The 56533-nt window shown below is 64.6% G+C and carries 53 protein-coding genes and 1 tRNA gene (1 of these 54 cut by a window edge); 21 read left to right on the top strand and 33 right to left on the bottom strand.

The genetic code is table 11. From position 1 onward, the window contains the following. The 6 genes from LOZ74_RS16340 to LOZ74_RS16315 form a co-directional block, all read left to right on the top strand. Positions 1-217, top strand: the 3' end of a protein-coding gene (locus LOZ74_RS16340) for a lysozyme (protein WP_230292064.1). 527 nt of this gene lie to the left of the window's left edge; the window shows 217 of its 744 coding nt (coding positions 528-744); its start codon lies off the left edge, out of view; its stop codon occupies positions 215-217. 42 nt (positions 218-259) lie between these two features. Continuing rightward, entirely contained in the window at positions 260-1981 is a 1722-nt protein-coding gene (locus LOZ74_RS16335; protein ID WP_230292063.1) for a bifunctional UDP-sugar hydrolase/5'-nucleotidase, read from the top strand. 40 nt (positions 1982-2021) lie between these two features. Further along, positions 2022-4751 (top strand): bifunctional [glutamate--ammonia ligase]-adenylyl-L-tyrosine phosphorylase/[glutamate--ammonia-ligase] adenylyltransferase, encoded by a 2730-nt coding sequence (gene glnE / locus LOZ74_RS16330; protein WP_230292062.1) that lies wholly within the window; start codon positions 2022-2024, stop codon positions 4749-4751. Between the two features lie 2 nt (positions 4752-4753). After that, positions 4754-5245 (top strand): peroxiredoxin, encoded by a 492-nt coding sequence (locus tag LOZ74_RS16325; protein ID WP_230292061.1) that lies wholly within the window; start codon positions 4754-4756, stop codon positions 5243-5245. Further along, the gene (locus LOZ74_RS16320) at positions 5242-6033 is read left to right on the top strand and encodes a ferritin-like domain-containing protein (protein WP_230292060.1); all 792 of its coding nucleotides are present in this window, start codon (positions 5242-5244) and stop codon (positions 6031-6033) included. The genes LOZ74_RS16325 and LOZ74_RS16320 overlap by 4 nt, the downstream gene beginning before the upstream one ends. A 215-nt stretch (positions 6034-6248) precedes the next feature. Next, complete coding sequence (locus LOZ74_RS16315; protein ID WP_230292059.1) at positions 6249-7001, top strand: M23 family metallopeptidase; 753 nt, start codon at positions 6249-6251, stop codon at positions 6999-7001. 103 nt (positions 7002-7104) lie between these two features. On the opposite strand, the gene LOZ74_RS16310 is transcribed toward LOZ74_RS16315, so the two are convergent. Together LOZ74_RS16310 and LOZ74_RS16305 are read right to left on the bottom strand one after the other, a co-directional pair. Beyond that, positions 7105-8403 (bottom strand): PAS domain-containing protein, encoded by a 1299-nt coding sequence (locus LOZ74_RS16310; protein ID WP_230292058.1) that lies wholly within the window; start codon positions 8401-8403, stop codon positions 7105-7107. 142 nt (positions 8404-8545) lie between these two features. Further along, a complete protein-coding gene (locus LOZ74_RS16305) occupies positions 8546-9439 on the bottom strand; it encodes a UTP--glucose-1-phosphate uridylyltransferase (protein ID WP_230292057.1) in 894 nt (297 codons plus the stop codon). Positions 9440-9581: 142 nt separating this feature from the next. Here LOZ74_RS16305 and murA point away from each other — a divergent pair, with 142 nt between their 5' ends. Both murA and LOZ74_RS16295 read left to right on the top strand, forming a co-directional pair. Next, positions 9582-10865 (top strand): UDP-N-acetylglucosamine 1-carboxyvinyltransferase, encoded by a 1284-nt coding sequence (murA, locus tag LOZ74_RS16300; RefSeq protein ID WP_230292056.1) that lies wholly within the window; start codon positions 9582-9584, stop codon positions 10863-10865. 88 nt (positions 10866-10953) lie between these two features. Continuing rightward, positions 10954-11217 carry a hypothetical protein gene (locus LOZ74_RS16295; RefSeq protein WP_230292055.1) on the top strand — a complete coding sequence of 88 codons (264 nt, stop codon included), beginning with the start codon at positions 10954-10956 and terminating at the stop codon, positions 11215-11217. Between the two features lie 84 nt (positions 11218-11301). Here the strand turns inward: LOZ74_RS16295 and arfB are convergent, their stop codons facing one another. From arfB to polA, 5 genes are read right to left on the bottom strand one after another with little or no spacing between them, the layout of a single operon-like run. Further along, positions 11302-11739, bottom strand: a complete 438-nt coding sequence (gene arfB, locus LOZ74_RS16290) for an alternative ribosome rescue aminoacyl-tRNA hydrolase ArfB (RefSeq protein WP_230292054.1) — start codon at positions 11737-11739, stop codon at positions 11302-11304. Then, on the bottom strand, positions 11715-12404 hold the full coding sequence (locus tag LOZ74_RS16285) for an RluA family pseudouridine synthase (RefSeq protein WP_230292053.1): 690 nt from the start codon (positions 12402-12404) through the stop codon (positions 11715-11717). The genes arfB and LOZ74_RS16285 overlap by 25 nt, the downstream gene beginning before the upstream one ends. Further along, the gene (locus tag LOZ74_RS16280; RefSeq protein WP_230292052.1) at positions 12401-13597 is read right to left on the bottom strand and encodes a pyridoxal phosphate-dependent aminotransferase; all 1197 of its coding nucleotides are present in this window, start codon (positions 13595-13597) and stop codon (positions 12401-12403) included. The genes LOZ74_RS16285 and LOZ74_RS16280 overlap by 4 nt, the downstream gene beginning before the upstream one ends. Beyond that, positions 13594-14250: an aminotransferase class IV gene (locus tag LOZ74_RS16275; protein WP_230292051.1), complete on the bottom strand. Its 657-nt coding sequence runs from the start codon at positions 14248-14250 to the stop codon at positions 13594-13596. The genes LOZ74_RS16280 and LOZ74_RS16275 overlap by 4 nt, the downstream gene beginning before the upstream one ends. Beyond that, positions 14247-17171, bottom strand: a complete 2925-nt coding sequence (polA, locus tag LOZ74_RS16270) for a DNA polymerase I (protein ID WP_230292050.1) — start codon at positions 17169-17171, stop codon at positions 14247-14249. The genes LOZ74_RS16275 and polA overlap by 4 nt, the downstream gene beginning before the upstream one ends. Positions 17172-17438: 267 nt before the next feature. On the opposite strand from polA, the gene LOZ74_RS16265 reads away from it, so the two are divergent. Next, complete coding sequence (locus LOZ74_RS16265) at positions 17439-17711, top strand: hypothetical protein (protein ID WP_230292049.1); 273 nt, start codon at positions 17439-17441, stop codon at positions 17709-17711. A 118-nt stretch (positions 17712-17829) separates the two neighbouring features. Here the strand turns inward: LOZ74_RS16265 and LOZ74_RS16260 are convergent, their stop codons facing one another. Both LOZ74_RS16260 and LOZ74_RS16255 read right to left on the bottom strand, forming a co-directional pair. Continuing rightward, a complete protein-coding gene (locus LOZ74_RS16260; RefSeq protein WP_230292048.1) occupies positions 17830-18912 on the bottom strand; it encodes a serine hydrolase in 1083 nt (360 codons plus the stop codon). A gap of 89 nt (positions 18913-19001) precedes the next feature. Beyond that, positions 19002-19184 (bottom strand): hypothetical protein, encoded by a 183-nt coding sequence (locus LOZ74_RS16255; RefSeq protein ID WP_230292047.1) that lies wholly within the window; start codon positions 19182-19184, stop codon positions 19002-19004. A 129-nt stretch (positions 19185-19313) separates the two neighbouring features. On the opposite strand from LOZ74_RS16255, the gene LOZ74_RS16250 reads away from it, so the two are divergent. Both LOZ74_RS16250 and LOZ74_RS16245 read left to right on the top strand, forming a co-directional pair. Then, positions 19314-19388, top strand: a tRNA-Thr gene (locus LOZ74_RS16250). 190 nt (positions 19389-19578) lie between these two features. Continuing rightward, positions 19579-20010, top strand: a complete 432-nt coding sequence (locus tag LOZ74_RS16245; RefSeq protein ID WP_230292046.1) for a hypothetical protein — start codon at positions 19579-19581, stop codon at positions 20008-20010. A gap of 105 nt (positions 20011-20115) precedes the next feature. On the opposite strand, the gene LOZ74_RS16240 is transcribed toward LOZ74_RS16245, so the two are convergent. From LOZ74_RS16240 to LOZ74_RS16225, 4 genes are all read right to left on the bottom strand, one after another. Beyond that, complete coding sequence (locus LOZ74_RS16240; protein WP_230292045.1) at positions 20116-20289, bottom strand: hypothetical protein; 174 nt, start codon at positions 20287-20289, stop codon at positions 20116-20118. A 20-nt stretch (positions 20290-20309) separates the two neighbouring features. Further along, on the bottom strand, positions 20310-20993 hold the full coding sequence (locus tag LOZ74_RS16235; protein WP_230292044.1) for a hypothetical protein: 684 nt from the start codon (positions 20991-20993) through the stop codon (positions 20310-20312). An 81-nt stretch (positions 20994-21074) separates the two neighbouring features. Beyond that, entirely contained in the window at positions 21075-21365 is a 291-nt protein-coding gene (locus tag LOZ74_RS16230) for a GNAT family N-acetyltransferase (RefSeq protein ID WP_230292043.1), read from the bottom strand. A gap of 60 nt (positions 21366-21425) precedes the next feature. Further along, positions 21426-22082 carry a YggS family pyridoxal phosphate-dependent enzyme gene (locus LOZ74_RS16225; protein ID WP_230292042.1) on the bottom strand — a complete coding sequence of 219 codons (657 nt, stop codon included), beginning with the start codon at positions 22080-22082 and terminating at the stop codon, positions 21426-21428. Between the two features lie 22 nt (positions 22083-22104). Here LOZ74_RS16225 and LOZ74_RS16220 point away from each other — a divergent pair, with 22 nt between their 5' ends. Together LOZ74_RS16220 and LOZ74_RS16215 are read left to right on the top strand one after the other, a co-directional pair. Continuing rightward, positions 22105-22698 carry a thiamine phosphate synthase gene (locus LOZ74_RS16220; protein ID WP_230292041.1) on the top strand — a complete coding sequence of 198 codons (594 nt, stop codon included), beginning with the start codon at positions 22105-22107 and terminating at the stop codon, positions 22696-22698. Positions 22699-22813: 115 nt separating this feature from the next. Continuing rightward, positions 22814-25192: a DNA translocase FtsK 4TM domain-containing protein gene (locus LOZ74_RS16215; protein WP_230292040.1), complete on the top strand. Its 2379-nt coding sequence runs from the start codon at positions 22814-22816 to the stop codon at positions 25190-25192. 205 nt (positions 25193-25397) lie between these two features. On the opposite strand, the gene LOZ74_RS16210 is transcribed toward LOZ74_RS16215, so the two are convergent. Both LOZ74_RS16210 and LOZ74_RS16205 read right to left on the bottom strand, forming a co-directional pair. Next, positions 25398-26348, bottom strand: coding sequence for a GGDEF domain-containing protein (locus LOZ74_RS16210; RefSeq protein ID WP_230292039.1), 951 nt, complete (start codon positions 26346-26348; stop codon positions 25398-25400). Between the two features lie 111 nt (positions 26349-26459). Next, positions 26460-27095, bottom strand: coding sequence for a flavin reductase family protein (locus LOZ74_RS16205; protein WP_230292038.1), 636 nt, complete (start codon positions 27093-27095; stop codon positions 26460-26462). 188 nt (positions 27096-27283) lie between these two features. Between LOZ74_RS16205 and LOZ74_RS16200 the strand changes: the two genes are divergently transcribed. After that, a complete protein-coding gene (locus LOZ74_RS16200) occupies positions 27284-29014 on the top strand; it encodes a diguanylate cyclase (protein WP_230292037.1) in 1731 nt (576 codons plus the stop codon). A gap of 5 nt (positions 29015-29019) precedes the next feature. On the opposite strand, the gene LOZ74_RS16195 is transcribed toward LOZ74_RS16200, so the two are convergent. Genes LOZ74_RS16195 through LOZ74_RS16185 form a run of 3 tightly spaced genes read right to left on the bottom strand, consistent with a single transcriptional unit; the run spans position 29020 to position 31837 of the window. Then, entirely contained in the window at positions 29020-29388 is a 369-nt protein-coding gene (locus tag LOZ74_RS16195; RefSeq protein WP_230292036.1) for a hypothetical protein, read from the bottom strand. Positions 29389-29390: 2 nt separating this feature from the next. Beyond that, positions 29391-29816, bottom strand: a complete 426-nt coding sequence (locus tag LOZ74_RS16190; RefSeq protein ID WP_230292035.1) for a thioesterase family protein — start codon at positions 29814-29816, stop codon at positions 29391-29393. Positions 29817-29818: 2 nt separating this feature from the next. Next, positions 29819-31837: a S9 family peptidase gene (locus LOZ74_RS16185; RefSeq protein WP_230293935.1), complete on the bottom strand. Its 2019-nt coding sequence runs from the start codon at positions 31835-31837 to the stop codon at positions 29819-29821. 214 nt (positions 31838-32051) lie between these two features. Here LOZ74_RS16185 and LOZ74_RS16180 point away from each other — a divergent pair, with 214 nt between their 5' ends. The 4 genes from LOZ74_RS16180 to LOZ74_RS16165 all read left to right on the top strand — a co-directional run bounded on the left by LOZ74_RS16180 (position 32052) and on the right by LOZ74_RS16165 (position 36936). Next, positions 32052-33854: an aminopeptidase P family protein gene (locus LOZ74_RS16180; RefSeq protein WP_230293934.1), complete on the top strand. Its 1803-nt coding sequence runs from the start codon at positions 32052-32054 to the stop codon at positions 33852-33854. Positions 33855-34143: 289 nt separating this feature from the next. After that, a complete protein-coding gene (locus tag LOZ74_RS16175; RefSeq protein WP_230292034.1) occupies positions 34144-34668 on the top strand; it encodes an EF-hand domain-containing protein in 525 nt (174 codons plus the stop codon). A gap of 39 nt (positions 34669-34707) precedes the next feature. Further along, positions 34708-35490 carry a response regulator gene (locus LOZ74_RS16170; RefSeq protein ID WP_230292033.1) on the top strand — a complete coding sequence of 261 codons (783 nt, stop codon included), beginning with the start codon at positions 34708-34710 and terminating at the stop codon, positions 35488-35490. Between the two features lie 60 nt (positions 35491-35550). Continuing rightward, positions 35551-36936: an ATP-binding protein gene (locus LOZ74_RS16165; RefSeq protein ID WP_230292032.1), complete on the top strand. Its 1386-nt coding sequence runs from the start codon at positions 35551-35553 to the stop codon at positions 36934-36936. 258 nt (positions 36937-37194) lie between these two features. On the opposite strand, the gene LOZ74_RS16160 is transcribed toward LOZ74_RS16165, so the two are convergent. After that, a complete protein-coding gene (locus tag LOZ74_RS16160) occupies positions 37195-38781 on the bottom strand; it encodes a helicase HerA-like domain-containing protein (protein WP_230292031.1) in 1587 nt (528 codons plus the stop codon). 188 nt (positions 38782-38969) lie between these two features. On the opposite strand from LOZ74_RS16160, the gene LOZ74_RS16155 reads away from it, so the two are divergent. Together LOZ74_RS16155 and LOZ74_RS16150 are read left to right on the top strand one after the other, a co-directional pair. Continuing rightward, the gene (locus LOZ74_RS16155) at positions 38970-40286 is read left to right on the top strand and encodes a sensor histidine kinase (RefSeq protein ID WP_230292030.1); all 1317 of its coding nucleotides are present in this window, start codon (positions 38970-38972) and stop codon (positions 40284-40286) included. 55 nt (positions 40287-40341) lie between these two features. Beyond that, positions 40342-41475 (top strand): mechanosensitive ion channel family protein, encoded by a 1134-nt coding sequence (locus LOZ74_RS16150; protein WP_230292029.1) that lies wholly within the window; start codon positions 40342-40344, stop codon positions 41473-41475. Between the two features lie 49 nt (positions 41476-41524). Here the strand turns inward: LOZ74_RS16150 and LOZ74_RS16145 are convergent, their stop codons facing one another. Beyond that, positions 41525-43843 (bottom strand): CDC48 family AAA ATPase, encoded by a 2319-nt coding sequence (locus tag LOZ74_RS16145; RefSeq protein ID WP_230292028.1) that lies wholly within the window; start codon positions 43841-43843, stop codon positions 41525-41527. 421 nt (positions 43844-44264) lie between these two features. After that, positions 44265-44735 carry a COG3650 family protein gene (locus LOZ74_RS16140; protein ID WP_230292027.1) on the bottom strand — a complete coding sequence of 157 codons (471 nt, stop codon included), beginning with the start codon at positions 44733-44735 and terminating at the stop codon, positions 44265-44267. A 92-nt stretch (positions 44736-44827) separates the two neighbouring features. Here LOZ74_RS16140 and LOZ74_RS16135 point away from each other — a divergent pair, with 92 nt between their 5' ends. Continuing rightward, entirely contained in the window at positions 44828-45802 is a 975-nt protein-coding gene (locus LOZ74_RS16135) for an agmatine deiminase family protein (RefSeq protein WP_230293933.1), read from the top strand. Here LOZ74_RS16135 and LOZ74_RS16130 read toward each other — a convergent pair. From LOZ74_RS16130 to LOZ74_RS16075, 12 genes are all read right to left on the bottom strand, one after another. Then, entirely contained in the window at positions 45799-46356 is a 558-nt protein-coding gene (locus tag LOZ74_RS16130) for a hypothetical protein (RefSeq protein WP_230292026.1), read from the bottom strand. The genes LOZ74_RS16135 and LOZ74_RS16130 overlap by 4 nt on opposite strands. Further along, positions 46325-48883 (bottom strand): HWE histidine kinase domain-containing protein, encoded by a 2559-nt coding sequence (locus LOZ74_RS16125; RefSeq protein ID WP_230292025.1) that lies wholly within the window; start codon positions 48881-48883, stop codon positions 46325-46327. Before LOZ74_RS16125 ends, LOZ74_RS16130 begins: the two co-directional genes overlap by 32 nt. Then, the gene (locus LOZ74_RS16120; RefSeq protein ID WP_230292024.1) at positions 48880-49467 is read right to left on the bottom strand and encodes a biliverdin-producing heme oxygenase; all 588 of its coding nucleotides are present in this window, start codon (positions 49465-49467) and stop codon (positions 48880-48882) included. The genes LOZ74_RS16125 and LOZ74_RS16120 overlap by 4 nt, the downstream gene beginning before the upstream one ends. Continuing rightward, complete coding sequence (locus tag LOZ74_RS16115) at positions 49464-49871, bottom strand: host attachment protein (RefSeq protein WP_230292023.1); 408 nt, start codon at positions 49869-49871, stop codon at positions 49464-49466. The genes LOZ74_RS16120 and LOZ74_RS16115 overlap by 4 nt, the downstream gene beginning before the upstream one ends. Positions 49872-50097: 226 nt before the next feature. Further along, positions 50098-51747, bottom strand: a complete 1650-nt coding sequence (groL, locus tag LOZ74_RS16110; protein WP_230292022.1) for a chaperonin GroEL — start codon at positions 51745-51747, stop codon at positions 50098-50100. 47 nt (positions 51748-51794) lie between these two features. After that, entirely contained in the window at positions 51795-52082 is a 288-nt protein-coding gene (gene groES / locus LOZ74_RS16105) for a co-chaperone GroES (protein WP_230292021.1), read from the bottom strand. 239 nt (positions 52083-52321) lie between these two features. Continuing rightward, positions 52322-53740: an MATE family efflux transporter gene (locus LOZ74_RS16100; RefSeq protein ID WP_230292020.1), complete on the bottom strand. Its 1419-nt coding sequence runs from the start codon at positions 53738-53740 to the stop codon at positions 52322-52324. A 137-nt stretch (positions 53741-53877) separates the two neighbouring features. Next, positions 53878-54255, bottom strand: coding sequence for a 50S ribosomal protein L7/L12 (gene rplL, locus LOZ74_RS16095; protein WP_230279890.1), 378 nt, complete (start codon positions 54253-54255; stop codon positions 53878-53880). 95 nt (positions 54256-54350) lie between these two features. Continuing rightward, positions 54351-54866, bottom strand: coding sequence for a 50S ribosomal protein L10 (gene rplJ / locus LOZ74_RS16090; RefSeq protein ID WP_230292019.1), 516 nt, complete (start codon positions 54864-54866; stop codon positions 54351-54353). A 318-nt stretch (positions 54867-55184) separates the two neighbouring features. Then, entirely contained in the window at positions 55185-55565 is a 381-nt protein-coding gene (locus LOZ74_RS16085) for a YidH family protein (protein ID WP_230292018.1), read from the bottom strand. Positions 55566-55750: 185 nt separating this feature from the next. Continuing rightward, positions 55751-55990, bottom strand: coding sequence for a helix-turn-helix transcriptional regulator (locus LOZ74_RS16080; RefSeq protein ID WP_230292017.1), 240 nt, complete (start codon positions 55988-55990; stop codon positions 55751-55753). After that, a complete protein-coding gene (locus LOZ74_RS16075) occupies positions 55990-56532 on the bottom strand; it encodes a DUF2975 domain-containing protein (RefSeq protein ID WP_230292016.1) in 543 nt (180 codons plus the stop codon). Before LOZ74_RS16075 ends, LOZ74_RS16080 begins: the two co-directional genes overlap by 1 nt. Position 56533: the final 1 nt, after the last annotated feature.

Raw genomic sequence — 56533 nt, 5'->3', positions numbered from 1 at the left:
CGTCAATGGCCGGCAAGTGCCGGTGGCTGATGTGCTGGCGGGCGTTTTCGCGGCAGAAGAGCAGCCGGTCATGGCGCCCGTCCCCCTGCCCGTGCCTGCTCCAGTGCCCGAACCAGTGTCGGCATCGGCGTCCGTCACACCGCCTGCTTCCGCCGCGCCGGTCTGCACCGCCGAACCGCAAACCGGCTGGCTGCGCCGAATTTTCGGATTTGGCTGATCGCGTCTGGCACTGCGCTGCGGTGCCGTTACACAAGGGGGCATGATTCGCCCCCTTATCGCTTCGCTGGCCGCGCTGGTCCTTACCGCCTGTGCCAGCGTTCCTGCCGGTCCCGCCGCCCCTTCGTCCGATCTTGCGCCGCTGACCGTGCGGATCATCGGAATCAATGATTTTCACGGCAATCTGCTGCCGCAAAAGCGCAAAAGCGATGCCGGACCGCTGACACCCGACGGCAGGGCGATCGATGCGCCCGTCGGCGGCGCGGCGGTATTGGCGACGGCGGTGCGGCAATTGCGCGCGCAGAACAGCGATTCGCTGGTCATTTCCGCCGGCGATCTGATCAGCGCCAGCCCGCTGGTCTCCTCGCTGTTTCTGGACGAACCCTCGATCGGGGTGATGAACCGCATCGGTCTGGACTTCAACGCGGTCGGCAATCACGAGCTTGATCGCGGGTGGCAGGAATTGCTGCGCATGCAGAACGGCGGGTGCGAGCAATTCGGTCTGCGCGAACCCTGTCAGGTCGAAAATCCGTTCGAGGGGGCCGAATTCCCGTTTCTGGCCGCCAATGTGACCCGGCCCGATGGATCGCTGCTATTGCCAGCCTATGGCATCAGGCATTTCGGCAGCGGAGAGCGCGAGGTCGCGGTCGCCGTGATCGGCCTGCCGCTGCAGGGCGTGCCCGCGCTGGTATCGCCCACGGGGATCGAAGGGCTGAATTTTGGGGACGAGGCCGACGCGATCAATGCGCTGGTGCCAAAGCTGCTGGACGAAGGGGCGGACGCGATCATCGTCGCCATCCATCAGGGGTTCGAGGCGGATGGCTATTACGATTCGGGCGACGATTGCGGCGGTGCCATCGGGCCGCTGAACGATATTCTGAAACGGCTTGATCCGCGGGTGGACCTTGTGATTTCGGGCCATACGCACCGCTATTACATCTGCGAATACAGCCAGTTCGATCCGACCCGCGATTTTCTGGTGACCAGCACCGGATATGGATCGGGCATGGTTGCCGATCTGGTGGTGACCATCGATCCCGCAAAGCATGACGTGCGGGTCAAGGCCGCCGAAATGGTCATCGTGCAGTCCGAAGACCCGAATTTCCGCCGTTTCGCGCCCGATCCCGAAATCGCAGCCTATGTCGCGCAATATGAACAGGCTTCGCGTGCGGCGGCGGAACGCCCGGTCGGGCGCATTTCGGGCCCCGCGCGCGAGGATGGATGGGAAAACGCGCTGGGCAATATGATCGCCGACGCCCAGTTGGCCGCCACCCGCGCCAATGGCGCGCAGATCGCCTTTATGAACGAGGGCGGGGTGCGCACCGATCTGGTGCCCGAAACGGCGGATGGCACGGTGACATTCGCGCAAATCTATGCCGTGCAGCCATTTGGCAATGTGCTGATGACGATGGACCTGACCGGTGCGCAGATTGCCGCCGCGCTGGAACAGCAATTCACCGTGCCCGACGCGCCCGAAGTGCTGTCCGTGTCCGACGGCTTTACCTATCGGCTGGACCGCACCAAACCGGTGGGCCAGCGCGTTTCGGACATGCGCCTGGACGGCACGCCGATTGACCCCGATGCCCGTTACCGCGTCACGGTGAACAGCTTTCTCGCGGGCGGCGGCGACCGGTTCACGGTGTTTGCCGAGCCGGAAGACAAGACCATCGGGCCGGTCGATCTGGATTCGTTCGAAACATGGATCGACGGCGAAGGCGGGCGCGCCTTGCCCGCGACGGACCGGATTACGCTGATCGGCGGTTAAGCCGCGGCTTGCCTGCCGCGCCGCGCCGCGCCACACCGGCATGATGGTAGAGGACCCAACATCCGCCCGCTGGGACGATGCACTGCACCGTGCGCGTGCCCATGCTCCGTTCCTGTCGGACCTGCTCGACCGCGAAACCGACCTCGCGGCGCTGCTGGCAAGGGGGGAGGGGGAGGCCGCGCTGGCGGCGGCGCTGGCGCGCGACGACGCGGATGTGGGCGTGCGGCTGCGGCGGCAGAGGCGCGGTCTGGCGCTGGTGCTGGGCGTGGGCGATCTGGCAGGCGCATTCCCGCTGCCGCGCGTAATGGCGGAATTAAGCGCCTTTGCCGACCGCTCGCTCGACACCGCGATCCGCGAGGCGGTGGGCCATCGCGTGCCCGACCATGACGTGTGGGGCGATGCGCCCGTGGGCATGGTTGCGCTGGCGCTTGGCAAACAGGGTGCGGGGGAACTGAACTACTCCTCCGACATCGATCCGATCCTGCTGTACGATCCGCAGACGATCCCCCGCCGCGAACGCGACGAACCTGGCGAAGCCGCGCAAATGGCTGCGCGGCGGCTGGTCCAGACGATGGGGGCGGCTACGGCGGAAGGCTATGTGCTGCGCGTCGACCTGCGGCTGCGGCCCGCATCGGAAGTCAGCCCGCTGGCCATCAGCTATGATGCCGCGATGACGCATTACGAAAGCTCTGCCCTTGCGTGGGAACGGGCGGCGTTCATCCGTGCGCGCAGCGCATCGGGCGATGTCGCGGCAGGGGAAAGGTTTTTGAATGCGATCAAGCCGTTCGTCTGGCGCAAATCGCTGGATTTCGGTGCCATCGACGAAATTTCGCGCCTCGTCCGCCGTATCCGCGAAAGTTACGACGGCACGCCGCGCCCCGGCCCCGGCTATGATCTGAAACGCGGTCGCGGCGGCATCCGCGAGGTCGAATTCTATGCCCAGACGCATCAGCTGATCCATGGCGGGCGCATTCCCGAATTGCGGGTGCGCGGCACGCGGCAGGCGCTGGACGCGCTGGCGGCGGCGGGCATCATCGGCGCTGCGGATGCGCAGGAACTGGGCGAAAGTTACGACCGGCTGCGCGTGATCGAACACCGGCTGCAAATGGTGCGCGACCGCCAGACCCATTCGTTGCCCGCCACCGCCGGGGAACTCGACAATGTCGCGCGGCTGGACGGGCTGGCCGACGGCGCGGCGCTGGTGGCAGAGCTGGACCATGTTACCGCCCGCGTGGGCGAACGGTTCGACCGGCTGCTCGAGGCGCATGGCGGCAAGGCGGAACCGGCCGCATCCGCTCCCGCCAATCTGGCCGAGCTGGGGTTCGAAAATCCCGCTGACCTTGCCGAACGGATCGCGGGGTGGAAGGACGGGCGCGTCAAATGCCTGCGATCCGACAATGCGCTGGCCGCTTTTGCCGAGATCGAGCCCGCGCTGCTGACCGCTCTGGCAGGCGCGCCCATGCCCGAACGCGCCATCACGCGCTGGGAACAGATGCTGGCGCGGCTGCCCTCGGCGTTCAACCTGTTTAAGCTGCTGGCGGCGCGGCCCGGCCTGCTCGATACTCTGGCGCGGGTTCTGGCATTGTCGCCCGCTCTGGCCGATGCGCTGGCGCGGCGGGGCGATCTGCTCGACACCCTGATCGACCGCACGGCATTCGCCCTGCCGCCATCGGTGGAGGAGCTGGAGCGCGAATATGCCGCCGATGCGCCGGATTACGAGACTTTGCTGGACCGCGTGCGCCGTGAAGTGAGCGAGCGGCGCTTTGCCATGGGCGTGCAGCTTCTGGACCATGCGCATGACCCGCTGGCCATCGCAGCGGGCCTGTCGCGCACGGCAGAGGCGGCCATCAGTGTGCTGGCCAGGGGCGCGGCGGACGAATTTGCAAATGATCACGGACGGATAGAGGGCAGCCAGCTGGTCGTGCTGGGTTTCGGGCGGCTGGGGGGCGGCGTGCTGACCCATGCCAGCGACCTTGACCTCGTCTATCTGTTCACCGGCGATCACGCGGCGGAATCGGACGGGCGACGCCCGCTGGGCGCGACGCAATATTTCAACCGGCTGGCCCAGCGTGTCAGCGCGGCGCTGTCGGTCCCCACGGCCGAGGGCGCGCTTTACGAGGTGGATACGCGGCTGCGCCCGTCGGGATCGCAGGGATTGCTGGCCGTCAGCATCGACAGCTTTGCCCGCTATCAACGCGAACAGGCGTGGACGTGGGAGCATATGGCGCTGATGCGCGCGCGCGTGTTGCACGGTCCGCCGCAGGCCGCCGCCGTTCTGGACGCATTTGTGCGCGATCTGGTCGCCGATCCGCGCGACGGGGACGCCTTGCGCGGCGCCGTGCTGGAAATGCGGGGCGAAATGGCGCGGCACAAGCCGCCTGCGGGTCCGCTGGATGTCAAACTGCTGCGCGGCGGCCTGGTCGATCTGGAGTTCCTGACGCATTATCTGCAATTGCGCGAAGGTGGCGGACCCGATGGCGCCTTTCTGACACCCGATCTGCGCGCGGCTGTGCACGCCTTGGCACAGGCAGGGCTGGTGCCGGGCACGCTGGTCGATGCGCATGATCTGCTGACGCGGCTGCTGGTATCGCTGCGGCTGGTCGCGCCCGATGCAAAGGAATTGCCCGATGCCGCGCGCGATGTGCTGGTCGCCAACGCGCTTGACGGAGCGGAGGGCGATTGGGACCTGCTGCTCGCCGCCCTCGACAAGGCGCGCCATGCGGTGGCAGGGGCATGGGCACAGATCTTTGGCGAAACACTGGAGCTTTGAAGATGACTGCCACCCGCCCCGATGCCGGCGATGCCTTTCCCGCGATCGCACTGGAAACGCCCGATGGCAAAAGCGTGTCGATTGCCGATTTCGCCGGAAAGCCCGCCGTTGTGTTCTTCTATCCCAAGGACAACACGCCCGGCTGCACGACCGAGGCGAAGGATTTCACCGCGCTGAAGCCCGCGTTCGACAAGGCGGGCATCGCTCTGCTGGGCGTGAGCAAGGACCCGCCCAAAAGCCATCTTAAATTTATCGAGAAGCAGGAACTGACCGTGCCGCTCGCCAGCGATACGGCAGCCGATAGCGGGCAGGACGGTTTGGCTGAGGCGCTGGGCATCTGGGTCGAGAAGAACATGTATGGCCGCACCTATATGGGGATGGAGCGGACGACTTTCCTTGTGAAGCCGGACGGCACCATCGCGCAGGTCTGGCGCAAGGTGAAGGTGAAGAACCACGCCGAAACGGTGCTGGAGGCTGCGAAAGGCATCGCATGATGCGCAGCGTCGGGCAGGCGGTGCGCGATGCGCTGTTGATTGCCGACCCCCGCGCCAAGGCGATGGCGGCGCGCGCGGTGGCGCGCGACTGGCGGCTGGGGCGGCTTTCGCCCCGCTTCGACGTGACCATGCCGGACGAACCCGCGCGGCCCGCCCGTCCCGAACTGTTGCCGCCCAATAAAATGCCCAAGCGCGGACGCGGCGGATCGGACCGCGCGCGCATCGCGCTGTGGCATTCGCTGGCGCATATCGAATTCGTCGCCATCGATCTGGCGCTGGATATGGTGGGCCGCTTCGGCGGGCAGATGGGCAGCCGCTTCGTCTCCGATTTCCTGTCCGTCGCCGCGGACGAGGCGATGCATTTCGCCTTGCTCGACCGCAAGCTGGCGGCATTGGGCAGCCATTACGGCGCATTGCCCGCGCATGGCGGATTATGGGAATCGGCGCGCAACACAGCGCATGACATCGCGGCGCGGCTGGCCATCGTGCCGATGGTGCTGGAAGCGCGCGGCCTCGACATCACGCCGGTGACGCTGGAACGCGTGCGTGCGCAGGGGGACGAGAATGGCGCGCGAATCCTGCAGCGAATCCTTGACGACGAGATTCGCCATGTCGCGTTCGGGACCAAGCATTTCGGCCAGCTGTGCCGTGACAGCGGCGAAACCCCTGTCGAAAAATGGCAATTTCTCGTCAAAACCTATTTTCGGGGCAGTCTTAAGCCACCGTTCAACGACTCGGCGCGCGAGTCAGCCGGTTTATCGCGGGAGTTTCGGGCAGGTATTGTCTGATTAACCTTTTTCACCCTAGCCAGTAACTCATGAGACGGCGGGGGGTTCCGACGATCTCGACATTTTTGAAAGCAGCTTGGCTGAACGCGTTCCGGATGCGTGCCCCGACGGGGACCGGATCGCGCAAGGACCGAAGCTGTGCCGGAGGGATCACCCGGCATCGTCTGCCCGGACGGAATATGGGGCGCGATGCCGAGAAACAGAGGTTCGGCAGTATGCTTGGTAGTAATCGTTTCTTTCTTCCCGGTACCGCGCGTTTCATCGCGCTGGGCACCATGGCTGCGCTCTCGGCAGCGATGACTCCGGTCACCGCGCTGGCCCAGCCCGGAACCAACACCGCGACGATCGCTGCCACTGCCACGACCGAAGTTGCCTCCAATGTCGTTGCCGCCGATGCGAAGCCGGCCGACACCAGCGCCGAAAAGGCAGATCCGCGTTACCGCAACCTGTTCGCCCGCTGGAAATCGGTGGAAGTCGCTCAGCAGGTGCCCGCACCGGTCGCCGGTCGCCAGTCGGTGAACATCCCCTCGCGCATGCCGCTCAGCACCGCGCGTTTCAGCAGCTCTTATGGCTCGCGCATCCATCCGGTGACGGGCCGCCGCGCCAATCACAAGGGTATCGACATGGCCGCGCCTTCGGGCACGCCGATCTATGCCACGGCCGACGGCACCGTCGATATGGCGCAATGGTTCGGCGGCTATGGCAATTTCATCAAGATCGAACATGGCGGCGATCTGGAAACGCGGTACGGCCATCTGTCGAAGCTGAATGTCCGCCCCGGGCAGGACGTGAAAAAGGGCGATCTGATCGGCTTTGTCGGCAGCACCGGCCGTTCGACCGGCCCGCACCTTCATTACGAAGTGCGCATCGCGGGTGAGGCAGTTGATCCGACTCCCTATCTGCATGCCGACACATTCATGGAAGCGTTCGCTTCGGCATCCGAAAACGGTGCCGGCGGGCCCGAGTAAGTCTTTCAGCGCAGGTTTCAAAAGGGCCCGGCAGATCCGTTCTGCCGGGCCCTTTTGCGTGTCGGGTCGCCCATTTGCGTGTCGGTTCGCAGGGCATCGCCCGTCAGGCCGCGCGCATCTTGCGGCTGGACGGGCGAAGGCGTTGCGGCCCTGCCATCAGGCGAAGCTGGCGGGCCAGCAGGTCCCAGTCGGTCTCTTCGGCATTGGCTTCGCCGCCGAAGCCGATCCGGTCGAACACGTCGCGCATCTGGCTTTCCTTTTCCGCCAGTTCGCATTCCGCGCCGCGCTGGCGGGTAATGTCGATATTCATGCCGACATAGCCGGTGACGCGCCCGTCGGCGTCGATTTGCGGCGCGCCGGTGGTGGCGACCCATACGATCGACCCGTCGGGCCTGCGCCAGCGCCACTCCCCCTCGAACGCGGCCTTTTGCGCGACGATATCCTTCCAGCTTGTGACCACGCGGTCGAAGTCGTCCGGATGGATCGCGGTGATCCAGTGCGACCCTTCCCATTGTCCGTCGGCAAGGCCGGTCATCGCCTTGAACGCGCGGTTCACGAACAGGGTGTCGCCGCGCGCATTGGTGCGCCAGATGCCCACCGGCGACGCATTCGCCAGCGTGGTAAAGCGCCGTTCGGCATCCTCCAGTGCATGGCGATAGCGGGTCGTCTGCGTCACATCGCTGATATGGCCGACCAGCCCCACCGGACGACCCTCGCCATCGAATGCGCCGCGCATGCGGACTTCGATATGGCGGGTGTCCCCATCGGGACGGCGGATCGTGTGCAGCGAGGTGACGAGCCCGCGTTCGCCGCTGATAAGCCGGGTGAACTTGTCTCGCTCGGCGCTATTGCCCAGTGCGGCGAGGAATTCGTCGACGGGACGACCGAGCGCGTCGGCGCGGCTGATGCCCGTAATCCGCTCCCACGCGGCGTTCAGCGATGCCCAGCGCCCGCTGTCGTCGATGCGGAAGATCACCTCGTCGATCGTGTCGAGCATGCGCTCTGCCTCTGTATGGCGGGCGGCCAGCGCGGCGCGGTCGCGGCGGCTGATGCCCGCCAGAACCGCCAGCGGCAAGGTCGTGACGGCCAGCGTTGCGCAAAGCAGCCCCGCTTCGGCGATATCGCCCAGCGGGCCACGCGCCAGAGCGGTCATGCCCAGCGCGATGCTGGCGACGATGCCCAGGCTGGCCGCCGTCGCGCGTGTGCCGGTGGTGACGGCGGCAAGACCCGCCAGCGGGAAGAGTGCCAGCACGAGCGCGGCGGAGGGCTGCGCGAACACGCCCAGCGTGCATGCCGCCATGGCCACCCAGACTGCCGATACCGGCCAGACACCGGCAAATGGCGCATCACTGCCCCCATGCGGGGCCGGTGTTCCGGCTGGTCGATGATCCGGCAGAGCCATGGCGTGCAAACCCTTCGTCGCGCGCATCGCGGACATGCGATACGCCGCCATGCTGTCGGCATGCGGTGCAAAGGGGATGCGAATCCGGACCTAGGGGGTTGCCCCTAGGTCCCGAAAGGAAACAGTGCGGGTGGCCCTGCCGTCAGTTCGCCAGCAGGCGTTCGGCGATGGCGCGCACTTCGGCGCCCATGTCGTCACGCTCCAGCGCCAGCGCCAGCGTCGCCTCGACAAAGCCGGTCTTGGACCCGCAATCGTAACGCTTGCCATCGAAAGTGACCGCGTGGAACGGCTGGCTGCCGATCATCTTGGCCATGGCATCGGTCAGCTGGATTTCGCCGCCCGCGCCCTTGTCCTGCGTCTCCAGCGTGCGCATCACCTCGGGCTGCAGGATATAGCGGCCCGACACGATCTTGTTCGAAGGCGCCTCGTCCACAGGGGGTTTTTCGACCAGTCCCTTCACCTCGGTCAGATTGCCCGATTCCTCGCCCGGATCGATCACGCCATAGGACGATACCTGCGACATCGGCACTTCCAGCACCGACACCAGATTGCCGCCGACCTCGTTATAGGCCTCGACCATCTGCTTCATGCAGCCGGGCTTGCCCCACATCAGCTCGTCCGGCAGCAGGATGGCAAAGGGTTCGTCGCCCACGATGGCGCGCGCGCACCAGATTGCGTGGCCCAGACCCATCGGCACCTGCTGGCGCACGGTGATCAGATTGCCGGGGGTGAAACGCGTGGGGTTCAGCACCGACAGATCCTTGCCGCGCTCTTCCATCGTCGCTTCAAGTTCGTAAGCGATGTCGAAATTCTCGACCAGAGCGGTCTTGCCGCGTCCGGTGACGAAGATCATTTGCTCGATCCCCGCCTCGCGCGCTTCGTCGATGGCGTACTGGATCAGCGGACGGTCGACGATGGGCAGCAATTCTTTCGGGATCGCCTTGGTCGCGGGCAGGAAACGCGTGCCCAGTCCTGCGACGGGAAATACGGCCTTGCGGATCGGCTTGCGACCAGACGGAGGGGCGGTTTCGGCCATGGGTGCCATCATTCCTTTGTGCTGCAAAAGCGAACTCTTTGTGTTTTCTAGGCATTGCCGCACGAAGGTTGCAAGTCCGTGTCCGGTGGATCGGTGCTCCCATACGGCTTGCGATCGGTCTATTTCGGGCTAAAGCGGGTCGATGGACAAGATCGTTATTCAAGGTGGCAAGCGCCTTTCGGGCACATTGCCGATTTCGGGCGCGAAAAACGCCGCTCTCACCCTGCTGCCCTGCGCATTGCTGACCGAAGAGCCGGTGACATTGCGCAACCTGCCGCGACTGGCGGATATCGACCAGTTCCAGCATTTGCTGAACGGTTTTGGCGTATCGACCGCGATCGCCGGTTCGCGCCCGCAGGATTTCGGGCGGGTGATGACGCTGCAGGCGACCCGCCTGACCAGCACGGTCGCGCCCTATGACATTGTGCGCAAGATGCGCGCCTCGATCCTTGTGCTTGGCCCGCTGCTGGCCCGCGCGGGTGAGGCGACCGTGTCCCTGCCCGGCGGCTGCGCGATCGGCAACCGGCCCATCGACCTGCACCTCAAGGCGCTGGAAGCCATGGGGGCGGAGATCGAGCTGGCCGCAGGCTATGTCCGCGCCCGTGCGCCAGATGGCGGATTGCCGGGCGGCGATTTCACCTTCCCCGTCGTATCCGTCGGCGCGACCGAAAATGCGCTGATGGCAGCGGTTCTGGCCAAGGGCACCACGCGGCTGGAAAACGCCGCGCGCGAGCCTGAGATCGTCGATCTGTGCAAGCTGCTGGTTGCGATGGGCGCGGATATCGAAGGCATCGGCGAATCGGAACTGACGATCCATGGCGTCGAGAGACTGCACGGCGCGACCTATCGCGTGATGGCCGACCGGATCGAGGCAGGCAGCTATGCCTGCGCCGCCGCGATCACCGGCGGCGAGGTGTTTCTGAAAGGTGCGGACGCCCATGACATGCGTTCGACCACACAGGCGCTGCGCGCAGCGGGCGTGGTGGTGGAAGAGCGCAAGGACGGCATCCAGATTTCGCCCAACGGTCCGCTGAAAGCGATCAATATCTCCACCGCGCCGTTCCCCGGTTTCGCCACGGACATGCAGGCGCAGCTGATGGCGCTGCTATGCCTTGCCGATGGCGCGAGCGTGCTGAACGAAACGATTTTCGAAAACCGCTACATGCACGTGCCCGAACTGAACCGCATGGGCGCGCATATCGAGACGAATGGCCGCACGGCGGTGGTCCATGGCGTGAAAAAGCTGACCGGCGCCGAAGTGATGGCGACCGATCTGCGCGCATCGATGTCGCTGGTGATTGCGGGCCTCGCTGCCGAGGGCGAGACGACGGTGCACCGGCTCTATCACCTCGACCGCGGTTACGAGCGGCTGGAGGAGAAGCTGCAACTGGTCGGCGCGCAGGTGGAGCGGGTTGGCGGGGATTGATGGCGGCTTAAGGGGGAGGGGCGCAAAAAGCGGCCTGTCGGCTAACGTCCGGTTTCGGACATTTGATTCTATGGGATATTGCGGCCTCATGAAGCGAGGACATGGTCTGGCGCGAGCGGTGGCTCCGATGAGGCGGCAAGAGCTTCAAACTTTGCCAACTGGCGCACTGCTTGCCCGACTTAAGCGATTGCGCTGGTGCGAGGAGGTCAGAGAAGATAGCGACCTGGCAGATCAGGAAGTGGCGTCCGTGGCAGGCATGATCTTATTGAAAGAAGATCCGGCTTGGAGACTGGCATATGCCGACCTAAAAAACATCCTCGCTGAAAGGGAGCATATTGAAAACAAGCCTTAGCGCATGCGATTGTTCCATGTTAGCTTCCCACCCCATTTCGGTCATTCAGCCTCGCTGAAGGCCCCGAAAGCGGACGCCGCGCCCTCAATCCCAGCTCTTCACCGCCCCCCGCTTCGCCTTAACCTCCCCGCGCTCTTTCTTCGACTTCAGCCGCTTCACCTTGCCCACGCGGTTGACGCGGCTTTTGGCGCGGGTTTTCGGCTGCACCATCGCCTGTTCAAGTAATTCGGTCAGCCGGTCGCGCGCGTCGCTGCGGTTGGCGTCTTGGGTGCGAAATCGTTTCGCCTCGATCAGCAGATCGCCGCTGGCGGTCAGCCTGCTGCCAGCCAGCCGTTGCAACCGGTGAAAGACCGGCTGCGGCAGGTTCAGCGCATAGATATTGACGCGCAGCTGCACCGCGGTCGCCACCTTGTTAACGTTCTGCCCGCCGGGGCCGGAGGCGGTGACGAACCGCTCCTCGGCCAAGGCGTGCGCCCGATCCAAAACGGACCCGCCGGTTATGCCTCCGCCGCTGTGGGCCATTCGATAACCTCGGGAATGTCGGGACACAGCCGCGCGAAATCGGCGGGCAGGGGCGCTACCGCGCTGATCGAGTCCTTGCCCTCGCGCTGCACGACCAGTTCGGCCGCGTGCAGCATGGTGCGGCCCGCGCCCTTTCCCGTGCCATAAACCGGATCGCCCAGCAGCGGAAAACCCAGCCCCGCCAGCGCATGAATGCGGATCTGGTGCGTGCGACCGGTCTCGGGCGCGAAGGCCACGGCGGTGACGCCATTCTTCACGCCCAGCTTCTTCCAATGCGTAACCGAGGGCTTGCCCTTCTTCGCCGCGATCATGCGCCAGCCTTTTTCGGCGCTGCTGATCTTGGACAGCGATAGTGCAATCGTGCCCTCATCCTCGGCCAGTTCGCCTGCGACAAGGCCGATGTAATGCTTGGTCACGGCCCGCGCCTCGAACGCGGCGGCAAAGCGTTTCAGCGCCTTGGGATTGCGGGCCAGTAACAGGCAGCCCGACGTGTCGGTGTCGATCCGGTGCACCGGCGCGGGATCGCGCTGAAAACCCAGACGCAGGACGGCCAGATGATCGTCAAGGCTGGGCCCGCCCGCGCGCGGGCGTTCGATGGGAAGGCCCGCCGGCTTGTCGATAACCAGCGCCTCGCCGTCCTCGAACAGGATTTCGATGTCTTTCATATGCTTTTGACTGCCGTTTCAATGCGCCGCATGGCTTCGCGCAGAGTGTCTGCGCCTGCGGCAAAGCTGATGCGGAAACCCGAAAGCCCGCAATGCGCGCCGCCGAATGAGGATGCGGGCACGATGGCGACCCCGTGGTCCAGGAGATGCAGCGCCAGCGCCATATCGTCCTTGAATGCCCCGCCGATCAGCGGCGCGGCATCGATCAGGCAATAGAACGCGCCATCGGGCACGGGTGTCGACAGGCCGGGAATGGCATTCACGGCCGCGCACACCAGATCGCGGCGGGCGCGGAATATATCGCGCCATTCGCCCAGAAAATCCTGCGCCCCCTCCATCGCGGCGACCGCGCCTGCCTGGCTGATCGAGCAGGGATTGCCGCTGCTATGCGACTGCAGCCGCTCCATCGCGCGGATCAGCCATTCGGGGCCAGTGGCAAAACCGATGCGCAGTCCGGTCATCGCATGGCTTTTCGATACGCCGGAGACGGTGAGAACCCTGTCGGCCAGATCGGGCCGCAACGCCGCCAATGTTGCATGCGGTTCGTCCGAATAGCGCAGCGGGGCGTAAATATCGTCGCTCATCACCAGAACATGCGGGTGGCGGTCCAGCACGTCGCCAATGGCGAGCAATTCGTCCGCCGGAAACACCGCGCCGGTCGGATTGCCGGGGCTGTTCAGCAGAAGCCAGCGGGTGCGCGGGGTGATCGCGGCCTCCAGCGCTTCTGCCGTAAAGCGGAACGCGCTGGCGGGTGTGGTGGGCAGTGGGATCACATTGGCGCCCGCGAAACGCGCGATTTCGGGATAGCTGACCCACCATGGTGCGGGGATCACTACCTCGTCCCCCGCATCGAGGGTGGCGCATAAAGCGTGAAAGATCGCCTGCTTGCCGCCCGCGCTGATCGTGACATTGGCGGGGGTGGCCGCGATGCCCAGATCGCGCGTGAAATGCAGCGCGGCGGCGCGTTTGCACGCGCTGGTCCCGCCCACCGGCGTATAGCGGGTCTGCCCGTCACGCAGCGCTTTCGCCATGGCCTCCACCACATGCGGCGGGGTGGCGAAATCCGGCTCTCCCACCGACAGCGATATGATGTCGCGCCCTTCCTCGCGCAGCGCGGTCGCACGGTCGGTCATCGCAGAGGTCTGCGAGGGCTGGATGCGTTCCAGCGCGGCGGAAATCAGCGGGCCGCTCATGCGCAGGGCACCAGCCGAGCACGCATCAATCCGCGCAGGGAATTGCCGATCATCAGCCCTTCGCACAGATCGTCGGCGCGCAATTCAGCCTCACGCGCGCGGGCCTGTTCCAGCAGGGACCGGCGCAGCACGCCCGGCAGCAGGCCCAGCGACAAAGGCGGGGTCAGCAAGATGCCGTCCCGTTCGACGAAAACATTGGTGAAACTTCCTTCGGTGACCAGCCCGTCATGGCGCAGCAGAACAGCCTCCTGCGCGCCTTTTCCCGCAGCCTCCAGACGGGCCGCGTCATAGAAATTGCGTTCGCTGGTCTTGTGGCTCAGCCGCGGATCGTCTGCCGCGATATCCAGCGTGACCAGTGCCACCGGCACGGGTTCGGCCAGCGGTGCCGGAAAGTGGTTGAGGCGGATCGCGAATTGCCCGTCCCTGTGCAGTTCGATCTTCAGCCGTGCCTTGTCGCGATGGGTAAAGCACACGGCCTGCACCTCGTTCCGGATGGCGTGCCGGTCGCAGGCATAGTCAAGCTCTGCCGCGCTGTCCTTCAGGCGCTCCAGATGGAATTCGATCATCGGCACGCCTGCCTGCGGGTCATAGCCCATGGTCTCGATCAGCAGCGTATCGGGGGCGAGGGCGCGGGAAGGCGCGGCTACGCTCAATGCGCGGCTCCCCAGCTGTGGCCGGTGCCGATCTCGATCCCCAGCGGCACGGTCAGATCGACCGAGGGAAGCGCGGCTTCGGCCATCACCCGCTCGATAACGGGCGAGGCGGCGGCGACATCGCCTTCGGGCAGTTCGAAGACCAGCTCGTCATGCACCTGCAAAAGCATTCTGACATGGCCCAGACCCGCATCGTGCAGCGCGGGCATCATGCGGACCATGGCACGCTTGATGATATCGGCGCTGGTGCCCTGAATCGGCGCGTTGATCGCGGCGCGTTCGGCGCCTTGCCGCTCGTTCGGGTTCTTGGAATTGATGTTGCGGAAATGGGTTTTCCGGCCGAACAAAGTCTCGGAATAGCCCTTTTCGCGCACGCTTTCCAAAGTGTGGACGATATATTTCTGGATGCCGGGGAAGCGTCCGAAATAACGGTCGATCACGGCCTGCGCCTCGTCCGCATCGGTGCCAAGGCGTCCTGCCAGTCCCCAGCGCGAAATGCCGTAAAGAATGGCGAAATTGATCGTCTTGGCCTTGGCGCGGGTGTCGCGGGTAACCTCGCCATACATTTCCTGCGCGGTGCGGGCGTGAATATCCTCACCGTGGGCAAAGGCCTCTTTCAACGGCGGCACATCGGCCATGTGCGCGGCAAGGCGCAATTCGATCTGCGAATAGTCGGCGGCCAGCAGCACATTGCCTGCCTCTGCCACAAACGCCTCGCGGATCTGGCGGCCGGTTTCGGTGCGGATCGGGATATTCTGCAGGTTCGGATCGGTGGACGACAGGCGGCCCGTCTGCGCGCCGACAAGGGAATAGCTTGTGTGCACACGCCCCGTCGCGGGGTTGATCGCCTGCTGCAATGCCTCGGTATAGGTGGAGCGCAGTTTCGACAGCCCGCGCCATTCCAGCACTTTCGACGCCATCTCGACACCTTCGCCCGCCAGCTTTTCCAGCACGGTCTGGTCGGTCGAGAACTGGCCGCTCTTGCCTTTCTTCCCGCCTTTCAGCCCCATCTTGTCGAACAGGATATCGCCCAGTTGCTTGGGGCTGCCGATGGCAAAACTTTCGCCGGCCAGCGCATGCACCTCGCCCTCAAGCGCGGCGATCTGTTCGGCGAATTCGGCCGACAGGCGGGCCAGATGCTCGCGGTCCACCTTGATGCCGTTCCGCTCCATCATCGCGACGACGGGAATCAGCGGGCGGTCCACGTTCTCATAGATGCGCGTGCCGCCTTCGTCCGCCAGCCGCTGGCGCAGCACTTTCCAGAGACGCCATGTGACATCGGCATCCTCGGCCGCATATTGCGTCGCCTTGTCCAGCGGCACGGCACCGAAGGGGATCGCCTTTTTGCCGGTGCCGCAAATGTCCTTGAAGGTCAGCGTCGTGTGACCAAGATGGGTTTCGGCCAGCGAATCCATGCCATGCGCCTGCCCGATCCCGCCCCCGCCGCGACCGGCATCGAGGGCGAAGGAGAGGATCATCGTATCCTCGACAGGGGCGACGGTGATGCCCCCCACCAGACGACCGGCGCGCTCCAGGACGGTGAGGTCATATTTGATGTTCTGCCCCACTTTCAGCACCGCATCGCTTTCCAGCAGCGGCTTCAGCCGCGCGAGCGCTTCGGTGACGGGCACCTGTTCGGGCTTTTCGGCGAACATATCGTCGCTGCCATGGGCCAGCGGGATATAGCATGCATCGTTCGGACCCAGCGCAAGGCTGATGCCGACCAGATCGGCCTGCATCGAATCGAGAGCGCTGGTTTCGGTGTCCACGGCCACCGCATGCGCGGCAAAGGCGCGGGCGATCCACGCGTCCAGCCGGTCGAGCGTGGTGACGCATTCATAGGATGCAAGGTCGATCGCGGGCCATTCGGGCAAGGGCTGCCGCGTGCCCTCGACCGTTTCATTGCCTGCATTGACGGGCCTTGCGGGGTTGAGGTCGGTCGGGCGCGAAGGGCTGCCCGCGCCCGCGCCCAGACGTTTCAGCAAGCTGGTAAACCCGTGCGTTTGCAGGAATTCGGCCAGCGGTTCCTTGGGAATGCCGTCGAGCGCAAATTCGTCGAGCGGCATGGGAAGGTCGCAATCTTCCTTCAATTGCACCAACTGGCGCGACAGGCGGGCCATGTCCGAATGCTCGATCAGGTTTTCGCGCATCTTGGATTTTTTCATCTCGGGCGCGGCGGCCAGCACGCTTTCCAGATCGCCATATTCGTTGATCAGCTTTTCCGCCGTCTTCGGCCCGATCCCGCGCACGCCGGGAATGTTATCGACCGAATCGCCCATCAGCGCGAGCACGTCGCCCAGCTTTTCGGGCGGCACGCCGAATTTCTCGACCACTTGCGGGATTTCGATCCGCGCATTCTTCATCGTGTCGAGCATGTCGATGCAGCCGCCTTCGACACCATCATCGGGATTGTCGCACTGGCCGACCAGTTGCATCAGATCCTTGTCCGACGACACGATGGTCACGTCCCATCCCTTGCGCGTGGCGGCACGGGCATAGGATGCGATCAGATCGTCGGCTTCCAGCATCTCCTCTTCGATACAGGGGAGCGAGAAGGCGCGGGTCGCATCGCGGATCAGCGGGAATTGCGGGCGCAGATCTTCGGGCGGAGGCGGGCGGTTCGCCTTGTATTCGGGATAAAGATCGTGGCGGAACGATTGCGATGCCTTGTCCAGAATGACCGCCAGATGCGTCGGCCCGTCCGCATCGTCGAGGTCCTGCGCCAGCTTCCACAACATGGTGGTATAGCCATAGACCGCGCCCACCGGCGTCCCTTCGGGATTGGTCAGCGGGGGCAGCCGGTGATAGGCGCGGAAGATATAGGCCGAACCGTCGACCAGATAGAGGTGCGGCTTGCGCGGGGCAGCGGCCGTGCCGGATGCGGGGTTTTCGGCGGATGCGATTTTGGTGGCGTCGCTCATGGGTTGAGGCGGTAGCAGCGGAAAACGGGGAAATCATGCCCCAACTGTCGCGATGTCGGCAGGAATCCGCCGCAATCGCCCGATTTTTCGGCGAAGGCGCCCTAATCTGGCCATATTCGCCGGTTAGACAGACGATGCGGAACTATGCGTTGCCGCTTGCATCCTGTTTATGATGGGTTTATCTGTGCGCCACGAGGCCCGAGCGATCGGGTTTCGCGTGAAGCCACAATTCACTCTTCACGATCATTCGGAATAAGGATGCATTTTATGCGCAAGATCATTCTCGCCGCTGCCGCTGCCGGCGCTGCCCTGACCCTCGCTGCTTGCTCGGAAGGTACCGAGGAAGCTGCTGACGCGACCATGGACTCGATGGCTGCTGACGCCGAAGCCGGCATGGACGCTGTTGAAGCGACCGCCGAAGACGCTGCTGCCGACGCTGAAGCCGCGACCGACGCTGCTGTCGAAGCAACCGACGACGCTGCTGCCGAAGTCGAAGCTGCTGTGCAGGACGAAACGCCCGCAGAAGCTGCTGCTGACTAATCGGCAGTTCGCTCTCCCCTTGGGGACTGCGACATAGAAAAGGCGCGGAAGGGATCATCCTTTCCGCGCCTTTTTCTATGCCCGCCCCATGCGCCGCAATGGCGCGGAACATTCAGGATCAATTGGTGCCAAGCCGGCTGTTGTCATTCGCAGCATGACGCGCGGGCGCGCTGGCATAGCCGTTATACAGCGTGCGCGTGATCTCTGCGATCTTGGCATTGCGTGCGGCGGGGCCGCTTTGCCCCGTGACATAGATCGCCACCACCACGACGCGCCCGTCGGGCATGGTGATAAAGCCGACATCGCTGGCGGTCTTGTTCAGCGTGCCAGTCTTGTGGCCGAAATTGGTCCCGCTGGGCAGACCGGCCTTGATCCGCGTGCTGCCGGTGATCGTGCGCGTCATCGCGCCGACCAGCAGGCCGCGGCTTGCCGGGGAAAGCCATTTGCCCTGATGGATGCCCGCGATCAGCTGCACCATCTCGTCAGGCGGGGTGCTGTCGCGCACGTCGACATGGCGCGACAGGTCGAATTCCCACCGGTCGCGCACAAGCGTGGCGATATCGCGGTCGATGCGGAAATTCATCAGGCCGGTGTTCTTGCGCACCCACTCGTTCACGGCCTGCGGTCCGCCCACCACGGCCAGCAGCGCATCGGTCGCCTGGTTGTCGGACCGGGTGATCATGCGTTCCAGCAGGGTCTGCGCGCTCATCATCTCGCCCTTGCGGACGGGGGCAACCTTGCTGGAAAACGGTTCGGAAGCGACCGGCACCATCAGCGGATAGCGGTCGAACAGGCTGTATTTACCGGCATCCACGCCCGCCAGAAAAGTCGCGGCCACCGCGATTTTCGACGTGCTGGCCATGGGGAACGGCTCATGCCCCTGGATCGAAACTGTCCGGCCCGTGGTCAGGTCAAGCGCGGCCACGCCAATGCGGCCCTGCGATTGCGGAGCAACGGCGAAAAGCTGGCGGCGGAACTGTTCGGGGACGGGATCGCCCGCCATTTGCGAATTGCGCTGCGAATCGAGGATGGCCCCTTCGGGTCCGTTCAGGAATTCCTCGAATGTCTGCGCTTGCGGATGCGTGTCCTGTGCCGATGCGGCAGGCGCGAATCCCAGTGCGGAGGCGGCCAGAAAGCCGATTCCGTAACGACGAATGGCAACGCCCGCGCGGCGCAGCTTGTGCGATGACAGTCCCTTCATGGACGCAATCCTATCAAAGTCCCGATTTTCATAAGATGAACGAAGCGCGCAATTTGCTCAAGCACCGACAGAAACCTTGTGGAAGGCGGCTAGGTTTCGTCTCCGTCCGGCACGCAATCGTCGGCATTCGGCGCGCTTTCATGCGCATCCGATGCCGAAATGGCACGCGCCTGCGCCTTGCGGCGGCGCAGATTGGCGCGCAGCTGCGCCGCAAGCCGTTCTTCCCGCGTTTGGGCGGGGGTGTTGCCCGTGTTTTTGCCGTCACTTGCCATGGCGGTTTCATTGCATCCCGTTGCCGCGGTGACAAGCGGGCGAGGCTGTGCTTGACAAGCGCTGCGCACCCCGCCAATAGCGCGCCCTCGCAAGACGCCGATGTGCCTTTCGCATGTTCGTTGCGCCGGGCTGCTGTAGCTCAGTGGTAGAGCGCACCCTTGGTAAGGGTGAGGTCGGGAGTTCAATCCTCCCCAGCAGCACCATTTCCCGACATTTGTGCCGCGATGGCGCAGAATTTCGTGCAAGCGGCGTTAGCTTGGTGACATTGACTGTCACCTTCCTAAAACGTTTTGCGCGCGCCGCGTTTTCCCGACTTAACCTATCCGAAACGGCCAGCATGCTAGGGGGCAGACTGCCGTGGGGACAGGATCAGGCAATGAAAGGGACAGTGCGATGATTGACCGCACCGGAAAACTCCGCACCGGATTTTCGCGCCTTCGCAGCTTTCGCCGGAACGAGCTGGGGACCAGCTCTTCGGAATATGCGCTGATTCTGGGCGTCGTCGGCGTTGGTGTCGGCGCGGCGACGCTGGTGCTGGGGGCCAATGTCGGTTCTTCGATGAACGGCAAGGTGGATGACTTCGATGTCGCCTATCCCGGTGCGACCAAAGGTGGCGGCGGCGGCGGCGCTTCGCCTTCGCCGACACCCGCGCCAACTCCCGCACCTTCGCCCACTCCCACTCCTACTCCGACACCCACGCCGACCCCGACTCCGACCCCTACACCCGGTAACGGGAATGGAAACGGTAATGGCAACGGAAACGGAAACGGAAACGGAAACGGAGGCAACGGCAACGGCAACGGCAACGGCAATAACAAGCCATAGCCTTGACGTCAGGGTCCGGAAACAATCCGGCCCGGAATCGCGGGTTTGATTGCGCGCTTCCGGGCCGGTTGTTTATCCGCCGGCGGTGTCAGCTCAGTCCGCCCGTCAACTGCATTTCGGATGGCGACCGATGTCGCGGATGTCGTAAACGCGTCCATCGGCCATGGTCACCTGCAGGCATTGGTCGGACGATGACCGGTTCCAGATCGTGTAGGCAGTCGATCCGGACTTGAACCCGTCGACATTGCGGAATCCGCGACGCTGCAGTTCGGTCTCCATGCTCGACCCGCGCATGCCCTTTACATCGTCAAATCGAACCTTGTCGCTGTTGCCGCCGTGGCCCGAATGGTGGTGCGGCGTGTTGTGTTCGCGCTGTTCCGTGCCCGCGCTATAGCCGTTGGAATAGGCGTCGGAGCTCTGATAGTTCTGATAGGACTTGTTGTGCAGACCGTGCTGATAGCCGATCTCGTACTATAGCCGTTGGAATAGGCGTCGGAGCTCTGATAGTTCTGATAGGACTTGTTGTGCAGACCGTGCTGATAGCCGATCTCGTACTGGCGCTCGTAATCCTCGTCCTCGTGGTGTTTCCTGTCATCGTGGTGGTCGGATTTATGCGCCAGCAAGGCGCCGATCAGCACGGCCCCCGCGACCGCGGCGACCGCGCCGCCGGTGCCGATGCCGCCTTCCTTGCAGTCCGACTTCGACGCGTCGTTGACGGTCATTACGCGCCCGCCCTCGCTTTCGACGACGATGCAATTCTCGTCCTTGTCGTGCCACCAATAGGAGTAATAATAGCCGTAAATGCCTGCGCGCCCGTCCTTGTGCTCGAAATCCGCGCGGCGCAATTCCCGCTCGGCATCGCCGACGTTCTTGCCGTTGATATAGGTCATCTTATCGGCCTTGCGTGCCACTGCCGGACTGGTCCCGGCCAGAACCAGCGCGACACTGGCCGATGCCAGCGAAATCGTTCTGACAATCGCCATTTTTTGTCTCCCTTTCTCTGCCCGCAGAGGGAGATTAGACCGATTCCGGCGACGACGGGCAAAAAACTTCAGATTTGAAGTTCAGGCGCGCAGATCGGACCATTCGGGATGGCGGCGGAATGCTGCCTCGACATAGGAGCATTGCGGCACGATGCGGAAACCCTCGCTGCGCGCATCCGCGATCAGCGCATCGACCAGACGGCCCGCAATGCCACGCCCGCCGATTTCGGGCGGGACCAGCGTATGATCGGCAACCAGCACATCGCCGCGCTTTTGATAGGTCAGCCGCCCGATGGCGTCGCTGTCCGCCGGACGGGCGCGATATTCGCCGCGGGTATCCTCGTCATGGCGGGTGATTTCCAGATCGTCCATCGTGGCTCCTTTCAGGGGGGGGCTGTGAAACGGCAGGGCGCGACAGGCGTTCCGCCAGCCCTAACCGCGTGCGCCGAACAGGGCGGAGCCGACGCGCACATGGGTCGCGCCCAGCATGATCGCGGTTTCGAAATCCCCGCTCATCCCCATCGACAGGCCGGAAACGCCATTGTCCGCGGCGATCTTGGCCAGCAGCGCGAAATAAGGGGCGGCCTCCACATCGAAGGGGGGCACGCACATCAGCCCTGCGATGTCGATGCCCGCATCGCGCGCCGCCGCCAGCAGCGCAGGCGTGTCGGCAATCGGACAGCCTCCCTTTTGCTCCTCTGCCCCGATATTCACTTGCACGAAACAGGGGACGCGGCGGCCCGCCTTGTCCATCGCCTTGGCAAGCGCGGTGACAAGGCCCGGCCGGTCGAGCGAGTGGATCGCATCGAACATGGCCACCGCATCGTCCGCCTTGTTCGATTGCAACTGGCCGACAAGGTGCAATTGCGCATCGGGAAATGCATCGCGCAGAGCGGGCCATTTCTCTTGCGCTTCCTGCACGCGGTTTTCACCGAACAGGCGGTGGCCCGCATCCAGCAGCGAGCGGATGCGCTCTGCCGGATGGGTCTTCGAAATGGCCACCAGCGACACCTCCGCAGGCTTGCGGCGGGCGATTTTGGCGGCGTGGGCGATCCTGTCGCGGGTTTCCTGAAGCGCTGGCACGGTCATCGCGCGCTGCTATAGCGGGGGTGTGACGATCCGCCAGCCCCCCAATTCCCGTAAACCCGCCAAATCGCAACGGCTGCCATGGCTGTGGCTTGTCAGCGATGCGCGCAACGATGCCGCGCTGGAACGGGTGCTGCGCCGTCTGCCGCGGGGAAGCGGGCTGGTGTTCCGGCATTATCAACTGCGTCCCGAAAACCGGCGGCAGCGGTTCGACCGGCTCGCCCGTATCGCGCGGGGCAGGGGGCATGTGGTCGCGCTGTCGGGAACGGCGCGGCAAGCGCGCGAATGGGGCGCGCAGGCGGTGTATGGCCCGCCACAGCGGCTACGCGGCGCGGCGGGGTTGTTGCGGCTGGCGACGGTGCATTCGATGCGCGAACTGGGCGCGGCGCGGCGGGCGGGGGCGGATCTGGTGTTTGTCTCGCCGGTGTTTCCCACGCGGTCGCATCGCGGCGGCGCGGTTCTGGGGCCGCTGCGTGCCCTGATGCTGGCGCGGCAGGCGGGAGGCGGGGCGATCATGCTGGGCGGCATGAACCGCGCCCGTTTCCGTGCCTTTGCCGCGATCCACCATGTTCGTGGCTGGGCCGCTATCGACGGGCTGTCCACACGGTTTTCCCCATAAGTGCGCACAGGTAATCCACAGATCGCGGCGAAACCCCCGCTGCGATTGACCCGGATTCCGCCAGCGCGGATAATCGCGCACCATTCACCCGCTTGAAATACGAAGGGAACGCGCGATGGCGACACGCGCAAAACAGGCGCCGGACTGGCGTGCGGCGATCAGGGCCAGTTTCAACCGCAGCGCCGAGCTGGTCGGCGCGGTGGCGCTGATCCTGCTGGCGCTGTTTCTGGCGCTGGCGATGGCCAGCTATTCGCAGACCGATCCCTCGCTTTCGACGGCAGCGGGCGGGCAGGCGCAGAACTGGATGGGCGGCGCGGGTGCCGTCGCGGCCGATCTGCTGTTCATGCTGTTCGGCGGCATGGCCGTTCTGTTGCTGCCCCTGCTTTATGTCTTTGCCCGCCGCCTGTGGCAATTGGCCGAGCATGAAGAGGAGGAAAGCGCCGTCAGCTGGAAACGCCGCTGGGGTCGCCCCTTGCTGATGCTGGTGGCGGCCATGCTGCTTCTGTCCAGCGTGCTGGCGCTGCTGTTCGACGGGCCGGTTTGGGACCTTCCGGCGGGGCTGGGCGGACTGTCGGGCCTGCTGGGCGCCAAGGCGATACAGGGTCTGGGCGGGCTAGCCCCCGATCCGTGGTCGGACTGGCTGGTGCTGGCGCTGTCGATCGTGGCGCTGGCGGCGGGCGCGGGGCTTGCGGGCCGCGTATTTGCCATCGACTGGGCCGGATTGCTGACTCTGCCCGCGATGCTGCGCCGCGAACCGGCAGAGCGGGGCGAGGTCAAGCCGAAGCCCGCTAGGCCCGCGCGTCAGCCGAAACAGGCGGTGGAGCGCATGCCTGCGATCGACGATTTCGACGATGACGACATCCCCTTCGACACGCCCGAGCCCGCGCCGCGCCGCGCGCCCGAAATCGCGGACCCGTCTTTGGCGCCAAAGCCTGCCGCGGCGGCCAAGAAACCCAAGCAGCGCGAATTGTTCGGGCAGGATTTCCAGCTGCCCAGTTCGGACCTGCTGGCCGAACCGCCGGACCAGTCGGGCAAGGTGATCGACAAATCCGCGCTGGAGGCGAATGCCCGCCTGCTGGAAACCGTGCTGGAGGATTTCAACGTCAAGGGCGAGATCACGGCAGTGCGCACCGGCCCCGTCGTTACCATGTACGAGCTGGAACCCGCGCCGGGCATCAAGGCCGCCCGCGTCATCGGTCTTGCCGAGGATATCGCCCGTAACATGAGCGCGATTTCGGCGCGTGTATCGGCCATTCCGGGCAAGACCGTGATGGGCATCGAACTGCCCAATGCCGACCGGCAGACCGTGGCGCTGCGCGAGTTGATCACCAGCGCCGCATTCGTCGATCACAAGGGGATGCTGCCGATCATCCTAGGCAAGGATATCGCGGGCGAGCCGATCGTCGCCGACCTTGCGGCCATGCCGCATTTGCTGGTCGCGGGCACGACCGGTTCGGGTAAATCGGTGGGCCTCAACTGCATCCTCCTGTCGCTGCTCTACAATTTCACGCCCGAGGAAGTGCGCCTGATCCTGATCGATCCCAAGGTGCTCGAGCTCAAGAGCTATGACGACATCCCGCACCTGCTCTCGCCCGTGGTGACCGAGCCGCCCAAGTCGGTGCGCGCGCTGAAATGGGCGGTCGAGGAGATGGAGCGCCGCTATCGCATGATGTCGAGCATCGGGGCGCGCAACCTCGTCAGCTTCAACGAACGCGTCCGCAATGCGGCGGCCAAGGGCAAGCCGCTGGGTCGCCGCGTGCAGACCGGCTTCGACCCCGAAACCGGCGAGGAAATGTTCGAGGAAGAACAGCTGGATTACGAAGTGCTGCCCCAGATCGTGCTGGTGGTGGACGAGCTGGCCGATCTGATGATCACCGTCGGCAAGGAGATCGAGGTTCTGATCCAGCGCCTGAGCCAGAAATCGCGTGCGGCGGGCATTCACCTGATCATGGCGACGCAGCGCCCGTCGGTCGATGTCATCACCGGCGTGATCAAGGCGAACATGCCGACGCGTATCTCGTTCCATGTGACCAGCCGCATCGACAGCCGCACCATTCTGGGCGAACAGGGCGCCGAACAGCTGCTGGGCAAGGGCGACATGCTGTACAAGGCCAGCAGCCGCCCGATCACCCGTGTCCACGGCCCGTTCGTATCGGACGAGGAAGTGGAGGCCGTGGCCGAACACTGGCGCGGGCAGGGCGAACCGGCCTATGTCGACAGCGTTACCGAAGAGCCCGAGGATGGCGGAGGCTTTGCCTTTGACGATCTGGAAGGCGGATCGGACAATCCCGAGGACCGCAAATATATGCAGGTCTGCCAGATGGTGTTCGAAAACCAGAAGGCATCGGCCAGCTGGATCCAGCGCCAGATGGGCGTGGGGTACAACACCGCGTCCAAGTGGATCGAGCGGATGGAAAAGGACGGGCTGGTCGGTCCGGCCAACCATGTCGGCCGCCGCGAAATCTATCGCGACCGCGACGGGCAGGCGTTATAGGCGGTATGATCAGGGTGACAAAGGTGACACCCTGTCACCCTGCCGTCACCCTGCCGGCATCCGGCGCAAACCCGCGCGAAAGCTGGTATTGCGGCCCTGTGGGTCACAAATCGGGCCAATGGCGGAAAGCGGACAATGCGAAAGAGCGTTGAGCCCGAACGCTAGCGCGCGATCGCCGTGTAGGACAGCGAAAGCCGCGCGCGCATCATGCCGCCGCGCTGCCGAAGAACATGTCTTCGGGACTGCTGATCGTTGCGGTGCCGCGTCCGTTCGCCTTGGCGGCATATAGGGCGGCATCGGCGCAGGACAGCACTTCGGACAGCGAATAGCCCGGCGTGTCGATGGCGGCGACACCGACGGTGCCCGTCACGCTGAGCGGTTTCGACCGGAACATCATGTCCAGCCGCAATGCATCGACCAGCCGTTCGGTAGTGTCCCCGATTTCGGCGACCATGTCTGCATCGGTGAACAGCACCACGAATTCGTCGCCGCCCAGCCGCGCCGCAAAGCTGGAGCGCAGCCATGGTTGCCGCATCGCCTGCGCCGCCGCGCGCAGCATCTCGTCCCCAGCCTTGTGGCCGTAACCGTCGTTGATCTGCTTGAAATGGTCGAGGTCGAACAGCGCAAGGGCGAAGGGGCGGAACCGGTCGGACGACAGGCGTTCGAACCGCCGGGTGAAATGGCGACGGTTGGGCAGTTCGGTCAGATCGTCGGTCAGCGATGCCTTTTCCAGCCGGCGTTCGATTTCATGGCTGGCGCTGACGTCCTGAAACGCGCCGACGATGGCGCTGATCCTGCCGTCGCGGAACTGCGGATCGCCCAGCGCCCGCACGCGCTTCGTCTTGCCGCAGGCGGATGTGAAATCCAGTTCGAGATCATAGGCGATCCCGTCATTGATCGCGCCGTCCAGCGCGCGCATCAGCCTTTGCCGGTCATAAAGCGGATAGAACGACAGCGCCTTGTCGACATCGGGCACGGGGCCATATTCCATGTCGTGGATGGCAAAGACCTGTTCCGACCAGTCCAAGCTGTCATCGGCAAGGTCGAGCCGCCAGAACCCGATCTGCGCCATTTGTTCGACGCGGCGGATGATCCGGCCCAGCTCGTCGAAATCGTTACCATATGCCGATCGCGTGCCCGAAGTGGCCGCGGCCATCAATTGCCTGTACAGATACATTCCCATGCAATCTGAATAGCTTGCACAGGCTTAGGGGATGCTGACCAAATATGGTTAAGACAACAATTGTCAGGGCATAGGGGAATGTCCCTAGGCCTCCCGATCGGGCAGCGGCCAGCCGACGCGTTCCTCGACGAAAGTATCCTTGTTGCGGATATAGCCGCCTGCCCCGAAGGCGCGGCCGACCAGCGCCATGGCCTGCGTGTCGACGCGCGGGCGTTCGGCGGGGCCGGTCAGGAATTCGTCACCGATATGCAGGGCCAGAATCTCGCCCAGAATGATCGTGAAATTGCCGCCCGTCTCGATCGGCTTCCATAATTTGCATTCCAGCGCGGCGGGGGCGCTGGCGATCAGCGGGGTGGCGACCGTGCTGGCGGGGCGCGTGGCGATGCCCAGCGCTTCGATCTCGCTCACCTCGCGCGGGGCTTCGGCGGCGCTGTCGACCATGGTGCGCGTATCCGCCTCGCGCACGAGGTTGATGGTGAATTCGCCCGTGGCCATGATGTTGCGCGCGGTATCCTTGGGATCGCCCTCCGCGCGTTGCCCGATGCCCAGCACGCAGATCGGCGGCTCTGACCCGAGCACGTTGAAAAAGCTGTAGGGCGCGGCGTTCAGAACGCCCTTTTCGCTGCGGCTGACGACCCATGCCACGGGGCGCGGGGTGACGGTGTTGACCAGCAGCCGATACCGGTCGGCAGGGGTCATATCATGCATGTCGAACTTCATGGCGATGACCTAGCGATCATGCGGCTTGTTGGCTAGCCGCAGCGAAAAAACGCAATAGTCTGTCGGAAATGACTTCCCTGCGAACAATTGTTACTTAGAATTTCGAGCATGTTAACCGGTCCGTAGGGCTGAAATGCCATAAGCCGCGCATGTGGGGTCCGGTTCGCAGATTCGCAGCAACAGCACTGATGCTGGCCATTGCGCTCTTCGTCTCGACAGAGGCGCGTGCGGGCGAGGTGGCGACGGGTGACGTGCGCGCAAGCTGCCATGCCAATGGCGGCATCGCGGCCGAGGAACTGACGGGTGGCGCGCGGCTGGCCGACATACCCTGGCAATGCGGCAATCGCGATTTCGGTTCGGCCTCGACGCGCGGCTGGCTGTTCTTTTCGCCGGGCGATCTGGCCGCTGCCCGTGCGCCGACCCATTTCGTCACCGGCATCGCGCGTTTCGACCGCATCACCGTCATCACGCTCGACGGCAATCGCGTCCGCGACCGGCAGACATATGCGATGGGCGATATCGAGCTGTTCGTGAACGGCGCGAATTTCGCGATTCCCTTGCCCGATATGGACGGCACCACATCGGTGCTGGTCGAGATCGAGCGGGCGGGCAGCAGCGCCATGCTGGCCGAGGGATCGCTGCAACGCGGCAGTGCCGAGGATGGCACGCTGGGCTGGTCGCCGCGCATGATGATCGTGCTGGCGGTGCTGGTCGGGCTGCTGATCGCGCCGCTGATCTATAATTACGCGTTCTACCTTGTGCTGCGCGAACGCTTTATCCTGTGGCATATCGCGATGGTGCTGGGCATGAATGCCTATCTGGTGGTGGCAAGCGGCATCATCCACCGGTTCGCGCATATGGGCATCGGCGCGCTGGCGTTTCTGAACCATATGTCGTTCCTGTGCATGGTCGCGGCGGGCGCGGCATTTTGCGCCAATTTTATCGAACCGCACGCGATGACCCGCCGGATGCGCGACCTGATCGTGGGGACGGGCGTGGCGACGCTGATCTTCGGCACATGGGCCAGCCTGCCGCTGGAGGCGACGCGCCCCTTCGGCAACCGGCTTTACCTGCTGGGGTTCCTGCCGATCATCACCCTGTTCCTGTTCGGCATGTGGCACGCGGCGCGCCGCCGCAGCCGTGCGGTCTGGTTCCAGATCTATGGCTGGGCGCCGATCATCGTCGTCGGGCTGGAACGCATCGTGCGCAGTTTCGGCCTGTATGCCGTGCCGCACTGGATGGACCAGCTGATTTTCCTGACGCTGGGTTTCGAAATCGTGCTGGCCGCGCTGGGTGTGGTGGACCGGTTCGACGTGCTGCGCCGCGACCGCGACAAGGCAGAGGCGCGGATCGATTCGCTGGCCTCTCTGGTCGACCGCGACGCGCTGACCGGCCTGTTCAACCGCCGCGCGCTGGAAGCCCGCTATCCCGATTTGCGGGCCGATGGCTATACGGCGCTGGCGGTGATCGACCTTGACCATTTCAAGAGGGTCAACGACCGGTACGGCCATGCGATGGGCGACCGCGTGTTGCAGGAAACGGCGGCGGCGCTGTCGGCCGATCCCGATACGATCAGCTTCCGCCTTGGGGGCGAGGAATTCCTGATGCTGATGCGCGGGGCCGATGTGGTCGAACGCGCCGAACGCATGCGCCGCGCCATATCGATCCGCATCGTGAACGAGATCGACGGCATCGACGCGCCGATCACCGCCTCGCTGGGGCTGGTCGATACGACGCCGGGCGTGGCGACGACCCTGCGCCGCGTCTATGCCCATGCCGACCGGCTGCTCTATGAAGCCAAGAACAGCGGTCGCAACCGCATGCTCAGCGAACGCATCCAGCTGTTCGACGCACCTGTCCGGCGGCGGCGCGGCGACCGCCGCACGGGCGAGCGGAGGGCCGCGGGGGTCGAGGGTTAGAGGGGTCAAATGGCCCGCAGCACGAATTCGATCTCGCCCGATGGCAGGGTCGCATAGCGATACGACCAGCTGTTTGAATCCATAAAGTTGCATTTGCCTATGGGGCAGGTCACCCCAAGCCGCTCACGAATTTCTGCCACGAACCGTTCCTTGCATTGTCGGTCGAGCTTGAGACGCACGCCATAGGTGAAGTCGGTCGCATCATCGTATTCGCCAATACGGATGTTCTGCACCTTGGCCGATTCGCACAGCCTTAACCCAGTCTTTTGCTCGAAGAAGGCAGGCGTTTCGGGGCGATGCTGTGAACAGGCGATAAGTGCGAGGCATGGTAGCGCGAAGACCGCTGCCGCTGCCTGACGCGGGAATTGCATCATTTTCACGCCCCACGCGGCACGAAGGGTGCGGCGACTTCGGCGGGGATGCGCATGATGCGGCCGGTGGCCTTGTCGATCATCGCCCAGTCGGACCGGACCGAGACGATGGGCTTGCCCACCGGCTCTCCGTCCCGTTCGCGAAAGAAATCGACCAGCCGTTCGAAACGCGCACCCTTGGGCCCGCGTTCGATGCGGGTTTCGCCGATCACGCTTTCCCCAAGGGCGATATTGCCGCGATAGTCGACCTCGTGCCGCGTCACGACCCACAGATAGGCCGCCTGATGGTCTGGCGGGGCGACGGCTTCCCAATGGGCGCCGGCAATGTCCTGCACCCAGTTCAGCCAGATCGCATTGTTCACATGGCCCATGAAATCGATATGTTCGGGGCCTGCGGTGAACGTCACGCGCCAGGTGGAAACCGGCTCCATCCCTATGCGTCCAGCATATCCATCTGCCACAGGATAAAGGCGAATTCCTCCGCCGTTTCCTTCAGCGAATCGAACCGGCCCGACTTGCCGCCGTGCCCTGCGCCCATGTTCACTTTCAGCAGCAATTCATTGTCGTCGGTCTTCAGCTCGCGCAGTTTCGCGACCCATTTGGCCGGTTCCCAATAGGTGACGCGCGGATCGTTCAATCCGGCCGTCACCAGCAGCGGCGGATAGGCCTGTGCGCGGACCTGATCATAGGGGCTATAGCTCTGGATCAGGGTGAAGGCGGCGGCATCCTCGATCGGGTTGCCCCATTCCGGCCATTCGCCCGGCGTCAGCGGCAGGGTCGCGTCCAGCATGGTCGACAGCACATCGACAAAGGGCACATGCGCCACCACCGCGCCCCACAGGTCGGGATCGGAATTCAGCACCGCGCCCATCAGCTCGCCCCCTGCCGATCCGCCCGATGCGGTCACGCGGCCCTTGGCCGTATAGCCCCTGTCGATCAGCCCCCTGGCGACATCGACGAAATCGTTGAACGCATTGGTCCGCTTTTCCAGCTTGCCGTCCAGATACCATTGGCGGCCCAGATCGTCGCCGCCGCGGATATGGGCGATGGCATAGATAAAGCCGCGATCCACCAGGCTGAGCCGCGCCGTGCTGAAATAGGGCGGCATCGCAATGCCATAGGCGCCATAGCCGAACAGATGCAGCGGCGCCGATCCGTCCAGCGGCGTATCGGCGCGCATCATCAGCGATACGGGCACTTCGGTCCCGTCGCGCGCGGTGATCACCACGCGTTCGGTGCGGTAATTCGCCGCATCATAGCCCGACGGGATTTCCTGCACCTTCAGCACGGTCAGGCTGCCGGTCGCGACGTCATAGTCAAAGGCGGTCGCGGGCGTGACCATGGAATTATAGGACACGCGCAGCACATCCATGTCCCATTCGGGATTATTGCCCATCCCCGCGACATAGCTTTCCTCGGGGAAGTCGATCGGGGTGATCTTCGCCGGATCGGCGTAATCGCGGATCTCGATCTGGTCCAGTCCGGCGCGGCGCCCCTCGATCACATAGAATTTTTCGAACAGGTCGAGGCCGGTGATATAGAATTCGTCCGATCCGGCGATCAGCGTGGTCCAGTCCGCCGGGCTGGACATGGGCGCGGTGGCGACGCGGAAATTGACGTGATCGTCATTGGTCAGCACGAAGATCGTGTCGCCCTTGATGTCGATGTCATATTCGACGCCCTTGGCCCGCGCCTTCACCAGAATCTGCGGCGCAGTAGGGTCGGCGGCAGGCGCGATCCATGCCTCGCTCGTCTCGTGATCCGATGTCGCGACGATCAGCCATTGCTCGTTCGCGGACAGGCTGGCTCCGCAGCGGAAACCCTCGTCATCCTCGTGGAAAATCTCGACATCGGTGTCGAGCGGGGTGCCCAGCGTGTGGAGCCGGACATTATCGGTGCGCCATTGCTCGTTCGCCAGCGAATAGGCGATTGTCGTATCGCCCGCGACCCAGACCAAGGCGCCCAAAGTGCCGGGGATCGTATCGGGCAGCATCTCGCCCGTGGTCAGATCCTTGATCCGCGCCTCGTATCGTTCCGACCCGTCGGTGTCGGTCGAAAAGGCCAGCTTCGTCCCGTCGGAAGAGATCGAGAAGCTGCCGAGGCTGAAATAATCCTTCCCCTCGGCCAGCGCGACCTCGTCCAGCAGCAGCACCTTGCCCTCGGTCCCGTCGCGGCCCCCGCTGGCGGGTTTGCGCCACCATTGCTTGTATTGCGCGCCCTTTTCATATTCGATCCAGTAATACCAGTCGCCATCCTTTTGCGGGACGGAGCTGTCGTCTTCCTTGATGCGGGCGCGCATTTCGGCGAACAGCTTTTCGGTCAGCTTTTCGTGCGGGGCCATGCGCGCCTCGAACCAGGCGTTCTCGGCCTTCAGATGCGCCAGCACTTCGGCATCCTCGACCTTGGGATACAGCGGGTCGCGCAGCCATGCATAGGGATCCTCCACCGTCATGCCGTGATGGGTGAAGCTGTGCGGCTTTTTCGCGGCCACGGGTGCGGCGGGAAGGGCAGTGTCGGTCACGCGTGATGCCTGCTTTCTGTGATATTCTGGTGATCCGCGGGGGCGGGTTTCCCCTGCGGCTGGAACTCGTCGCCCGGTGAAACTATGTTCGGTGCATTGAAGCCACAAGGCAGACCCCCACACGTTTCAGGAATTTTCCATGTTGATGCAGACCCATGAAGCCCGACTCGCCGCCCTTCGCGAAGAGTTGAAGCGCCGCGATCTCGACGGATTCGTCGTGCCCCTGTGCGATGAGCATATGAGCGAATATGTCGGTGCCTATGCCCAGCGGCTGGAATGGCTGACGGGTTTCGGCGGATCGGCCGGGTCGGCCATCGTGCTGACGTCGCGGGAAAACGGCAATGGCGCCGCGATCTTCACCGATGGCCGCTATACGCTGCAAGTGCGCGAGCAGGTGGACGGGAAGCTGTGGGATTACGTCGGCGTGCCCGCGACATCGCCCGCCGACTGGCTGGCCCGCAATGTAAAGGCAGGCCAGCGCATCGGCTTCGACCCGTGGCTGCATGCCCACGCACAGGCACAGGAACTGAAAAAGGCGGTCGAGAAAAAGGGCGCCGAGCTGGTCGCCGTGGCGGACAATCCGATCGACGCCGTGTGGCAGGACCGGCCCGCGCCTTCCGCCGCGCCCGCCGTCCCGCATGAGGATGCGCTGGCAGGCAAGGCCAGCAGCGCCAAGCGCGAGGATGTCGCCGCATGGCTGGCGGAAAACGGGGCCGATGCGGTGGTCATCACCGCGCTCGATTCCATTGCATGGCTGTTCAACCTGCGCGGCAAGGACGTGGATCGCACGCCGGTGGCGCTGTCCTTTGCCGTGGTCAATGCGGATGGCAGCGCGGAACTGTTCATCGCCCCCGAAAAGGTGGACAGCGAACTGGTCGCCCATCTGGGCAATCACGTCGCGCTGCGCCCGCGCGCCGATTTCGAAAGCGCGCTGGGCGATTATGCGGGCAAGACCGTCGCGGTCGATCCGGTCCGCGGGGTAGAGGCGATCTTTGCGGCCCTGCTGGCGGGCGGGGCGAAAGTGATGAAGGCGACCGATCCGGTCGTGCTGCCCAAGGCGGTCAAGAACGAGGCGGAGCGCGCCGGCCATCGCAGCGCCCAGCATCGCGACGGCGCGGCGGTGTCGCGCTTCCTGCACTGGCTGTCGGTCGACGCGCCCAAGGGCGGCGTTTCCGAAATGTCGGCGGCAGACCGTCTGCGCGGGTTCCGCGAGGAAACCGGCCAGCTGCGCGACCTGTCGTTCGACACGATTTCGGGCAGCGGCCCCAATGGCGCCAGCCCGCATTACCGCGTGAGCGAGGAAAGCAACCGCACGCTTGAGCCGAACAGCGTCTATCTGGTCGATTCGGGCGGGCAATATCCCGATGGCACCACCGATATCACCCGCACCGTGTGGGTCGGCCCCGATGCCGCCCCGCAGGAAGTGAAAGAACGCTTCACCCGCGTGCTGAAGGGCCATATCGCACTGGACCGCGCGATATTCCCCCAGGGCACGACCGGCCACCAGCTTGACGTGCTGGCGCGCCAGTTCCTGTGGGAAGTGGGCCTCGATTATGCGCATGGCACGGGGCACGGCGTGGGCAGCTATCTCGCCGTGCACGAAGGGCCGCAGAACATTTCCACCCGCGCCGTCGCGCAGCCGCTGATCGCGGGCATGATCTGTTCGAACGAGCCGGCCTATTACAAGGCAGGCGAATACGGCATCCGGATCGAGAATCTGGTGCTGGTGGAGGACCGCGCGATCGAAGGCGCGGAAAACGCCATGCTGGGGTTCGAAACGCTGACCTTTGTGCCGATCGATCGCAATCTGATCGATGTCGACCTGCTGACCGATGCCGAAATCGCGTGGATGGATGCCTATCACGCGAAAACCCGCGCCATCGTCGCGCCGCAGCTGTCGGGCAGCGATCTGGCATGGCTGGAGGCGCAGACGGCTCCGCTGCGATAGGGCGACCGGCGCTGACCATGAATGGAATGACAGGAAACTGCCGGTTTTCTTGAACGGAGATGAACGACCGCATCCGGCTGATACCATTTGCGACAAAATGGCCGGATGCGGGGATAATGTTGCGACACGGGGGCTGTAGAACGGTCAACAGAAGTCGCGGGGCGGAACCGCAACCGGGTTTGTCCCTGATGTCCCCCTCCCCCAAGCCCGATGGTCTGGTCCGCGACTTCACCCCGTTTTTCGGAACGATCCGTTCCGTTATGATGAAATGTAGAGAGAGGCATTGATCATGAAGAAGACCATTCTGGCCGCGAGTGCGGCAATCCTCGCCATCGGCGGCGCGGCCTATGCGGCGCAGCCTGCTGGCGGGTTCGACCGCAACGCCGACATGACCATGGCCGACGCCAAGGCGAAGTCGGACGAGATGTTCGCCCGCATGGATGTGAACGGCGACGGCAAGATCGACAAGGCCGACCGCGAGGCGAAGCAGGCCGAGCGTTTCGCTGCCAAGGACACCAATGGCGACGGCGTGCTGAGCGAAGAGGAATTTGCAGCGCGCGGCGAACGCGGCGACGGCGAACGTTCCGGTCACAAGGGCCATCGCGGCGGCAAGCGCGGCGGCGGTATGGCGATGATGAAAATGGCCGACACCAATGGTGACCAGGCCGTCACCAAAGCCGAATTCGACGCAGCCTTCACCAAGCACTTTACCATGATGGACACCGACAAGAACGGCACCGTCACGGCAGAGGAACGCAAGGCCGCGCGCGACAAGATGCGCACCATGATGCGAGGCGCCGGTGCGGCCCGCTAAGCCAGAACCGGACGTCAACACCGCGGGGCGTGGAAGCTGATGGCTTCCGCGCCCCATGGTGCTGGCCAAGGTGCCGGCCAAGGTGCCGGTTCGCAGCCCGACCGCATCTTGCTGGTCGACGATGAAAAGGCGCTGCGCGAACCGCTGGCCGCCTATCTTGCCAAGCAGGGTTTCGCCGTGCGCGAGGCCGAGAGCGCCGCGCAGGCGCGGTCCATGCTGCAGGGCGAACCGGCCGATCTGGTCCTGCTCGACATCATGATGCCGGGTGAGGACGGGCTGTCGCTGTGCCGCCATCTGGTCGAGGCGAAGAGCATGCCCGTCATCCTGCTGACCGCGCGGGGCGAGGCGACCGACCGTATCGTCGGGCTTGAAATCGGCGCCGACGATTATGTCGTCAAACCGTTCGAGCCGCGCGAGCTGGTCGCGCGGATCCGTTCGGTGCTGCGCCGCGCCGCCCGCGTGGAGTCCGTGCCCGAGATCGAGCGCGACTTCATGTTCGAGGGCTGGCGGCTCGATCCGCTGAAGCGGCGTCTGACCGATCCCGAAGGTGCGGTGGTGGCGATCTCGTCTGCCGAATTCCGCCTGTTAAAGGCGTTTCTGGACCATCCGCGACAAGTGCTCGACCGCGACCGCCTGCTCGACATGGTGCAGGGGCGCGAGGCGCATCTGTTCGACCGCAGCGTCGACAATGCGATCAGCCGCCTGCGCCGCAAGGTCGAGGTGGACCGCGCCGATCCGCAGCTGATCCTGACGGTGCGGGGCGGCGGCTATATGCTGGCCGCCGATGTGTCGCGGCACGATCCGATCGACGCCGGAGGCTGAGCGCGGATGGTGCGCCTGCTTTCTCCAAGGAATCTCGCTCCCAAAAGTCTTCAGGGCCAGATGCTGCTTGCGATCGCGGCGGCATTGCTGGTGGCGCAGGCCATCGGCGCGGTGCTGGTATGGCGCGCGCAGATCGAACGGACCGAGGCGGCGACCGCCCATGCGCTGGCGTTCCGCATCATCGCGGGGCGCGTGATCGTCGACGACGGAGAAAGCCGTATCGGCCGCCGCCTGTTGCGCGACCGCCTGCTGCGCGGGCCGGACGACGGGCTGGGCCCGCGCGGCGGCGTCGGGCCCATGCGGCTGGAAGAAGCCGGCTTGCTGGCGCGCTTTGAACAGGATCGCGCCGACAGCGACCTGACCGAAAGGCTGGAGGAGATCCTGCACGAACAGGGCCTTTCGGTCGCGGAACTGGCGGTGTTTTCGCGCAGGCTCGACGATGATGAATGGGCATCCAGCTATGTCCGCCGCCGCATGCGCGATCAGCCGCGCCCGCCGCGCGTGATCGTGGCCGCCGTGCGCATGACCGCCGACAGCAATCTGATCCTGGCCCGCGTGTTCGAACCGCCCAAGGCGCGCGCATTGGGCTGGCCCCTGATCATGCAGACGCTGCTTATCTATCTGGTGCTGGTCGGCGTGGTTGCGCTGGTCTTGCGCCGCATTACCGGCCCGCTGCGCGCCCTGACCGAACGGGTGGAGGCATTTTCGTCCAATCCCGCATCGCCGCCCGCCGGACAGGTGGAGCCGCAAGGGCCGCTGGATACCCGCCGCCTGATTGCAGCGCATAATGCGATGGAAGCACGGATCGGCGCGCTGCTCGATGAAAAGGACGTGATGCTGGGCGCGATCGGCCACGACCTCAAAACCCCGCTGGCGGCGCTGCGCGTGCGGATCGAATCGGTAGAGGACGATGCCGAACGCGCCGCATTGTCGGCCACGATCAAGGATATCACCGACACGCTCGACGATATCCTCTCGCTCGCCCGCGTGGGCCGTCCGTCCGATCCGCTGGAAGTGACCGAACTATCCGCCCTCGTCGCCAGCGTGGTCGAGGAATATGAGGATATGGGCGAGAATGTCGTGCTGGGCGATACGCAGCGCATCGTTCTGCCGCTGCGCGCCACATGGCTGCGCCGCGCGCTGCGCAATCTGGTCGGCAATGCGCTGCGCTATGCCGGCGGGGGCGAGGTGTGCGTCGAAAAGCGTGGCCAGCAGGCGATTGTGCGCGTGATCGACGAAGGCCCCGGCATTCCCGAGGACGAGATCGCCTTTATGCTGGAGCCGTTCCAGCGCGGCGACCCGTCACGCAACCGCGGCACCGGCGGCGCGGGTCTGGGCCTGACACTGGCACGCGCCATCGCCGAACAGCACGGCGGCACGCTGACCATCACGAACCGCAGCGACGGGAAAAGCGGGATCGTGGCTGAACTGGCGTTGCCTGTTTGATTTGGGGCCCTCAGACGCCGGGCGCGGGCCATCCGGCCCGCTTGGCTACGCGCCAATAAGGCGCGGCGGCCGTTCGGCCTTGCGGGAGTCGCTTCGCGCCCCGTTCTTGCGCCCATTCCAATCTGTCAGGCCAAATCTCCGGGCGCGAAGCGACTCCGGCAAGCGCGAACGCGCGCCCGAGCTTATGCGAGGAAGCCAAGGGGCGCGGATGCGCCTCGCCCGGCGTCTGAGGGCCCGAACAAACACTCCCCCAATTTCCTACCTCATCAACCCGCCGATCAGATTGCGCACGAACCGGCCCGCGACGGCGCCGCCAAGGCTGGTCGCGATCGTGCCTGCTGCTGCGGTGGCCGCGCTGCGGGTGGCGTTGGCGCTGGTTTTGCGGCCGGTGATCTTGGCGGCGATGACCACGGCGGCGCTGCTGGCGGCGGCACCGGCGGCGGCCTTGCTGGCCTTTTCCCACAGGCTGGGGGTCTTGCGCGCCCGTTCGCGTACTTTCTCCTCGCCCTTTTCCTCCACCTCCTGCGCGGTTTCGGCGGCATCGGCGGCCTTGGCCAGCAGCACTTCCTCGGCGCTTTCGCGGTCGATGGCGGTGTCATATTTGCCTTCGACCGGACTGATCGACTGGATGATCGCGCGTTCTTTCGCCGTGATCGGGCCAAGGCGCGAACGCGGCGGTTTGATCAATGTGCGCTGCACCACCGAAGGCGCGCCATCGGCCATCAGCGTCGACACCAGCGCCTCGCCCGTTTTCAGCTGTGTAATCGCCTCTGCGACATCCAGATCGGGATTGATGCGGAACGTTTCCGCCGCCGCCTTGATCGCCCGCTGGTCGCGCGGGGTAAAGGCGCGCAGCGCATGCTGCACCCGGTTGCCCAGCTGGCCGGCCACATCCTCGGGGATGTCGATGGGATTTTGCGTCACGAAATAAACGCCCACGCCCTTCGACCGGATCAGCCGGACGACCTGTTCGATCTTGTCCTCCAGCGCCTTGGGCGCGTCTTCGAACAGCAGATGCGCCTCGTCGAAAAAGAACACCAGCACCGGCTTTTCGGGATCGCCCACTTCGGGCAAAGTCTCGAACAACTCGGACAGCAGCCACAGCAGGAAGGTGGCATACAGCTTGGGGCTGCGCATAAGTTTGTCGGCCGCAAGAATGTTCACCGTGCCGCGACCCTGTTCGTCCACGGTCAGGAAATCGTCGATCTCCAGCGCGGGTTCGCCGAAGAACATGTCGCCGCCCTGCGTGCGCAGCGACAGCAGGTTGCGCTGGATCGCGCCCACCGACTGCTTGGTCACATTGCCGTATTTGCCCGACAGTTCCGACGCATTCTCGGCGCAATGGGCCAGCATGGATTGCAGATCGTCAAGGTCGAGCAGCAGCAGCCCCTGTTCATCGGCATAATGGAACGCGATATTCAGCACGCCTTCCTGCGTATCGTTCAGACCCAGCAGGCGGGCCAGCAGCAGCGGCCCCATTTCCGATATGGTGGTGCGGATCGGGTGCCCCTGTTCGCCGAACAGGTCCCAGAACACTGCCGGATTATCGGAATAGGCATAATCGTCCATGCCCAGTTCCTTTGCCCGCCCTTCCAGCGATGCGGCATGTTTGAACGTGGACGAACCGGCCATGGCGATGCCCGACAGATCGCCCTTTACGTCGGCGACGAACACCGGCACGCCGCGCGCCGAAAAGCTTTCGGCCAGCCCCTGCAACGTCACCGTCTTGCCCGTGCCGGTCGCGCCCGCGATCAGCCCGTGGCGATTGGCGCGTTTCAGGTTGAGCCATTGCTGTTCGCCATTGGCGCCCAGACCGATGAAGATGCTATCCGTGCCGTCTGCCATAAATCGTCCCGTTTGCGTTCGGTATGTCCATGATGTCCGCGATAGGGGCCGCGTGGTCAAGCCTGCGTTCGGAGGCGACAGCACTTGGCAAGAATGCAGCCATCATTCACATATGTCGTGCAATGGGCGGAAAATTGCGGGGGCCGTAAAGGCGCTCTGCCGCGCCCCTTTTTGAACCGGAGAGATGCTTGACCGCCGCAGCCCAGACCAATGCTTTATCGCGCAGCAAGCGCAAACGCCTGTGGTCCGCGCTGCTGGTGCTGGGCGCGGTGGCGCTGGGCATTTTGTGCGCGGTGCTGCTGGTGTGGTCGACCATCAACACCGAACGCGCCGCCCGCCTGCAATCGGCCCGCTATACCGAAGTGATGTCGGCGCTGCGCGACATCAACCGCGCGGCGCTGAACGCCGAAACGGGGCAGCGCGGCTATTTCATCACGCTCGACCGGCGATATCTCGCGTCTTATGAATTCGGGCGCGACCTGTATCCGCGCGCGCTGGAACGGTTGAAACTGCTGTCGCAATCGAGCGAGGACCCGCGGATCGAGCGGCTGGTGGCCGAGGTGGAAGAGGCAGGCGATGCCAAGATGGACGAGCTTGCCGGCAATGTCGAACTGATCGCCGCGGGCCAGATCGTCGAGGCGCAGCAAAGCATCCTCAGCAATCGGGGACGGCTGGATATGGAGCGGCTGAACGACGCGCTGACGCGGCTGGAAGAGGTGGAGCGCGGATTGCAGGAAAGCGCCGCGGCACAGGCGTTCAGCGCGGAGCGGCGGGTGCTGCCGTTGCTGGTGATTGCCCTGGCGCTGATGGGCGCGGGTCTGGGGTTCGGCTTCGTGCTGGCCATGCGCGCCGCGCGGGCGGAGGCGGCCGCAAGCCGCGCCGCCGAGCTGGAGGAAGCGCGCGACCGCGCCGATCTGCTGGCTCGCGAATTGAACCATCGCGTCAAGAACCTGTTCGCGGTGATCCTTGCCATCGTGCGGATGAGCGGGCGCGGACAGCCCGAGGCGGCGCCCGTGGTCGACAATATCGCCGCGCGCATTCACGCCTTGCTGGAAGCGCATAATGTGACGCAGGGCCCTGATGGCGGTGCCGGTGAGGGCGAGGCCGATATGGGCATGCTGGTCGGCAAGGTGCTGGCCCCCTATCGCAGCGAGGGGAATGCCGCAGATATCGATGGCGAGGATGTCGCCCTGACCGCGCGGCAGGCGACGCCGGTGGGTCTGGTCCTGCACGAGCTGGCCACCAATGCGGTCAAATACGGGGCATGGTCGGGGAACAGGGGATCGGCAGAGAAAGGCAGGATCGCCATCGACTGGGCGCGCAAGGGCGATGACGTGCTGCTGACATGGACCGAAACCGGCCCGTCGATCGCGGTTCCCGACGGGCACGAGGGGTTCGGTTCGATGCTGATGCGCAGCGCCGCGCGCCAGCTGGACGGAGAGATCGAGCGCCGGTTCGAGGCGGGCCGCATGGTCGTGGAAATGCGCATTCCGCAAGGCGGGTAAGCGCTGCGGCGGCCCGATGTTGCATTGCAGCATCGGCATGGGTTAGCCTGCGTGCATGAGCCTTGAGACATTGCGCAACTGGATCCATGCGCAGGCGGGCAGCAATAGCGCCAGCGAATGGATCATCGCCCTTGCCGGAGCGGCGCTTGCCGTCGTTCTGGCGCTGATCGCCCACCAGATCGCGTTTCGCCTGTTGCGGCGTTTCGCGCGGGCCAGCGATAGCGAGGCGGACGACATGGTGCTGCGCCGCATCGCGCGCCCCACGCGCTATGCGCTGATCGCGCTGGCGCTGGTGCTGGCCGCGCGCGAGATCGATGCGCTGGAGGATATCTGGCAGCGGCTGGCGGGTTTCGTGATGCCCGCGCTGATCGGCTGGATCGCGATTACGCTGTTCCATGCGCTGATGGGCACCATGATCATGCGTGCCGATATCTCGGTCGAGGATAATCTGCAGGCGCGGCGCAAGCGCACGCGGCTGACGATCTTTTCGCGGATCGGCACGTTCCTGATCATCTTTATCGTGATTTCGCTGATGCTGCTGTCGATCCCCGGCGTGCGCGACATCGGCATTACGCTGATGGCGTCGGCGGGCCTTGCCGGTCTGGCCGTGGGCGCGGCGGCGCAGCCTGCCCTGAAATCGCTGATCGGCGGGTTCCAGCTGGCGCTGACCGAACCGATCAGCATCGGCGATGCGGTGATCATCGGCGGCGAATGGGGCTGGATCGAGGAAATCCGCATGACCTATGTGGTCGTGAAGGTCTGGGACGAGCGGCGGCTGGTGGTGCCGACGTCGAAATTCCTCGACGAGATTTTCCAGAACTGGACCAAGAAGACATCGCAGCTTCTGGGCACGGTGATGTTCTATGTCGATCCGCTGACCAAGCTGGACGCGATCCGCGAGAAATTCATGGAAATCGTCGAGAGCAATCCGCGCTGGGACAAAAGGGTCAGGCATATGCAGATCACCGAACTGACCCGCGATGCCATCGAAATCCGCTTCCTGATGACGGCCAAGGATTCGCCGACATTGTTCGACCTGCGCTGCGATGTGCGCGAGGCGCTGATCCAGTGGATCGCCGCCGAAATGCCCGAAGCCATCGTGCGCCAGCGTATCCTGACGCCCGAACCCGTGCGGGTGGAAAGCGGGGGCGCGGACATCGGCAGTCCCGGCGGGCAAGCGACGGGCTGAACGGCGGGGCGCATTGCCCCGCCGTTCGCGCGCCGGGCCTTGGGGCCGGTCAGCTTTCCTCGTCGCCGTGCTTGCTGTCGCGCGTGCTGGTCAGCATGCCCGGTGCGATAAAGCCGATGGGGTTGGTTTCCGCCGCACGGCGTTTCAGCTCGCCGCGCATCTTGGCATATTCCTGTTCCATCTTGGCGGTGACCGTGGCGCGCGAATCCTCCAGCGCGTCGGCGAAATCCGCCGCGCTGACGCCGGTGACCGCCGCCCCTTCGCGGCGAATGGCGTTAAGGCCCGCGCGGCGCACCACATCTTCCAGATCGGCGCCGGTGAAACGCTCGGTCTTGGCGGCAATCGCGGCCAGATCGACATCGCCTGCCAGCGGCATCTTCGACGTGTGGATTTTCAGGATATGCAGGCGGCCCGGCTCGTCAGGCGCGCCGACATAGACCAGCTCGTCGAAACGGCCGGGGCGCAGCAGGGCGGGATCGACCAGCGTGGGACGATTGGTCGCGCCGATCACCACGGTCGATTGCAGCTCCTCCAGCCCGTCCATTTCGGCAAGGATGGTATTGACCACGCGCGCCGTCACCTGCGGCTCGCCCGCACCGCTGCCGCGCGCGGGGACAAGGGAGTCGATCTCGTCGATAAAGATCACGCAGGGCGCAACCTGACGCGCACGCGCGAACAGGCGCGAGATCTGCTGCTCGCTCTCACCATACCATTTGCTCAGCAGGTCGGACGATTTCATCGAGATGAAATTCGCCTCCGCCTCTTTCGCGACGGCCTTGGCCAGCAGGGTCTTGCCGGTGCCGGGCGGGCCGTACAGCAGAAAGCCCTTGGCCGGCCTGATGCCCAGTCGCTTGAACGCCTCGGGGTTTTTGAGCGGCAGTTCGACGCCTTCGCGCAATTTGCCGACCGCTTCGTCCAGACCGCCAAGGTCGGACCAGCCGACGGTGGGGGCCTGCACCATCACTTCGCGCATGGCCGAAGGCTGGATGCCCTTCAGCGCGTCGGTGAAATCCTTGCGCGTGACCGACAGATCGTCGAGCACTTCGGGCGGGATCGTGCGTGCGTCGAGGTCGAGCCTCGGCATGATCCGCCGCACTGCCTCGATCGCGGCTTCGCGGCATAGTGCCGCCAGATCCGCGCCGACGAAGCCGTGGGTGGTGCGGGCCAGTTCCTTCAGGTCCACATCCTCGTCCAGCGGCATGCCGCGGGTGTGGATGGCAAGGATCTCCTTGCGCCCGTTCTCGTCCGGAACGCCCACGATGATCTCGCGGTCGAACCGGCCGGGGCGGCGCAGCGCCTCGTCAATCGCGTCGGGGCGATTGGTCGCGGCAATGACGACAAGGTTCGACCGCGCGTGCAGCCCGTCCATCAGGGTCAGCAATTGCGCGACAAGGCGCTTCTCCGCCTCGCCCTGCACGTTCTGGCGCTTGGGTGCGATCGAATCGATCTCGTCGATGAAGACGATCGCGGGCGATGCCTTTTCGGCTTCCTCGAAAACCTCGCGCAGGCGCTTTTCTGATTCGCCATAGGCGCTGCCCATGATCTCGGGCCCGTTGATCAGGAAGAAATTGGCATCCGATTCGTTGGCCACCGCTTGCGCCAGCCGCGTCTTGCCGGTTCCCGGCGGGCCGTGCAGCAGCACGCCCTTGGGCGGATCGACGCCAAGGCGGGTGAACAGTTCGGGATAGCGCAAAGGCAGTTCGACCATCTCGCGCAATTGCTTGATGGTCTCTTCCATGCCGCCGACATCGTCGTAATTGACGGCGGCCCGCGCGTCGCGCGGCTCCTCGAACTCGGCCTTCAGCTCGACCTCGGTATTCTCGTCGATATGGACGATGCCCTTGGGGCTGGTGGACACGACCGAGAGGCGGATCTGCGTCAAGGCGAAGGCTGGGGCGTTGAACATGCGCGCGACTTCGGGCGGCATGTCCTGCACACGCTGCTGCCCGCGCGTGGCGACCAGATCGCCCTGCGTCAGCGGACGGCCAAAGAAATTGCGCTTCAACGCCTGCGGCGGGCCCTGCAGCCGCATTTCGCGCTGTGCAGGAGCAAAGACGACGCGGGTGGCAGGGCGCGATTCGGCCTTGCGCACGATGACATGCTCGCCCGAACCGACCTCGGCATTGCCGCGTTCCAGACCGTCGAGCCGGATCACGTCCAGCCCTTCGTCTTCGGCATAGGGGAGCAGGGCGCGCGCAGGGGTCAGCCGTTTGCCCTCGACCTCGATAATATCGCCTTCGGTAATGCCCAGCCTGCCCATGGCTTCGCGGGGGATGCGGGCGATGCCATGGCCCGATTCCTCCTGCCGGGCCGCAGCCACCTGCAATTTCACTTCGCGCGCGTCGAGCGCCGCATCTGCATCCGCCATCAAAGATTCCTCAAGCCAGCAGTTCTGTCATGCAGCGGACGCCTTGCAAGAAGCGCATCCGCCGGAACGGGAAACATGGGGACTGGGGATGCCAGTTGCAAATGGCGATGTGGGGCATTTTGCCGTTGCGCCGCGAAGCTGCGGAGCCGTGCGCAGGCACCGGCGAATCGCCGCGGAAACAAGGCAAAAAAATGGCCCGGTCGTTGCCGACCAGGCCTGAAAGTTTTGGGAGAGGATGCCTATAAGGCCCCTTCTATCTAGGTGAGGGTCCGCGATTGCGCAAATGCGAAAAGGGCGCACGCAATTGCATTCCATGCAACTATGGCCCGAAACCGCGCATTTCTTGTGCAATTCGTGCCTAAAAAACGGGCAGGCGCCTTTTGTTCTTTTCATATCGCCATGGCGATGGTGCAGTGCAGCATCAGCCGTCCATCGGGCGCGCGCATCCCGCAAGCGTCTGATCGCCCAAAGTAACCTGCGCCGTGAACGGGTAATTGCGGTCGCTCATCCCGTCGGAACAGGGCGCGACCGTCAGTTCGATGGCGAATGGCTGGTCGCCCATCATGCCCGACAGGCGCCGCATCTGGGTTTCGACCAGCTCGTCCTCGATCGCGATGGCGCTGCCTTCGCTGTTTTCCGGAGTCGAATAGCGCAGGGCGATGCCGCCATTGCCGGAACTGACCGTATGGACCGCCCAGAACGGTTCGGTGCCCAGCGCGCGGAATTCGGCGGGAATATGCGATTCGCCGCTCGTCTGGCGGTGCAGCTTTTCTGCGGCTTGTCCGGGCGGGGCGGCGGCCTGTTCGTCGGCAGGCTGTGCGCAGGCAGCCAGTGACAGGGCAAGGGCCACGGCGCAAAACCGCATGTTCGGCAGGGGGGCTATCGCAGTCATGCGTATTATATTAGCAGCGCCCCCCAACACAGGCGAGTGCCCCCATGGTGCGCGCCCAGCGACAGAGGTGAATTGTGGCCGCAGGCTGGCAGATGCCGTCCGAATGGGCAAAACAGGATTGGCTGTGGATCGGGTTTCCGCACGATCCGGTCGAATGGCCCGAAGTGCTGCCGCGCGCGCAGGAACAGATCGCTGCCTTTGCCAATGCGGTGGCCGAAAGCGGTCAGGACGTGCGCCTGCTGGTCCGCGATGCCGCGAACGAGGCGCGGGCGCGGCAATTGACCACCGCTGCCGTCACGCTGGAACGCCGGACATATGGCGATGTCTGGCTGCGCGATACCGGCCCGCTGGTGGTGCGCGGCGCGCATGGCGCGCGGCGGGCGATGCGCTTTGGCTTTAACGGCTGGGGCGGCAAGTTCGAGATGGAGGGCGACCAGACCATCGGTGCGCAAATCGCCGCCGATGCGGGGCTGGATGTGCAGACCGCCGACTGGATATTGGAAGGCGGGGCCATCGATAATGACGGGACCGGCACCGTCGTCACCACCGAACAATGCCTGTTGAACCCCAACCGCAACCCGCAGCTGACCCGCAGCCAGATAGAGGCGCGGTTGCAGCGCGATCTGGGCTTTACCCGCGTGGTCTGGCTGGGGCAGGGGCTGCTGAACGATCATACCGACGGCCATGTCGATAATCTGGCCCGTTTCGTGGGGCCGAACCGCATCGCGATCCCGCGCGCGACCATGGCCGACGATCCCAATCGCGCGATCTATGACGATGCCCGCATACGCGCGGCAGAGGCGGGGCTGGACGTGATCGAAATGCCCTCACCCGGTCTGGTCAGCGCGGGCGAGTTTGCCGAACCGGCAAGCTATATGAACTTTACCATCACGACCCATCTGGTCGCGGTGCCGGTGTTCGGCACGCCGCAGGACGGTGCGGCAATCGACCTGCTGCAATCCCTGTTCCCCGACCGGCGTGTCGTCGGTCTGCCTGCCGATGCCGTGCTGGCAGGCGGGGGCGGATTCCATTGCGCCAGCCAGCAAATGCCTTCCGCGGCGGATTAATCGATTTCCCTTGCGTTCAGCCACGGGTTGTTCGCGGTCATCAGGTTCAGCCACGCCTTGGGCTTGCGCATCAGATCCTTGGGATAGCTGATCGTCAGCCCCACGATCTGCGCGATGGCGCCGACGAAATGGATGCAATTGCGGTTTTCAAGGTCGTATCCCTTGCCCGGCAGATTGGCCCATGTGTCGACTTCTTCGCGGATGCGCCAATAGGTCTTGTCGGGGATCACCACGCTGAAATGGCGATTGGTCGATTCGACATATTTGTCCTTCTCCACCATGATCTCGCTCTCCACCGGACCGGACAGGATCGCGGGGGTGACGCGCTTGGCGGTAAAGCCGTAATTTTCGCGGATCTCCTCACCCGTCGCGTCCAGCGTGCCCGTCAGCACCACGAATGTGTGCGGATAGCGGCCAAAGAACATCGAACCGTTGAAGCTTTGGAAATGGACCGTGACGCTGGCCCATGCAGGCAGGGCGAACAGCGCCGCTGCCAGCGCCAGCAGCGCGGCGATCAGGCGGTCAGTCCCCGGCCGGCGGGGGAAGCTGTGCAAGCGCTTCGGCGATTTGCTGGCTGGCATAAGGTTTCAATATCACCGGTATATCTGCGAATTCGGCGGGTATCGTATCGTCGCCCCCATAGCCCGAGGCGAATACGAAGGGGATAGCCTCGTTCTTCAGCCGTGTCGCGGTGGGAAGCGAATTTTCCTTGCCCAGATTGAAGTCGAGCATCGCCAGTTCGATACCGCCATCGTCCAGCGCCGCCGCAGCGGCGGCGTTGGTGGAGGCAAGCGTCACCTCTGCCGCGCCCAGTTCGCGCAGCTTGTCCTCGGCATCCAGCGCGATCAACGCGCTATCCTCGACCAGCAGGACATGGCGGCCCACGATTACCGAGCCCTCGTTCCTGGGCGCGGCCTTGCTTTCGATGCGCGCCTCGCTCCCCTCGACCACGCCGGCGACATGGCGGCCGGGCAGGGTGAATTGCGCCAGCAGGCCGGCGGTGCGGTATTCGACGCTGGCCGCGCCGCCCAGCTCGTGGGGAATCGAATCGTGGATGATCGTCGTGCCGAAACCGCGCCGCGTGGGGGCAGTCACGGCGGGGCCGCCGCTTTCTTCCCAGCGGATCGCCAGATTGCGGTCGCCGTCCAGCGACCAGCCGACCGTTACCGTGCCCCCGTCGCTCAGCGCGCCATATTTGGCGGCATTGGTGACCAGCTCGTGCACCACCAGCGCCATGACGGTAAAGGCGGACGGGGTAATGGTGACGTCGGGCCCTTCGACCACCAGACGCTGTTCCGCGCCGCTGAGATAGGCCGAAGCCTCGGTCGAAATCAGCTCTTTCAACCGGCCCGGGCCCCATTGTTCCGCCGTCAGCTGGTCATGCGCGCGGGCCAGCGACTGGACGCGGCTGTCGAGTGTGCCGACGAAATCCCTGACGCTCGCCACCTCGCGGTTGGTCTGCCCGATCAACGCGCGGATCAGCGCGAGGATATTGCGCACGCGGTGGTTCAGCTCCGCGATCAGCAATTTCTGCTGCTCGCCCGCGCGGCGGCGTTCCTCGCTCGCCGCTTCGGTCAGGCGCAGCACCACTTCCAAAAGGCTGGTCCGCAGCGCTTCGGCCACGCGGATTTCGGCTTCCTCGAACCTCTTCGCCTCTCCGCGCACAAGGTTCGACCATTCCTCGAAACTCTGGCGCGGGGTCAGGCGGGGGCCATTGGGGCCATATTCGATATTCTTCGCCTGATTGCCCGCCCAGCGGACCGAACGCAGCTGTTCGGCACGGAACAGCACCACGTAATCGCGCGGACGGCGCGACACGGGGATGGCCAGCATGCCCGCCGCCTTATGCGCGAACTCCGCCGCGTCGGGCAGGATGTCGGCAATGCGCTGCGTGGTATAGATCTGCCCGACCTCGCGCCGTTCCAATTCGCGCACGATCCGCTCGAACTCGTCCTGCGTGGGGGTCAGGCCCGACATCGATACCGAACCGTCGATCACCACGCCTACCCCGTCGGCGGGAATCGCATCCAGCACGATATCGCCGATCCATTCGGCATCGTTCAGCCGCGCGGCATCCTGCGCGGCAGCGGCCAGCAGGCGCTCGGAAATCTTGCGGGCGCGATCCTCGTACTCGCCCGCCTCCTTGCGCAGCGCATTGCCCAATAGAAGCGAGAACATCTGTCCGAACAGCTCGGCGGCGCTGCGTTCGGCAAAGCTGGGCAGGCGCGGTGCATAATGATGGCACGCGAACAGGCCCCAGAACTTGCCGTCGACCACGATGGAAACCGACAGCGAGGCGCCCACGCCCATATTGCGCAAATATTCGATATGGATCGGCGACACCGCGCGGAACAGCGACATCGACAGGTCGAGCGGTTCGGCGCGCTCTACCGGCTCGACCGGACAGGGCGTGTCGGACACATCGGCGATGATGCGAAAGAAATTGCGCACGTAAAGCGCGCGGGCCTGCTGCGGAATGTCGCTGGCAGGGAAATGCAGCCCCAGAAAGCTGTCGACGCCGGGTTCCAGCGCCTCTGCCACCACTTCGCCGCTGCCGTCGGGGTCGAAGCGATAGACCTTGACCCGGTCGAAACCCGTCAGCATGCGCAATTGCCGCGCGCCTTCGCGCAGGATCGCGGACACCTGCTCGGTCGCGCCCAGCCGCGCGACCATGCCGCGCACCATCGACGATACCTCGATCTCGTCACCCTTGGCGGGTTCGCATTCGATCACGATGCTGCGGCCCGACAGGTGCAGCGCGACATCGAATTTGGGCTTGTCGGCCATCAGGCGGACAGAGAACATCCGCTCCACCGCGTCCTCTCCGCGCAGTGCGGACAGCCTTTCGCGCAGCAGGGTAATCGCCTGCGGCAGAAAGATCGTGGCGGCCGACATGCCGATCAGGCCGCGCGGATCGATATCCATAAAGGGCTGCGTATTGGCCGCGCGTTCGACCACCCAGTCGCCGTTCAGCGCCAGCAGAAAGCCGAAGGGCTGGATCGAGCCCGGAATATGGATCGGCTCGCGGTCGCAATTGGTCAGGTCGACCGCGCCGCTGCCGCCCGTGTCCTGATAGTTCAACGAAGATCCTCCGCAACAGCGGTCGCGGCGCGCCGGAACAGCTGGAAACATTCGATGGCGGCCGTACCCGCCTCGTCCAGCCATTCGGGCGTGGCGGCACTGGCGGCTTCCTCGAAACCGGCGCAGAAATCCTGCCAGTCCGCGCTCATCGTGTCGGCAGGCGTCAGATAGGTCGCGGGCGCATCGCCGGGCACCGATTGCGCCAGCAGCCGCCCGCCCAGCTTCGATCCTTCCAGCACATATTGCGCGCCCCATACGCCCGCATCGCTCAGCTCTGCGGTGATCATCGGGGCAGGCAGCCATGCGCCCAGCGCGGCCAGATCGTCGGCCAGCAATGGCAGGCGGGGGGCGAAACCCTTCCACCCACGGCCCGTGGCGGCCAGTTCGATTCCCGGCAGCGCGGCGGCATGGGCCGTCAGAAAAGCGCGGTAATGATCGGCACGCGACAGATCATATCCGGCAAAGGCCGCCTCCGTCGCCTCGTGCTGCCGGCGCGTTTGTTCGCGCATCGCGAAGCGAGCGCCGGAGGCTGCTCTGCCGCCTTGCGGCGCATGACCGGGTTCGGGGCGGGGGGCACGGTTCATGCAGAGAGGAGTTTCGATTCGATCCGCGATACGGGCTGTCCGGTCAGCGTCTTGGCTTCTTCCGCGATCAGAATGTCTTGCAGCGCCTTGTGATAATGGCGGCGCATTTCGCCCAGCGACTTGGGATCGGCGACGATCGCCAGCCGTTCGATGGTCTTGTCCAGTGCCGCGCGGTTCAGCCATTCGGCGGCTGCGGCGGCATGGGCCAGCTCGTTCAGATCGGTGCTGCCGTGGCGCTGGCCGATATCGTCCTGATGGCGCACGCCCGCGCTGAAATTCTGGCCGGCGAGTTCAGGACTGGCGAATTCGCGCAGGGCGGGATCGTCGGGCGATCCGTCGTTCACCATCACCACGAAACGTTCTCCATCGACAATGGCCAGATGGGCTTTGTGAGGCAGTCGCATGGTGGGGTCTCCCGAAATGATTGCACCTAGGCGCCTGTAACGGACGAGGGCGCGTTTTGTGCCCCGCGCCGGTGAAATGACGTTTCGGGATATGGAACAGTGTACAGGATTACGGTGCGTTGGGAACAGGCGCGGCGATCATGGCGAAAAAATACGTCGCCAACGCAAAAGGGGCGCCCCGCAAAGGGCGCCCCTCTCTTTGGTCCGATCGGGTCGGGAAACGGCGTTAGAAGCCGCCCATGCCGCCCATACCGCCCATGCCGCCCATGTCGGGCATTGCGGGGGCGGGCTTGTCATCGACCACTTCGCTGATGGCAGCTTCGGTGGTGATGAGGAGGCCGGCAACCGATGCCGCGTCCTGCAGCGCGGTGCGGACGACCTTGGTCGGGTCGATCACGCCTGCGGCGGTCAGGTTTTCATAGGTGTCGGTCGCAGCGTTGAAGCCCTGCGTTTCGTCACCTTCGCGAAGCAGGTTGCCCGACACGACCGCGCCGTCGAAACCGGCATTGGCCGCGATCTGGCGAACCGGCGCCATGATCGCCTGACGCACGATGTCGACACCGCGGGTCTGGTCGTCGTTCTCGCCCTTCAGCCCGTCGAGAGCCTTGGTGGCGTAGAGCAGCGCCGTGCCGCCGCCGGGGACGATGCCTTCTTCGACAGCTGCGCGGGTTGCGTGCAGCGCGTCGTCGACGCGGTCCTTGCGTTCCTTCACTTCGACTTCCGAAGCGCCGCCGACCTTGATCACGGCCACGCCGCCAGCCAGCTTGGCCAGACGTTCCTGCAGCTTCTCGCGGTCATAGTCCGAAGTGGTGGACTCGATCTGCGCGCGGATCTGCTCGACGCGGGCCTTGATGGCTTCCGCATCGCCCGAACCGTCGACGATGGTGGTGTTGTCCTTGTCGATGGTGACGCGCTTGGCCTGGCCCAGCATGTTCAGCGTGACGTTTTCGAGCTTGATGCCCAGGTCTTCGCTGATCATCTCGCCATTGGTCAGGATCGAGATGTCCTGCAGCATGGCCTTGCGGCGATCGCCGAAGCCCGGAGCCTTGACGGCAGCGATCTTGAGGCCGCCACGCAGCTTGTTGACGACGAGCGTTGCCAGAGCTTCACCCTCGATATCCTCGGCGATGATCAGCAGCGGACGGCCCGACTGCACCACGGCTTCGAGGATCGGCAGCATCGACTGCAGGTTCGACAGCTTCTTTTCGTGGATCAGGATATAGGGATCGTCGAGTTCGACGGTCATCTTTTCCGGATTGGTCACGAAATAGGGCGACAGATAGCCGCGGTCGAACTGCATGCCTTCGACGACGTCGAGCTCGAATTCGAGACCCTTGGCCTCTTCGACCGTGATCACGCCTTCCTTGCCGACCTTTTCCATGGCTTCGGCGATCTTCTCGCCGACTTCCTTGTCGCCATTGGCCGAGATCACGCCGACCTGTGCGATTTCACCGGTGCCCGACACGTCCTTCGAACGCGCCTGCAGGTCTGCGACGACCTTGGTGACGGCAAGGTCGATGCCGCGCTTCAGGTCCATCGGGTTCATGCCCGCTGCGACCGACTTCATGCCTTCGCGAACGATCGCCTGCGCCAGCACGGTGGCGGTGGTGGTGCCGTCGCCGGCCGCGTCATTCGCCTTCGATGCGACTTCGCGCAGCATCTGGGCGCCCATGTTCTCGAACTTGTCCTTCAGTTCGATTTCCTTGGCGACCGAAACACCGTCCTTGGTGATGCGGGGAGCGCCGAAGCTCTTGTCGATCACGACATTGCGGCCCTTGGGGCCCAGCGTAACCTTTACCGCGTTGGCGAGTGTGTCGACACCCTTCAGGATGCGTTCGCGTGCGTCACGCGAAAATTTCACGTCCTTGGCAGCCATTGTGATTTCTCCTCTTGGGAATTCTTGGAATCAGGGAAGCGGAAAGCTCAGGCGATAACGCCGAGCAGGTCGCTTTCCTTCATGATGAGCAGGTCTTCGCCGTCGACCTTGACTTCGGTGCCGGACCACTTGCCGAACAGCACGCGATCGCCAGCCTTGACGTCGAGGGGGGTGACGGTGCCGTTTTCGGAACGCGTGCCGGTGCCGACTGCCACGATCTCGCCCTCGCTGGGCTTTTCCTTGGCGCTGTCGGGGATGATGATGCCGCCGGCGGTCTTTTCCTCGGCTTCGATGCGACGGACCAGAACGCGGTCGTGCAGCGGACGGAATGCCATGATGATGACCTCTTCCAGTTGATATGGCGGGCAGGGGTGTTACAAGTCCCCCCGACCGCTTGGGTTGATATGCTTTGGCACTCTCTGCCTGAGAGTGCCAGCGGCGCGGATATGGTCCGCCGTGACGGGGGCGTCAAGCAGCGCGCGGCAGATTTTTTTGCGGTCTTTTCCCTGCAGCAAGAAAAAAGGGGCGACTCCGCGTGGAAGCCGCCCCGTTGTTTACGCCGCCGCGATGACGTTTATGTTGCGCTTGTCACGAGGCCGAGACGTTCGCGCCGGTGCCAGCGCCATCCCATAAGGACGCTGGTGACGAGCAGCCCCAGCGCTAGGCCCAGCCACACACCCTTGCCCGAAAGCGGGGTGTGAAAGCCGAGGCCCCACGCGGCGGCAAAGCCGAACACCCAATATCCGACCACCGCCATCACGAAGGGCACGCGCGTATCGGCCAGCCCGCGCAGCAATCCCGCCAGCACGGCCTGCGCGCCGTCGAACAGCTGGAACCCGGCTGCGATCAGCAGGAACGACATGGCCAGCGCCAGCAGGTCCGCATTCGCCGGATCGTCCACCGCGATATAGATCGACAGCAGCAGTTTGGGTGCGGCCAGCATCAGCGCGGCGAACACCACCGCCATGCCGCCCGTCAGCGCCAGCACGGCCAGCCCCGCGCGCTGGATGCCTTCGCGCGAACCGGCGCCGTTGTGGATGCCGACGCGGATCGTGGCCGCCTGCGAAATGCCGAAAGGCACCTGAAAGCATAGGGCTGCCAGTTGCAGTGCCACCGTATGCGCGGCCAGTTGCAGCCCGCCCAGCGCGCCCGTCAGGAACGCTGCCGCGCCGAACAGCCCGCCTTCGGCCAGGGTGATGGCCGCGATAGGCAGGCCGATCTTCCAGATTTCGCCCAGCCGTTGCCAGTCGGGCCGCCACAGCCGCCCGAACAGATAATGCCGACGCATCCGCCGGTCGGATTGGATCACCGCGATATAGGCCGCGAGAACGGACAGGGCCGTGATCACGCTGGCGATGGCCGCGCCGCGCAGGCCCAGCGCGGGAGCGCCCAGATTGCCGAAGATCAGGATCCAGTTGCCGGTGGTATTGACCAGCAGGGCCAGCACGGTGATCCATGTCGCCACGACCGCGCGGTCCATCGTCGACACGAAGATGCGCAGCACGTTGGACGCGACGACGGGGATCGCGGCAAAAGACAGCACGAACAGATATTCGCCCGCCATGGCCGAAACCGTCGGGTCCTGCCCCGTTGCATGCATCAGCGGCTCTCCGCCAAGCGCCACGGTCATCACGAACAGGCCTGCGAACAGGCTCATCCAAAGGCCCATGCGGAACGAGCGGCGCATTTCGCGCAGCGCATGGCGCCCGCGCCCCAGCGCCGTCGCGGCCATCGGGGCGACCGCGCCGATCAGCCCCAGTGCGCACCACAGCGACAGCCCGTAGACCGACGTGGCAAGCGTAATCGCCGCCAGCTGCTGCGTGCCCAGCTGCGCCACGAAGATCACGTCGATGGCATAAACCGCCATCTGCAACAGGTTCGCTGCCGCAAGCGGGCCGGCCAGCCGGGCGGTGGCGATAAATTCCTCGCGCATGGGCCGCGCGCCCGGTGCGGGCGGAGCGGTTTGCAGCGGCGCGGAGTGTAAGGTCGTCATCAGTATTCTCGAATCTCTATCGGGCAAAAAAATTGGGGCGGCGTCTTTGCGGACGCCGCCCCAGAGAGCTTCGAAGAGTTTCGAGGCTGTGAAAGTAAGGCTGTTGGCCTTCGCTTTCTTACTTGAGCGAGCCTGTCTTACTTCAGTTCGACAGTGCCGCCGGCTTCCTCGATCTTCTTCTTGATCTCTTCGGCTTCCGCCTTGTTCACGCCTTCCTTGACGGGCTTCGGCGCGCCTTCGACCAGAGCCTTCGCGTCGGCGAGGCCCAGACCGGTGATCGCACGGACTTCCTTGATCACCTGGATCTTCTTGCCGCCGTCGCCGGTCAGGATAACGTCGAATTCGTCCTTTTCTTCAGCAGCGGCGCCAGCGTCGCCACCACCGGCCGGTGCCGCAACGGCAACGGCTGCTGCAGCCGAAACGCCCCATGCTTCTTCAAGCGCGGTTGCGAGTTCAGCGGCTTCGAGAACGGTCAGCTGCGACAGCTCTTCAACAATCTTCTGGATATCGGCCATTTCAATTCACTCCATTTCGTGTCGGGCGCCGGTCAGTCAGGCGGCCCGTAAATCGATCAGAACTTTGTCCCTGCCCGAAACGGGCTTGCGTCGGCTTATGCAGCGTCCTTGGCTGCATAGGCGCCGAACACGCGGGCCAGCTTGGCTGCGGGAGCCGTCGACAGCTGGGCGATCTTCGTCGCCGGGGCGTTGACCAGCCCCACCAGCTTGGCACGCAGCTCGTCGAGCGACGGCATCGAGGCGAGAGCCTTGACCCCTTCGGCGTCGAGCAGCTGGCCACCCATGGAACCACCGACGATTTCGAGCTTGTCGTTGCTCTTGGCGAAATCGATGGCAACCTTCGCAGCGGCCACCGGATCGACCGAAGTCGCGATCGCGGTGGGGCCGGTCAGGAACTCTTCAAGACCCTTATAGGGGGTCTCTTCGAGGGCCCGCATGGCAAGACGGTTCTTCGCGACCTTGTAGGACGCACCGGCATCGCGCATCTTCTGGCGCAGATCGGTCGACTGGGCGACCGAAAGGCCGAGGTTGCGGGTGACGACCACCACGCCCACCTCGTTGAAGATGGCGTTCAGCTGTGCGACCGAATCGGCTTTCTGCGAACGATCCATGCTTACTCCTTCACGTATGATCGCCCGCTTGCGGGCAGGCGATCGGCTCATTGTGTCCACGCACGCGGCATTGCGGCCGCCTGCGCAGTCGAGTCCGTCGATCAGGGAAGGAGTGCGCCGAAATGGCGCGGGCTGCGGCCGTTCCCCGCATGGCGAGGGGGCCGCGTAAAACTCTTTTCCCCGTCTAGGCTGGACATTAAGACCGGCATATTCCGGTCACCAACTGTCTCGGACGGATGACGCGAATCCCGCACGGGGCGGGAAACGGTCGGGCGGCCCTTTGAAGCGGCGGGGGGCGAAAGTCAAGCCGGATGCGCGCTAGACGATGCGGGTGGCGATCCCGATGAACAGTGCAAGCCCGCACAGGAACATGACTAGCGCGATGGCAAGGACGGGGCGGCCGATATGGAACTGTTCGGTCCGGCGCAGGCCCGCCAGCGTGGTCCAGTATTCGATGGCCCCGATGGCGATGGCCGAGATCCCGATGCCGGCAAGGACCAGCGCGACGATCCGCGGGCTGTCGCTTCTGGCCAGCGTTCCCCCGGCCGCCATCGTGTCGAGCACCTTGTAGATGGTGAAGCCGAAGCTGAACATCGAAAGCGCGGTGCGTATCCATGCCATCAGCGTCCGGTCGGCCGCCATGATGGTCCGTTCGGTGCCCAGGTCCAACGGCGGCTGGGTATTCTCGACTGCGCTCATCTCGTCCCTCCTGAATGGCGGCCCCTTACTGCGCGGCGAGCATTAGGGGACGGGGCGCGCGGGGCTATCGGGGCTTACCCTGATGCGTCCCGGCATATCTCGCAGCCCCGATATCATGCAGCAAGGCCGCCGGATTGCGCGGGGGCAATCCGGCGGCGGTGCGGGGCGGGTGGCCAGCCTTGCGTTCAGTCCGCCTCGTAACTCAGCAGATCGCCCGGCTGGCAGTCCAGTTCGCGGCAGATCGCTTCCAGCGTGGAAAAGCGGATCGCCTTGGCCTTGCCCGTTTTCAGGATCGACAGGTTTGCAAGGGTCAGCCCGACGCGTTCGGCCAGTTCGGTCAGGGTCATGCGACGTTCGTAGAGCAGGTCGTCCAGTTTCACGGCGATCCTGCTCATGCCGTCGTCGGTATCGGTTTTGGGAGGCATCAGACCGTTCCTTCCAGCTCTTCGCGCATTTCGGTTCCCTTGCGGAACACGCGGGCGAGGATGAAGAGGATCAGGACCAGCAGGATCGCGCTGAGCGAAAAGCCGTCGCCCACGTTCTCCGCATGGCCGTCCTCGGTAATATTGTTTAGCCAGATGGCCGCGGCGCTGATCGGAAATCCGATGATCTGGATGGTCAGCATGATCCACGCCATCCGGCTGAGCCGCGTGGCGTTTTCGGGCACGAAGGGATCGCCGTCGCGCACCGTATCGACCATCTGCCACAACAGCCGCGCGACCCAGAAAATTAGGGTGACCGCAACCCCCGCCATCGCGATCAGCAGGGCAAGCGCGGTAAAGGCCTCCAGCGGAACGCCCTCGCTGACCAGTTCGGCCTCGACCTGCGAGCGGAAGATGAAGATCGCGGGCACGGCCAGCATGCAGGCAAGCGCGCCGAAAGCGGTAAGGCCCTGCATGACGACCAGCACGACCCGCGCGATGGCAAGCAGCGGATCGAGCTTTCGGGGCGGGGTGGTCAGCGGCATC

Source organism: Croceicoccus sp. Ery5 (genome assembly GCF_020985325.1).
Taxonomy (GTDB): domain Bacteria; phylum Pseudomonadota; class Alphaproteobacteria; order Sphingomonadales; family Sphingomonadaceae; genus Croceicoccus.
This window is presented reverse-complemented; position numbering and strand designations above follow the sequence as displayed.

What these genes read in the sequence shown, in the direction of transcription:
- glnE (WP_230292062.1), top strand. Translation starts at nt 2,022, where the DNA reads ATGATGGTAGAGGACCCAACATCCGCCCGCTGGGACGATGCACTGCAC.
- LOZ74_RS16260 (WP_230292048.1), bottom strand. Translation starts at nt 18,912, where the DNA reads ATGAAGGGACTGTCATCGCACAAGCTGCGCCGCGCGGGCGTTGCCATT.
- LOZ74_RS16295 (WP_230292055.1), top strand. Translation starts at nt 10,954, where the DNA reads ATGAAGCGAGGACATGGTCTGGCGCGAGCGGTGGCTCCGATGAGGCGG.
- LOZ74_RS16305 (WP_230292057.1), bottom strand. Translation starts at nt 9,439, where the DNA reads ATGGCCGAAACCGCCCCTCCGTCTGGTCGCAAGCCGATCCGCAAGGCC.
- LOZ74_RS16190 (WP_230292035.1), bottom strand. Translation starts at nt 29,816, where the DNA reads ATGGAGCCGGTTTCCACCTGGCGCGTGACGTTCACCGCAGGCCCCGAA.
- LOZ74_RS16120 (WP_230292024.1), bottom strand. Translation starts at nt 49,467, where the DNA reads ATGAACCGTGCCCCCCGCCCCGAACCCGGTCATGCGCCGCAAGGCGGC.
- rplJ (WP_230292019.1), bottom strand. Translation starts at nt 54,866, where the DNA reads ATGGATCGTTCGCAGAAAGCCGATTCGGTCGCACAGCTGAACGCCATC.
- LOZ74_RS16335 (WP_230292063.1), top strand. Translation starts at nt 260, where the DNA reads ATGATTCGCCCCCTTATCGCTTCGCTGGCCGCGCTGGTCCTTACCGCC.
- LOZ74_RS16315 (WP_230292059.1), top strand. Translation starts at nt 6,249, where the DNA reads ATGCTTGGTAGTAATCGTTTCTTTCTTCCCGGTACCGCGCGTTTCATC.
- LOZ74_RS16115 (WP_230292023.1), bottom strand. Translation starts at nt 49,871, where the DNA reads ATGCGACTGCCTCACAAAGCCCATCTGGCCATTGTCGATGGAGAACGT.
- LOZ74_RS16145 (WP_230292028.1), bottom strand. Translation starts at nt 43,843, where the DNA reads ATGGCGGATGCAGATGCGGCGCTCGACGCGCGCGAAGTGAAATTGCAG.
- LOZ74_RS16205 (WP_230292038.1), bottom strand. Translation starts at nt 27,095, where the DNA reads ATGAAGTTCGACATGCATGATATGACCCCTGCCGACCGGTATCGGCTG.
- LOZ74_RS16245 (WP_230292046.1), top strand. Translation starts at nt 19,579, where the DNA reads ATGATTGACCGCACCGGAAAACTCCGCACCGGATTTTCGCGCCTTCGC.
- LOZ74_RS16255 (WP_230292047.1), bottom strand. Translation starts at nt 19,184, where the DNA reads ATGGCAAGTGACGGCAAAAACACGGGCAACACCCCCGCCCAAACGCGG.
- LOZ74_RS16320 (WP_230292060.1), top strand. Translation starts at nt 5,242, where the DNA reads ATGATGCGCAGCGTCGGGCAGGCGGTGCGCGATGCGCTGTTGATTGCC.
- LOZ74_RS16080 (WP_230292017.1), bottom strand. Translation starts at nt 55,990, where the DNA reads ATGCCTCCCAAAACCGATACCGACGACGGCATGAGCAGGATCGCCGTG.
- LOZ74_RS16075 (WP_230292016.1), bottom strand. Translation starts at nt 56,532, where the DNA reads ATGCCGCTGACCACCCCGCCCCGAAAGCTCGATCCGCTGCTTGCCATC.
- LOZ74_RS16215 (WP_230292040.1), top strand. Translation starts at nt 22,814, where the DNA reads ATGGCGACACGCGCAAAACAGGCGCCGGACTGGCGTGCGGCGATCAGG.
- LOZ74_RS16325 (WP_230292061.1), top strand. Translation starts at nt 4,754, where the DNA reads ATGACTGCCACCCGCCCCGATGCCGGCGATGCCTTTCCCGCGATCGCA.
- LOZ74_RS16225 (WP_230292042.1), bottom strand. Translation starts at nt 22,082, where the DNA reads ATGACCGTGCCAGCGCTTCAGGAAACCCGCGACAGGATCGCCCACGCC.
- LOZ74_RS16180 (WP_230293934.1), top strand. Translation starts at nt 32,052, where the DNA reads ATGCAGACCCATGAAGCCCGACTCGCCGCCCTTCGCGAAGAGTTGAAG.
- LOZ74_RS16240 (WP_230292045.1), bottom strand. Translation starts at nt 20,289, where the DNA reads ATGGAGACCGAACTGCAGCGTCGCGGATTCCGCAATGTCGACGGGTTC.
- arfB (WP_230292054.1), bottom strand. Translation starts at nt 11,739, where the DNA reads ATGGCCCACAGCGGCGGAGGCATAACCGGCGGGTCCGTTTTGGATCGG.
- LOZ74_RS16170 (WP_230292033.1), top strand. Translation starts at nt 34,708, where the DNA reads ATGGCTTCCGCGCCCCATGGTGCTGGCCAAGGTGCCGGCCAAGGTGCC.
- LOZ74_RS16210 (WP_230292039.1), bottom strand. Translation starts at nt 26,348, where the DNA reads ATGGCCGCGGCCACTTCGGGCACGCGATCGGCATATGGTAACGATTTC.
- LOZ74_RS16165 (WP_230292032.1), top strand. Translation starts at nt 35,551, where the DNA reads ATGCTGCTTGCGATCGCGGCGGCATTGCTGGTGGCGCAGGCCATCGGC.
- LOZ74_RS16085 (WP_230292018.1), bottom strand. Translation starts at nt 55,565, where the DNA reads ATGAGCGCAGTCGAGAATACCCAGCCGCCGTTGGACCTGGGCACCGAA.
- LOZ74_RS16265 (WP_230292049.1), top strand. Translation starts at nt 17,439, where the DNA reads ATGCGCAAGATCATTCTCGCCGCTGCCGCTGCCGGCGCTGCCCTGACC.
- LOZ74_RS16150 (WP_230292029.1), top strand. Translation starts at nt 40,342, where the DNA reads ATGAGCCTTGAGACATTGCGCAACTGGATCCATGCGCAGGCGGGCAGC.
- polA (WP_230292050.1), bottom strand. Translation starts at nt 17,171, where the DNA reads ATGAGCGACGCCACCAAAATCGCATCCGCCGAAAACCCCGCATCCGGC.
- LOZ74_RS16310 (WP_230292058.1), bottom strand. Translation starts at nt 8,403, where the DNA reads ATGGCTCTGCCGGATCATCGACCAGCCGGAACACCGGCCCCGCATGGG.
- murA (WP_230292056.1), top strand. Translation starts at nt 9,582, where the DNA reads ATGGACAAGATCGTTATTCAAGGTGGCAAGCGCCTTTCGGGCACATTG.
- LOZ74_RS16135 (WP_230293933.1), top strand. Translation starts at nt 44,828, where the DNA reads ATGCCGTCCGAATGGGCAAAACAGGATTGGCTGTGGATCGGGTTTCCG.
- LOZ74_RS16185 (WP_230293935.1), bottom strand. Translation starts at nt 31,837, where the DNA reads ATGACGGTGGAGGATCCCTATGCATGGCTGCGCGACCCGCTGTATCCC.
- LOZ74_RS16100 (WP_230292020.1), bottom strand. Translation starts at nt 53,740, where the DNA reads ATGACGACCTTACACTCCGCGCCGCTGCAAACCGCTCCGCCCGCACCG.
- groL (WP_230292022.1), bottom strand. Translation starts at nt 51,747, where the DNA reads ATGGCTGCCAAGGACGTGAAATTTTCGCGTGACGCACGCGAACGCATC.
- LOZ74_RS16140 (WP_230292027.1), bottom strand. Translation starts at nt 44,735, where the DNA reads ATGACTGCGATAGCCCCCCTGCCGAACATGCGGTTTTGCGCCGTGGCC.
- LOZ74_RS16200 (WP_230292037.1), top strand. Translation starts at nt 27,284, where the DNA reads ATGCTGGCCATTGCGCTCTTCGTCTCGACAGAGGCGCGTGCGGGCGAG.
- LOZ74_RS16195 (WP_230292036.1), bottom strand. Translation starts at nt 29,388, where the DNA reads ATGATGCAATTCCCGCGTCAGGCAGCGGCAGCGGTCTTCGCGCTACCA.
- LOZ74_RS16230 (WP_230292043.1), bottom strand. Translation starts at nt 21,365, where the DNA reads ATGGACGATCTGGAAATCACCCGCCATGACGAGGATACCCGCGGCGAA.
- LOZ74_RS16235 (WP_230292044.1), bottom strand. Translation starts at nt 20,993, where the DNA reads ATGGCGATTGTCAGAACGATTTCGCTGGCATCGGCCAGTGTCGCGCTG.
- LOZ74_RS16175 (WP_230292034.1), top strand. Translation starts at nt 34,144, where the DNA reads ATGAAGAAGACCATTCTGGCCGCGAGTGCGGCAATCCTCGCCATCGGC.
- LOZ74_RS16280 (WP_230292052.1), bottom strand. Translation starts at nt 13,597, where the DNA reads ATGAGCGGCCCGCTGATTTCCGCCGCGCTGGAACGCATCCAGCCCTCG.
- LOZ74_RS16285 (WP_230292053.1), bottom strand. Translation starts at nt 12,404, where the DNA reads ATGAAAGACATCGAAATCCTGTTCGAGGACGGCGAGGCGCTGGTTATC.
- groES (WP_230292021.1), bottom strand. Translation starts at nt 52,082, where the DNA reads ATGGCATTCCGTCCGCTGCACGACCGCGTTCTGGTCCGTCGCATCGAA.
- LOZ74_RS16160 (WP_230292031.1), bottom strand. Translation starts at nt 38,781, where the DNA reads ATGGCAGACGGCACGGATAGCATCTTCATCGGTCTGGGCGCCAATGGC.
- rplL (WP_230279890.1), bottom strand. Translation starts at nt 54,255, where the DNA reads ATGGCCGATATCCAGAAGATTGTTGAAGAGCTGTCGCAGCTGACCGTT.